Here is a 55,240-nt window from a genome sequence, read left to right as displayed (position 1 = left end):
AGCGGCCACGGTTGGCGGCGGCTACATAGGCCTCGCGGCTCAGGTAGTAGTTGGCCACGTGGATTTCGTAGGAGGCCAGCAGGTTGCGCAGGTAGATCATGCGCTGCTTGGCGTCCGGGGCGTAGCGGCTGTTGGGGAAGCGGCTGGTCAGCTGGGCGAACTCGTTGTACGAGTCGCGGGCGGCGCCCGGGTCACGCTTGGTCATGTCCAGCGGCAGGAAGCGCGCCAGCAGGCCGCGGTCCTGGTCGAACGAGGTCAGGCCCTTGAGGTAATAGGCGTAGTCGACGTTCGGGTGCTGCGGGTGCAGGCGGATGAAACGCTCGGCAGCCGACTTGGCGGCCTCGGGCTCGGAGTTCTTGTAGTTGGCGTAGATCAGCTCGAGCTGGGCCTGGTCGGCGTAGCGGCCGAACGGGTAGCGCGACTCCAGGGCCTTGAGCTTGTTCACGGCGCTGGTATAGCTGGAGTTGTCCAGGTCGGCCTGCGCCTGCTGGTACAGTTCGGCCTCGCTGAGGTTCTCGTCAATGACTTCCTTGTTCGAGGAACAGGCAGCGGTGAGCCCGAGGATGGCGATCAGCAGCAGGTGTTTCACTTGCATGGCGGCTTGCGTCCCTTTGACGGCCGCTGTCTTGGGCGGTGCCGTCCTGTTATGATGAGCGCCCCCGGCAAACCCCGGGGCAAAAGAAGCCGTATTTAACCACAAGCGCGCAGCCGAAACCAAAGGCTGAACGCCCGTCGATTCGAGCATGTCCGAGATCATTCAACTTAGCGCAGAGGTCCCGTCCGAACTGGGCGGCCAACGCCTCGACCAGGTCGCCGCCCAATTGTTCGCCGAGTACTCGCGTTCGCGCCTGTCCTCGTGGATCAAAGATGGCCGCCTGACCGTCGATGGCGCGGTGCTGCGGCCGCGCGACACCGTCCACACCGGCTCCATCCTGGCTCTCGAGGCCGAGCAGGAGGCCCAGGGCGAATGGGTGGCTCAGGACATCGAGCTGGACATCGTCTATGAAGATGACCAGATCCTGGTGATCAACAAGCCGGCCGGGCTGGTGGTCCACCCGGCGGCGGGCCACCCCGACGGCACCCTGCTCAATGCCCTGCTGCACCATGTGCCAGACATCATCAACGTACCGCGCGCCGGTATCGTGCACCGTCTGGACAAGGACACCACGGGCCTGATGGTGGTGGCCAAGACCCTGCAGGCGCAGACCAACCTGGTCGACCAACTGCAGAAGCGCTCGGTCAGCCGCATCTACGAGTGCATCGTGGTCGGCGTGGTGATCGCCGGCGGCAAGATCGACGCCCCGATCGGCCGCCACGGCGGCGAGCGCCAGCGCATGGCGGTCACCGACGGCGGCAAGCCGGCGGTCAGCCACTACCGCGTGCTCAAGCGCTTCCGCTCGCACACCCATGTGCGGGTCAAGCTGGAAACCGGCCGCACCCACCAGATCCGCGTGCACATGGCGCATGTCGGTTATCCGCTGGTCGGCGACCAGACCTACGGCGTGCGCTTCCGCATTCCGCCGGCTGCCAGCGTGGCCATGGTCGAGGCGGTGAAGAACTTCCCGCGCCAGGCCCTGCACGCCCGCTTCCTGGCCCTGGATCACCCGACCACCGGTGAGCGCATGGAATGGGCCTCGCCGCTGCCGGACGACTTCCTCTGGCTGCTGTCGCTGCTCAACGACGATCGCGAGAGCTTTATCGGATGAGTGGCCTGACGCAGGCGCTGATCATTCCCGACTGGCCGGCCCCGGCCTCGGTCCGCGCCTGTGTCACCACCCGCCAGGGCGGCGTCAGCCTGCCGCCCTATGAATCCTTCAATCTTGGCGACCATGTGGGCGATGACCCCGCTGCAGTTGCCGAGAACCGTCGTCGCCTCAGCGAAGAATTCGCCATCCAGCCCGCCTGGCTCAAGCAGGTGCACGGCCTGGTGGTGGCCGATGCCGACCCCGCCGTGGTCGCCGAGGCCGATGCCAGCTGGACCGACCAGCCGGGCATCGCCTGCACCGTGATGACCGCCGATTGCCTGCCCGCCCTGTTCTGCGACCGCGCCGGTACCCGCGTGGCCGCCGCCCATGCCGGCTGGCGCGGGCTGGCCGGTGGCGTGCTGGAAGCCACCCTTGATCGCCTGGCCCTGCCACCCGAAGAAGTGCTGGTATGGCTGGGCCCGGCCATCGGGCCGCAGGCGTTCGAGGTGGGCATGGAAGTGCGCGATGCCTTTACCGCCGTGCATCCCGAGGCGGCCGCGGCGTTCGTCGACGGCGAGCGGCCGGGCAAGCTGATGGCCGATATCTACCAGCTGGCGCGGATTCGCCTGGCGGCGCGTGGAGTGACTGCTGTTTATGGTGGTGGCTTCTGCACGGTCAGCGACCCGCGGTTCTTCTCCTATCGCCGTACCCCGCAGGGTGGGCGCTTCGCTTCGCTGGTGTGGCTCAGCCCTCGCTAAGCCTGGAGCCGCTTCGCGGCCCTATCGCTGGCAAGCCAGCTCCCACATGCCAAAGTCTGTACTGCCCCTGTGGGAGCCGGCTTGCCGGCGATTGGGCTGCGCAGCAGCCCCGGCAATATCAATCCCATCACCACCCTGCTGACTTCCGTCAACCCCGCTACGCTTGAATCTTCCAGAATCACCCTTATCTATTGGTCATCTCAGGCAGGTTCATCATTACAGGTGCTGTCCATCGCTCCGCCTGCCCTTTAAAGGAAGGTATCCCCCATGCGAATAGACCGACTGACCAGCAAGCTGCAACTCGCGTTATCCGATTCCCAATCCCTGGCCGTGGGCATGGACCACCCGGCCATCGAGCCCCTGCACCTGCTGCAGGCGCTGATCGACCAGCAGGGCGGCTCGATCAAGCCGCTGCTGATGCAGGTCGGCTTCGACGTCAACAGCCTGCGCAAGGCGCTGACCAAAGAGCTCGACCAGCTGCCGAAAATCCAGAACCCCACCGGCGACGTGAACATGTCCCAGGACCTGGCGCGCCTGCTCAACCAGGCCGACCGCCTGGCCCAGCAGAAGGGCGACCAGTTCATCTCCAGCGAGCTGGTGCTGCTTGCCGCCATGGACGAGAACAGCAAGGTCGGCAAGCTGCTGCTCGGCCAGGGCGTGAGCAAGAAGGCCCTGGAAAACGCCATCAACAACCTGCGCGGCGGCGCGGCGGTGAACGACGCCAACGCCGAGGAATCGCGCCAGGCCCTGGACAAGTACACCGTCGACCTCACCAAGCGTGCCGAGGAAGGCAAGCTCGACCCGGTGATCGGCCGTGACGACGAGATCCGCCGCACCATTCAGGTGCTGCAACGCCGCACCAAGAACAACCCGGTGCTGATCGGCGAGCCCGGCGTCGGCAAGACCGCCATCGCCGAAGGCCTGGCCCAGCGCATCATCAACGGCGAAGTGCCCGACGGCCTCAAGGGCAAGCGCCTGCTGGCGCTGGACATGGGCGCGTTGATTGCTGGCGCCAAGTACCGCGGCGAGTTCGAAGAGCGCCTCAAAGGCCTGCTCAACGAACTGAGCAAGCAGGAAGGCCAGATCATCCTGTTCATCGATGAGCTGCATACCATGGTCGGCGCCGGTAAAGGCGAGGGCGCCATGGACGCCGGCAACATGCTCAAGCCGGCCCTGGCCCGTGGCGAACTGCACTGCGTCGGCGCCACCACGCTCAACGAGTACCGCCAGTTCATCGAGAAGGATGCCGCGCTGGAGCGCCGCTTCCAGAAGGTGCTGGTCGAGGAGCCGAGCGAGGAAGACACCATCGCCATCCTGCGCGGCCTGAAAGAGCGCTATGAAGTGCACCACAAGGTGGCCATCACCGACGGCGCGATCATTGCCGCGGCCAAGCTCAGCCACCGCTACATCACCGACCGCCAGCTGCCGGACAAGGCCATCGACCTGATCGACGAAGCCGCCAGCCGCATCCGCATGGAGATCGACTCCAAGCCGGAGGTGCTCGACCGCCTCGACCGTCGTCTGATCCAGCTGAAGGTGGAATCCCAGGCGCTGAAGAAGGAAGAAGACGAAGCGGCGAAGAAGCGCCTGGAGAAACTGACCGAAGAAATCGAGCGCCTGGAGCGCGAGTACTCCGACCTCGAAGAGATCTGGGCCTCGGAAAAGGCCGAGGTGCAAGGTTCGGCGCAGATCCAGCAAAAGATCGAGCAGGCCCGCCAGGAACTGGAAGCCGCGCGCCGCAAGGGCGACCTTAGCCGCATGGCCGAGCTGCAGTACGGGGTGATCCCGGACCTGGAGCGCAGCCTGCAGATGGTCGACCAGCACGGCAAGACCGACAACCAGCTGTTGCGCAACAAGGTCACCGAGGAAGAGATTGCCGAAGTGGTGTCCAAGTGGACCGGCATCCCGGTGGCGAAGATGCTCGAAGGCGAGCGTGAGAAGCTGCTGAAGATGGAAAGCCTGCTGCATGAACGGGTGATCGGCCAGGACGAGGCGGTGACCGCCGTGGCCAACGCCGTGCGCCGTTCCCGCGCTGGGCTGTCCGACCCGAACCGCCCAAGTGGCTCGTTCCTGTTCCTCGGGCCCACCGGGGTGGGCAAGACCGAACTGTGCAAGGCGCTGGCCGAGTTCCTCTTCGATACCGAAGAGGCCATGGTGCGCATCGACATGTCCGAGTTCATGGAGAAACACTCCGTGGCGCGTCTGATCGGTGCCCCGCCAGGGTATGTGGGCTATGAAGAGGGCGGTTACCTGACCGAGGCCGTGCGCCGCAAGCCGTACTCGGTGGTGCTGCTCGACGAGGTGGAGAAAGCCCACCCGGATGTGTTCAACGTGCTGCTGCAGGTGCTGGAAGATGGCCGCCTGACCGACAGCCACGGCCGCACCGTGGACTTCCGCAACACCGTGATCGTGATGACCTCCAACCTGGGCTCGGCGCAGATCCAGGAACTGGCCGGTGACCGCGAGGCACAGCGTGCGGCGGTGATGGACGCGGTGGGCGCGCACTTCCGTCCGGAGTTCATCAACCGCATCGACGAAGTAGTGGTATTCGAACCCCTGGGCCGCGAGCAGATCGCCGGTATCACCGAGATTCAGCTTGGCCGCCTGCGTGGTCGCCTGGCCGAGCGCGAGCTGTCGCTGAGCCTGAGCCCGGAGGCCTTGGACAAGCTGATCGCCGTCGGTTACGACCCGGTGTACGGCGCACGGCCATTGAAGCGTGCGATCCAGCGCTGGATCGAGAACCCGCTGGCGCAGTTGATCCTGGCGGGCGAGTTCCTGCCGGGTGCGGCGATCACCGCGAAGGTGGAGGGCGACGAGATCGTCTTTGGCTGACCTGCAGTAAACGAAGAGCCCCGCGTAAGCGGGGCTTTTTTATGTGTGCTGTCCGGCTTTATCGCGGGGCAAGCCCGATCCCACGCCGATCTGCGCCAGAAAGTACCCAATGCGTGGGAGCGGGCTTGCCCCGCGATAAGGCCAGTACAGGCAGCGCAAACCCCTGATTTTCCGGCTTCCTAGCTAACTTGCTGAAAATTTTGAAAAAAGTGCTTGCACAAAAATCAGAGTGCCCCTAATATTCGCCCCGCTGTCAGGCACTGAGCAGATCGCCAGCAACACCGACGATCTGAAAATAACTTACAAATCAGTAAGTTGAACGAAAAAAAGTGGTTGACAAGCAAAACGAAGAATGTAGAATAGCCGGCCTCAGCAGCGACAACGCGAAAGCGGATAGCCAAAGAGATCGAAGCTAACACAGGCTTCGAAGCAGTAAAGGTGTACCGAAGTTCAGTTCCGCGATAGCTCAGTCGGTAGAGCAAATGACTGTTAATCATTGGGTCCCTGGTTCGAGTCCAGGTCGCGGAGCCAATCTCGGGGTGTAGCGCAGTCCGGTAGCGCGCCTGCTTTGGGAGCAGGATGTCAGGAGTTCGAATCCCCTCACCCCGACCATTTTCAGGGTCGTTAGCTCAGTTGGTAGAGCAGTTGGCTTTTAACCAATTGGTCGTAGGTTCGAATCCTACACGACCCACCATGTAAAGAGGGCATCTCGAAAGAGATGCCCTTTTTCTTTGTCCGAGATTTATATCCCCGCCCTTTGCTACCCTGTGGCCTTTGCCCGCAGGAGTGCCCGCGCATGCCACTCAAAGCCAGTGTTTTCATCGCCACCAGCTTGGATGGCTACATCGCCCGTGAAGATGGCGGCCTCGATTGGTTGTTAGGGGCCACCCAGTCTGCTGACGACCATGGCTACGCCGGTTTCATGGCCGGCGTCGATACCTTGGTAATGGGGCGTGGCACCTTCAACAAGGTCATGACCTTTGGCGAGTGGCCGTATCCGGATGCGCGAGTGGTGGTGGTCAGCAGCACCCTCAAAGCACTGCCCCAGGGCGTATCAGAGCGCGTCGAGTTGCACCCGGGGCCGATCCCGGCTTTGCTCGAACACCTTCAGGCCACGGGCGCAAAGAGCCTTTACCTGGATGGCGGCAAGCTGATTCAGGGGTTCTTGCGTGAGGGGTTGGTGGACGAGCTGACCATCACCCGCATCCCCGTGCTGCTGGGGCAGGGGATACCGTTGTTCGGCGAGTTGGCGAAGGATGTGCTGTTGCAGCACATGAGGACGACCAGTTACGAGAGTGGGTTCGTGCAGAGTACGTATCGCGTGGTCAGATAAATCGCGTCAAGGTCATCGCTGGCAAGCCAGCTCCCACAGGAGCGCGCATCCTTGTGGGAGCTGGCTTGTCGTGGCGACGAACCGCAGCGAAAGGGCTGCAAAGCAGCCCTAGGATCTTGAAGCCTCAGTGCAGCTTCAGGCGCGGCTCGGTGCCCCGGCCAATCTTGCTGCCCAGCATCAGCATCAAGGTGCGGAAGGTCCCGTACAGCGCCATCTGGTGCATCCGGTACAGCGACACATAGAACATCCGCGCCAGCCAGCCCTCCAGCTTGACGCTGCCCATCAGGTTGCCCATCAAGTTACCCACCGCCGAGAAGCGCGACAGCGATACCAGCGAGCCATAGTCCTTGTACTCGTAGGTCGGCAGCGCCTTGTTCTCCAGGCGCAGCTTGAGGCTCTTGGCCAGCAGCGAGGCCTGCTGGTGCGCGGCCTGGGCCCGTGGCGGCACGTTGCGGTCGGTGCCAGGCTGCGGGCAGGCGGCGCAGTCGCCGAAGGCGAAGATGTTGTCGTCCAGGGTGGTCTGCAAGGTCGGGCGCACCACCAGCTGGTTGATGCGGTTAGTCTCCAGGCCGTCGATGTCCTTGAGGAAGCCCGGCGCGCGAATGCCCGCCGCCCAGACCTTGAGGCTGGCCTGGATCACTTCGCCCGAGGCAGTCTTCAGGCCATCGGCGGTCACTTCGCTGACCGCGGCGTTGGTCATCACCGTCACCCCGAGTTTTTCCAGGGTCTTGTGCACCGGCACGCTGATGCGCTCCGGCAGCGCCGGCAATACCCGTGGGCCGGCTTCGATGATGGTGATGTGCATGTCTTTGGGCTGGATCTTGTCCAGGCCGTAGGCTGCCAGCTCATGGGCGGCGTTGTGCAGCTCGGCCGCCAGCTCCACGCCGGTGGCACCGGCGCCGACGATGGCCACGCTGATCTGCTCGCTGGCCACATCTCCGGCGTGCGCACGCAGATAGTGGTTGAGCAGTTGCTGGTGGAAGCGCTCGGCCTGCTTGCGGCTGTCGAGGAACAGGCAGTGCTGCGCCGCCCCCAGGGTGCCGAAGTCGTTGGTGTTGCTGCCCACGGCGATCACCAGGGTGTCGTAGCCGATGGTGCGCGCAGGCAGCAGCTCACGGCCCTCGTCGTCGAGGGTCGCGGCCAATTGAATCATCTTGTTTTCGCGGTCCAGGCCGCTCATGCGTCCCATCTGGAAGTTGAAGTGGTTCCACTTGGCCTGGGCCACGTAGTTCAGTTCGTCTTCCGAGGAGTTCAGCGAGCCGGCCGCCACTTCGTGCAGCAGTGGCTTCCAGATGTGCGTCAGGTTGGCATCAACCAGGGTGATCTCGGCCTGTTTGCGCTTGCCCAGGCTTTTACCCAGGCGGGTCGCCAGTTCCAGGCCGCCGGCGCCGCCGCCGACAATCACGATGCGATGAGTCATGGGGATATCTCACAAGTTTTACGGAATTCGTGGACACAAGGTCCGGCCGCATCCGGCATGAGGGGCGGGCGAGCGCAAGGCAGCTCATAGCACCAGTCCACTCAGCAGGCGGCTCAACAGGCCCAGACCGATGGTCACGGCCACCACCAGCAGCAGGAGCAGCCACGGCCGGAAGGGCCGGCGCTCGACTTGATGCTGGGGGGCGCTCAGATACTCATCGACGCGACGCTGATCTTCAGGATTCAGGCGGCTGGTCATGGTGGGCCTCGTCAGATAGACGTTCGTGACTGCGTGTACGCCACAGCGTTCACGCAAACGCATGGGTCGAATGATAATGCTTTCTATCCCTGGCGCCGAGTGTACGTGATCGCAAAGACACCCGGCACTGGATCAAAGACTGATGCCTACGTCGAACACGATGCTGCGCCCCAGGTTGCCGCGCAGGAAATCCGGCGCGTCCGGGTGGGCGAACAGCACCCGGGCGAAGGTCGGCCCCACCAGCGACAGCGACCGCCAGCCCTGGCGCAGGTACTCGGTGGGCGGCGGGAAATGGCTGTTGAGGTCGAGCACCTCGCGCTTGAGGCTGGCGAAGGCGATGATGTCCAGCTCGCTCAGGTCCAGCCCGCGCTCGCGGTAGTTGTGCGACTTCTTGCGCAGGGTCGGCGCCAGGCGCGCCAGCAGCTCCTGGGCACTGATGCGCCGGGGCCGCTGCTCGCGGCGCACCAGCTGGGCCAGAGAGAAGGCGCTGCGCCGCCGTTGCAGCTCCTCGCGCCATTCGTCGTTGAGCCGGCGGCCTTCGTCGAGCACGAAGAACACCTCGAACGCAGCGTCGCGGAACAGCACATCCGGCGGCTCTTGCCCGGCCGGCGTGAAGTCCTCGCTGCGGTAGGGGATGTTCAGCCCTTGCAGCAGGCGCTGGCAGACCCAACGCTCGCGCTCCCATTTGCGGGCATTGGACAGGAACGCATTGGCTTGCTCGGCCTGGATGGTAAGCAGGCGGAGGTAGTCTGAGTCATCCATGGGGACAAGCTTAGTCGCTAATTGATGACGGTAAGATGCTGTTTGTGCGTAGGAATCAGCCCAGCACCAGCCATTGCTGCACCACCCCCAGCAGATGCAGCAGCCCGCCGCCCAGGCAAATGGCCGAACTGACCGCGATAAACCGCCGGCTGCGCCCGGTGCCGGCCAGCACCAGCGGCCCCAGCAGGCCGCGCGCCAGGTACACCAGGGTGATCAGGCAGATCACCGGCAACAGCAAGGGCAATGGGCGCATCAGCCCAGCCGCTGACAAGGCATAGGCCGACCAAACGAGCAGCACCGTCGCGATCACCGCGGTGACCAGGGCCGGGTAGGCGCGCCCTTGCTCCGCCGCCCTGGCCATGCGCTCGCCGGCGCCGAACAAGCGGTACCAGCGCGGGCCAATGGCGATCACCGCCAGGTGCAGCACGCCGGCGATGGCGCTGAACGCCGCGCCTAGCAGCAGCGGCAGGTTAAGTCCTTCAGGCATGGCGGATGCGTCCTGCATCGAAAGGAGGTGCCAGCCTATAGCAACAGGCTGAAAGGGAGAATGGGTGTAGACTCAGGCTTGTCCACATGGCCGACAGGGATATTGTTCAGGTGATCAGCGCACAAGTCTTGTCCAGCACCAGCCTTACCCTTGGCTGGATAGGTTACGTGCCCCTGCTGATCTGGGCCGCCAGCCGCACCCGCTGGGTCGAGCTGTTCACCGACACCCGCCGCCAGCACTTGTTGTTCGGCACGGTGTTCTGCCTGTTCATACTCTGGTTGGTGCGCCGCGATTTCGATACCGGGGTGTCGTACCACTTCATCGGCATGACCGCCGTCACCTTGCTGCTGGACTGGCCATTGGCCGTGCTCGGCGGCTTTCTCGCCCAGCTCGGCCTGTTGTTGATGGGCCGGCAGGACCTTGCCGCCATCGGCGTCAACGGCCTGCTGATCGTCGGCCTGCCGGTGCTGGTCACCGAGGTGTGCGCGATCCTGGTCGAGCGCGCCCAGCCGCGTAACCTGTTCGTCTACATCTTCTGTTGCGGGTTCTTCCCGGCGGCGTTGACGGTGTTGCTGTGCCTGATGGCAGGGCTGGGGTTGCTGTGGATGGACGAGCGTTTCGCCATGCCGGAATGGCTCAGCGACTTCGTTGGCTACCTATGGCTGATGATGTTCCCCGAGGCATTTATCAACGGCACGGTGATCAGTGCGCTGGTGGTGTTCTGCCCGGAGTGGCTGGAGACCTTCAACCGCAGCCGCTATCTGCAGGCCCCGTGGAAGGATGAAGAGAAGTGATGTGAATGGCACCGGCTTTGCCGGTGATCGCGGGGCATCCACACCACCGAACCCTGCTTAGTGCCGCGGCTCCAGATCCCCCGAATACAACTCGTCCTCGGACTCCTCCGCCCCGGCGATCTTGTGCTCCTCGGCCGCCCAGGCGCCCAGGTCGATCAACTTGCAGCGGTCCGAGCAGAACGGCCGGAACGGGCTCTGCTCGCCCCATTCCACGGGCGCCCCGCAGGTCGGGCAATCAACGGTCATCGGCTGGCTCATGGCTGGCCTCCTCGTAAAGTCAGGTAAAAGTGGTGCAGGCGGTCGATCTCGTCGTGCAGCGATTGCAGGTCACGATCGTTGACCACCACGTCATCGGCATGGCGCAGGCGCTCTTCCCGGGCCAGCTGGGCCTTGAGAATCGCCTGCACCTGTTCCGCGCTGGTGTTGTCGCGGGCCAAGGTGCGTTGCACCTGCAACTCGGTCGGCGCGTCGATCACCAGGATGCGTTGGGTCTTCTGGTGCTGCCCCGACTCGATCAACAGCGGCGAAACGTACACCGCATAGGGCGTCTCGGCCTTGGCCAGGTAGCTGAAGATCTCCTGGCCGATCAGCGGGTGCAGCAGTTGTTCCAACCATTGCCGCTGGCTCGGGTCGGCGAAGATCAGCTGGCGCAGGGCGCCACGGTCGAGCTGGCCGTCCGCCTGCAGCACGCCAGCGCCAAAGCGCTCGACGATGCTGGCCAGGGCAGGGCGCCCCGGCTCGACGACCCAGCGCGCGGCCTGGTCGGCATCGACCAGGTGCACGCCCAGTTCGACGAAACGCTCGGCGGCGGCGCTCTTGCCGCTGCCGATGCCGCCAGTGAGGCCAAGAATCCAGGGTGTGAAGGGCGCTGTGCTCATCAGGTTCCAAGCAGTTGCAGGTATGAGGCGACTATTTCATCACCCCAGAGCAATGCGATCCACCCCGCAATGGCCAGATAAGGCCCGAAAGGCAATGCCGCGCCCATTTGCGTGCGCTTGAAACGCACCAGCGTCAGCCCGACCAGCGCCCCCACCAAGGACGCCAGCATCAAGGTCAGCGGCAGGATCTGCCAGCCGCCCCAGGCACCGAGCATGGCCAGCAGCTTGAAGTCGCCGAAGCCCATGCCCTCCTTGCCGGTGACCAGCTTGAAGACCCAGTACACCGACCACAAACTCAGGTAACCCGCCACCGCGCCCCACAGCGCATCGCTCAGCGGCACCAGCAGCCCGAAGGCGTTGACGATCAACCCCAGCCACAACAGCGGCAGCACCAGCACATCCGGCAGCAACTGGTGCTCGGCATCGATCAGGCTCAAGGCGATCAGCCCCCACGTCAGCAGCATCACCCACAGCGCCGCGACACCCGGCCCGAAATGCCAGGCCACCAACAACGAGAGCAGGGCGCTGCCCAGCTCAACCAAGGGATAACGCGCGCTGATCCGCGCCTTGCACCCCGCGCAACGCCCGCGCAGGGCCAGGTAACTCAGCAGCGGAATATTTTCCCAGGCGCGGATCTGGCGCTGGCAGTGCGGACAACGCGAAGCCGGCAGGCACAGGTCGAAGCGCTCATGCTCGGCCTGCGGCAGCCCCAGCACCTCCTGCGCCTCCCGCTGCCACTGGCGCTCGAGCATGATCGGCAGCCGATACGCCAGCACATTGAGAAAACTGCCCACCAGCAACCCCAGCACCGCGGCCAAGGTATGGAAGAACGGCGGATGATCGACGATTACGGTCCAGGCATTCATGTTCAGATCAAGCTACCCAACTGGAAGATCGGCAAATACATCGCCACGACGAGGCCCCCCACCAGCAGCCCGAGGATCAGCACGATGGCCGGCTCCAGCAGCGTGGTCAACTGCTCCAGCGCCTGGCTCACCTGTTCTTCGTAATGCAGCGCGGCCTTGTCCAGCATCCGGTCGAGGGTGCCGCTGGCTTCGCCCACCGCCACCAGCTGGCGCAACAGCGGCGGGAACAGCGCATCCGCCTCCATTGCCTGCTGCAGGCCCATGCCACCGGCCACGTCCTGGCGCAACTTGAGGATCGCCCGCTCGTGCAGGCTGTCACCACTCACCGGCGCCACCGTGGCCAGCGCATCCAGCAACGCCACTCCGGCGGCATAAGAGGTCGCCAGGCTGCGGGCAAAGCGCGCCAACGCCGCCTGCCCCAGCAAGGTGCCCACCACCGGCACCCGCAACACCCCGCGCAATATCCACAGGCGCGCCGGCAGATGCCGCCGGTACAACGCCTGCACCCCAAACCCCAGTGCAGTTATCAACAGCACCAACCACCCAACGTGATTGCCCAGCCCTGTGGATAAATCGATCACCCACTGGGTGAACGCTGGCAGTGCCTTGTCGAAACTGGCGAACAACCCCTGAAACCGCGGCACCACCTCCAGCAGCAACAACGCCGCCACCCCTAGCCCCGTGAACAGCAACAGCGCTGGATACAGCATCGCCTTGCGCACCTTCTGCCGCAGCGCCTGGCGTTTCTCCAGCATGGTCGCCATCTGCTCCAGCTGCCGGTCCAGCGTGCCCGACTGCTCGCCCACCCGCACCAGGTTGCAGTACAGCGCATCGAACCACGCCGGATGGCGCTGCAAGGCATCCGCCAACCCCAACCCCGCCGCCACATCCTGTTGCAACCGCGCCAGCAACGCCGCCATGGCGCCGTTCACCGTGCTGCGCGCCATCACCTCGAACGCCTGCAACAGCGGCACCCCCGCCGTGAGCAAGGTCGCCAGCTGGCGGCTGAACCCCGGCGCATCCGCCTTGCCCGCCCGTTGCGGCCAGCGCCAGCGCAGCCCACCCGCCAGCCGCACCCGCGTCGCGCGAATCCCCTGCTGGCGCAACCACGCCTGCACGAACACCGGGCTGCGCCCAGTGTGCTGGCCCTGTTGCGGCGCGCCGCTGGCATCGACGCCTTCCCAGGCGTACAGACGGGTGGAAGCAGGCATGGCGAGAGTCCTTTTGCGCGGGGGCGAAAAGCCCGGTAACAGCTTGCCCGGCCTGCTGCCGGGCGCGTTTCCCTGTGGCTCACTAGAGTAGTCCAGCGAAGATGACGCCCCGCCGCGCAGGGGTGACAAAAGGTGTCGGTTCAGGCCTACTGCGCGCCTGCCGGCCGGGGCGCGCCACGATGAAAGCGCCCGCCGCGCCTCCACGTATCACGAAGGAAGACCGTTCATGAAAGGGCAACGAGGTATCACCCTGATCGAACTGATGATCGTTGTCGCGATCATCGGCATCCTGGCGACCATCGCCATCCCCATGTACACCAACCACCAGGCCCGCGCCAAGGCTACCGCCGCGCTGTTGGAAATCTCCGCGCTGAAGACACCGATGGACGTGCGCCTGAACGACGGCAAGGACGTGCCCGACGTCGCCAGCCTCGGCGGCCAGCCCGCCACCGCCCATTGCGCGATCACCGCCAGCGGCAAGGCCGCCGACGGCACCGCCAGCATCGCCTGCACCCTGGCCGATGCACCGGCCAATGTGCTGGGCAAGACCGTGACCCTGGCACGTACCCAGGCAGGCTGGACCTGCGTGACCACGGTAGAGGAAGACCTCGCACCCAATGGCTGCACGGTGCAATGAAAGTGAGGTGAAACAGGGGTTTGCGTAACCGACACGGCAGTGGTACGTTGCGCAACACGCCGGTGTAGCTCAGTCGGTAGAGCAGCGCACTCGTAACGCGAAGGTCGCAGGTTCGATTCCTGTCTCCGGCACCACATCCAGCTCCACTGCATTCCGTTGAATGCTTTGGAAGCCCTCTAAACCGGCCTTATTGCCGGTTTTTCATTTCCACGACCCTCCGTCGGGAACCAACAAAATCCCCAATAACCGGGGGTATTTTTGGGGTACAGCGTCTTTCCTGCATGGAGAACGTACCCCTATGCCACGCCTAGCCATTCCGCTCAGCGACCTCAAATGCCGCACGGCCAAACCGCGTGATCGCGCCTACAAACTGTTCGACGGCGGGGGTATGTACCTGTACGTCGCGCCCAGTGGCTCGAAGACCTGGCGGCTGCGGTATTTCAAACCCAACGGCAAGGAAGGTACGCTGATCATCGGCAAGTACCCCATCGTTTCGTTGGCCGTCGCGAGGACCAAGCGCGATGAGGCCAAGGCTTTGTTGCTCGACAACCTTGATCCGATGGAAGAAAAGCAGAAGGCCAAGATCGCAGCCCAGCGGGCGAGCCTTCTCTTTGAAACCGTTGCCCTGGAGTGGCACGTCGAAATGTCCCGGCGCTGGACCGAAGGCCACGCCAAGACGGTGCTGAGCAGGTTGCGCACCCATGTATTTCCACTGATCGGCCAGCGGCCTATCGCTGACCTCGACACCCATGATCTTCTTGAGGTCACCCAGCGAATCAAGGATCGCGGCACCATGGATGTTGCGCTGCGTGTGCAGAACTATCTATCCACGATCATGCGGGGCGCGAAGCGGGCGCGGCAGATCACTCAAAATCCGGCGCTCGATCTGGCCGGCTCGATTCAAGCGCCGCGCACCGTGCACCGTCCCGCACTTTCGCTGAACCGCCTTCCTGAACTGTTGGATCGAATCGACAACTACACCGGTCGCGAACTGACCCGGCTCGCAGTGCTGCTGACGCTACATGTGTTCGTGCGCTCCAGTGAACTGCGCTTTGCGCGGTGGGATGAATTCGACCTTCAACGGGCGATGTGGGAGATCCCTGATACCCGTAAGCCGATTGAAGGCGTCCGCTATTCCACGCGCGGGACCAAGATGAGTGGGGACATTCAAATAGTGCCGCTGTCGCCTCAAGTCATCGAGATTTTGGAAAGACTGCGCAGCTTGAATCGCTTCTCTGAACTGGTTTTGCCCGGTGACCACCGGTACTGGAAACCCTTGTCGGAGAATACGGTTAACCAGGTGCTGCGCAACATGGGATACGACACCACCAAGGACGTTTGTGGACATGGTTTCAGAACCATGGCTTGTAGTGCCTTACTCGAATCAGGGCTATGGACGGATGCGGCGATTGAGCGGCAGATGAGCCATCAGGAGCGTAACCGCGTGCGTGCCGCATACATCCACAAGGCCCAATTTCTGGAGCAGCGTCGGTTGATCATGGCGTGGTGGAGTAACTACATCGATGCCAACAGATCGGGCCATGTCACTCCGCATGAGTTTGCCCATCCGGTAGGCGACAACGTCACCGCCTTGCCAAATGGCCTTGGCGCATTCAATCGCGGGTAAGCCTGTGAGATCGGTGCTTGCTGCTCTTTCTCGCGGGTCCATCCAAACAGGGCTGCAAAGCCGCCCTGTTTGGATGGACCTCACTTTGAAAAGCTAAAAGCCACGACGTTGTCCGGGGTTTACCACGGAATTCCACCGGTGGATGATCGCTTTTCACGTCCCCAAGAGCGCTGAGTTTCGGCCCTTGACCGGGTATATCCACAGGCGTAGAACTGGCCGTGCAAGCGCTGTCGATGACAGCACCCCAGGTGGCCCGAACCTTGAAGGTCACGCCGCTCCCGCGGTGGTTCTCCCCAAGGGCGATTCGCATCCGGCAGCTCGCCCGGTCACTACCCATGTGATGGATGCTCTTACACACATAGCGCTCGTGTGCCAGATACACCGTACCTCGCTGCCCTGCAGCAACCTATCCGCTTGGCCGAATACTGCGCCAACCTGCGCCCGTCTCTTTCTGTGGAAAGAGACGGGCACTTCTACCACTGCTGCAGCCCTGATCGCATATGGCTTTGCGGCAATTCCCCTCGTGACAATCGGCGTGACAAACGCCGATGTCACCAGCAACAGCGCTGTAGATGATGGTGCCGCAGACCACGGAATGGACTGCACCTGACTGACAGTCAGGCATGCCCCGGTCATCGCAGTGCTGCGTTCACCCGGCTCAGGATCCTCAGACGCTGGTCTAGTCAGCCAGTGCTGCCTCCACCCGCCCACCGGTAACGGTGTTCAGGAGGCCAGATCATGAGATGCCCTTGCTCCCGGATGTAAGGAGCCGCCAGTCCCGCGTAGTGGACATTCCCCACAGGTCGCAGGGGCCTTGATCCCTGATAACACTCAACATTCTTGGCGGGATGACGTGGGGCGAGGATCGAAGAGCGGACGATGAGGTGACCGACATGGCATTGGTGGGTAGACGCGATGGCCGCAATTTCGGCTACGGCAGGCAATTGAGCTATGCAGGGCCGCAGGCGCTGAAAGACATGTTTGGCGGTGGCCATTACGGCACGGTCAAGGCGCACTGTGATCGCTGGCTGGCATTCGTGAAGTGGTGCCGCTCAGAACAGGGGCCGGGCATCAATGATGCGCGGCAGATTGACCGGAAGGTGTTGGCCGACTATGCGGCGTATCTGCGTGACATGCTTGAGCGCGGTGACCTCGCCGTCAGCACCGCACAAAACCGGCTATCCAGCGTTAACAGGACCATGGCAGCGCTTCGCGGTGATCAGTACGTGAAATTGCCCAGTCCGAGCAAGGCGTTGGGTATGCAGCGCACCGGAGTTCGACAATCGGTGCCGCAGGGCAAAGACCGCGAACAAGTTAAGCAGATCGTCGATACGCTTTGTAGTCGTGATCAGCTTCGAGCCGCCGCGATTGTTCTGCTGGCACGAGCCACCGGTATGCGCTTACGTGAGGCTATCTTGGCTGACCTGCCACGGCTAAGCCGTGAGGCTAACGACCTAGGCAGGATTAACATTCAGGAGGGCGCCAAGGGCGGCCGCGCCGGCGCCTCGGCCCCACGTTGGATAGCAGTGAACGACCATATACGTGGTGCACTTGGATTCGCATGGCAAGCGTCACCTGCAGGTAGCCGCAACCTAATTGCACCAAACGAAAGCTACCTGAATCTTCTGCAAGAAAGCATCCGCCCTGCGCGAGACATCCTGCAAACACACAACCTCAAAGGCTTCCATGAACTACGAGCGGCGTACGCATGTGAGCGCTACGAGCAGATCACCCAACACCCAGCGCCAATCAATGGGGGCCAATGTTGCCAGGTCGATAGAAACCTTGATCACGAGGCCCGGAAGCGAATCAGCTACGAGCTGGGGCACGGTCGGATCGACGTGGTCGCGGCCTACATTGGAGGACGGACATGAGCAAGCCATTCGATATGGAGCTGTTCTTGGCTGGCGTTCTGACCGGCTCGCACGCAACCCGGCAACGCCATTTACGACAAGCAAAGCTCATCCATGCTGAAATAACAGAACGCTGGCAGCGACAGACGCCTTGGGCTTGGCAGAAAAAGCATGTGGATTGGTTTCTTGAGCATCGCCTACATCCACGCAGCGAGGCGACGCGGTATTACTTTCTGCTGACTGTGCGGCTGCTCGCCCGTCGTTTGCAAAAAGCATGGGTGTTCAATCTCTGAGCGAGGTACTGCTCTTGATAGGCACGACTGGAAGCAATCGACCCGAAGCTAACGTTGGCAACAGGCCGAAAACGGCGAAAAGCGGACAGCCTCACTGGGACTGGGCTGGTATCCCTAAGGCTCGAAAGCATCCATGAAACTCGGGGCGATTCGCTACCGATACGAATTCAATTTTTCTTGGCTCTGAAACCTACTCTTGGGCCGACGATTCTGGTTTCCGAATCACCATGGCGGTCTATACAGATTTCTATAGAACACAACCCCGCCTCTCGAACGAGAAATGAGCACCTAATTTTTCTTTGCCCAGATGGTGGCCATAGGTCATCATCCCTACCAATCAATATCGGTCGCCACTCGAAAAATTAAGGAGAGATTTTTGAAAATCGAAGTAGCTTGCAAAGAAACCGACAGCACTAAAGCTAAGGGTGACCTGTTAGAAAACTTAGCAAATGACTTACTTATTGCTCAAGGCTATGAAGTAATTGAAGAGATTCGAATTACTGGCGCGGAGCTTGACTTACTTTGCAAACATCGAGTTAGTGGAAAAACCATCTATGTAGAATGTAAAGCACAAAAAGAAAAAATCTCAGCGCCTATCCTTCGCCAGCTATTAGGGACAGTAATAGCATATGATTACGCTGAGGGGTGGCTAATAAGCACCGCCGAACTAGGAAAAGAAGCGAAGGGTTTTGCAGAACAATGGCGGGAAAAAAATCAAAATCTCGGTTCTAAACTTAGCTTCTACACACCAAAACTAGTGATTGATTCTTTGCAAAGTTCTTCAATCATATGTAAGCAGCCAATTTCTGAAGCCATAGAAATTGCAGGAGGAGAGGAGAAGCTCGGTGATTGGTTCCTGCTAGTTACAGCATACGGACGATTTTGGGTTGCCTATGCACTACAGGGTGGAGCCCCATGTGGTGCCTTCCTTTTCAACGCAGTTACGTCAAAACGTGTAACTGATGAAGCAACCATACTCAATATCTCAAGACTTGATAGCAGCCTCGCACAATATGATCTAACGGTAGACATCAATAATGAAACAATACCAGCTAGCGAAAATAGTAAGCTTCCTAGAGTTGTAGAAGTTCAAACTGGAGACTCGTGGGATGACTATCGACCGGCACGTCCGCAAGACTTCGTCGGCAGAGACAATACCCAAAAAGACATAATTAATTTCTTAAGCCTTATTCAGCAAAATAAGGTTGATACGCGCGTCTTTGCAATAACTGGAAATTCGGGGCTGGGGAAAAGCTCGCTAATCGCCAAGCTCAGATCTAGGACAAGAAATAAATTTTATGCAAAACGCTTTTTTACCTACGCAATTGATATTCGTGGCGCAGCGACTCCCTCCTATATTGCATCTTCGCTGCTAAGCTGTTTTAAAAGCGCACAAGATGCAGGATTTGGTGACGATATAGAGCTTCAACTGACTGATCCAACATCACTTCTCGCATCTGGCAGTATTACTCGTTATTTGGAATCTCTAAAGCAGAAAAAACAAATCATCTGCTTGGTTTTCGACCAATTTGAGGAGTTATACTCAAAACCAGAACTTTTTGGAATTTTCAACGCAGCGAAGGACCTCATGCTAGAGGTAGCCGCATACAAAGCTAACTTAGCGTTAGGATTTGCTTGGAAGACTGATAGTACGACACAGCATGACCATCCTGCATACCACATGTGGCATGACCTGTCTGATCACCGAAGAGTTTACAAGTTGGACGTTTTTCTAAATGGTGAAATCTCTAAAGCTATTACTACATTCGAAAAAGAAATAGACCAAAAAATACCTGTCGAAATAAGACATCAAATCTCCAATAGTAGCCAAGGCTTTCCTTGGTTACTAAAAAAGCTATGCATAAACCTTTACGACAACATGAAAAAAGAGACCGATGGAGAGGCTTTAGTAGTCGAATTAGATGTAAGCAGGCTATTTGAAAACGACATCGAAAATCTCACCCCTCAAGAATACTCATGCCTTAAGCTAGTCGCTCAAAAAGCACCAGCCGACTGGGGAGAAATCATCGAGATATCAGGCGTCGGGATTGTGAACAGTTTGGTTCATAAACGGTTAATAATTAAGAGCGGATCAAGACTCAACATTTATTGGGATATATTTAAAGACTACTTGCTAACTGGCGCCATCCCGGTAATACCATTTAACTACATACCAACGTCCGACTTCTTTTCAATGTACAAAGTTGCCGCCAAGCTGAATGAAACAAATTTCACCGAATCTATAGACATTGCGAATGAGTCAGGACTTAACGAACGTACAGTATGGAACATCGGCGCCGACTTAGTTATGTTCGGAATTGCAGAGCGAAAAAACGTAAAATTCAAGCTTCATCGAGACTTAGAGGACAAAGAGTACTCAATGATGGAGCGGTTTCGAGAAAAACTCGGAAAGCACTCTTTAAAAATCGCCATTTACAAATCAAGCGCCGGCAAAGTGATAAGCAGTTCCGACATAACCAAAGCCCTCAAAACATGCATAAAAAATGGCCAATATAGTGAAAAAACCTGGCAAATCTACTCTAACCGGCTAATAAAGCTCTTGATGGTTACAGGTTTTCTTAGCAAACTTGGAAATAAGTTTTTAGTACAAGATTCAGGAGCATCCGTAGCTGACGCAGCAGAATTGGGTAGGCGTAGTAGTAGGCAACGAGGCGTAGTATTTTCGGCTATGGCATCACCGGCAAGTGTGTGTGAGGCACTCGAACTGCTCAAAGCCAACGTCCTGACGATTAACGATTTAATAGGAAAAGGTTATAGAAATTCTATTTTCATCCTAGACCGTTTTGATCTTATAACCAAAGAAAACAATGAAGTAAAACCAAATCTTGGTTCTATTAATAAGTTAGGCGGAAGCAGTGCCGCCGTATGGTCCTTGGCGAAAAATGAACCCGCAATCGCAAAATGCATCGAAAAACTTTCTCAAAATCCTAACATTACCGGGCTGGAACTAGGTGATTTCCTTTCTTCTGAATATCAAATGTCTTGGACTGATGCCTCCAAATCAAGGAATGGTAATAGCCTTAAACAATGGTCGAGCTGGGTCAAGGATGGTATCGATTCATCTCAAATACCTGAGCCGCCAGGACGGGCCAAGTAAAAATGCATATTATTAACTATCAAATAAAATGGGAATAAAAAAGGAAAATGACAAAAAGGGGATGGATTTATTTTTGGAAGAATAAGTCCTTCCCCTTTTTTGCTACACGGAAATTATGATCTGATCCTCGACTAGAATAATAGTTTGTGCACCATTGCATGACTGATACAAGGGTGCCCCAGCTATACGCAGATATCCTGACGGGAAATGAAAGCAATGACTGACACGATTCTGATTAAGCCGAAGTTGGTAAATAGTGCTACGTCATATTGGGCTATGTTCTACTACGCTATCTTGAAAACTGTGGCGAATCAGAAAAATATTAAATACCCGCTAATTCAGTCCTCTCTTGAAAGTTATCGAGGTGTGCTAAAGCATCCGGCGAATTTTTTTCATCAGATGAGAAGTAGCTTAAGAAATCATGGTTTTGAATATCTCATGATTGACTTTCTTCGATCTCAGGATGGTAGCGAGATTTTTGCTCAGCTGACCAGTTCTCTTCTTCAGGAGAATGGGATAAATGATTTCGATATAAAATTATTAAATATATTTAAGCTGGGCTCTGATTCCCTCGTTAGTAAACGCATTTCTGGTTATAAGAACCCAGATGTTAAGATTTTTTTGCCAGGCCGCACAGAGTCAGTTTTTGAGAGAAAGAAGGCTGGCTTGTCAATTTCCTATTCAAGTGGAAATATATCCGCGGCTTTTGGCTTCTGCGACTTGTTTATCATGGTTTCCGACGGTGCGAAGCACACCTATGGTTTTGTAGGCGAAGTTGAAGGGCAGCATGGAGAACGTCTTTTTCGAGAAGACTATTGGGGGGGCAAAAATGGCCTCAAATCAAAATTTGCTACTTTTGCCCTCGGCGCGTCTGACCGAAAGAAAAACATTGAAACGGTGAGTCCAAAAGGTAATATTGTTCTTCACCGAGATGCTAGTGGAAGATGGGTAGTGCATTTTTCTGACTCTTTAGAATTTATCAAGGATTTCACCCACGCCATTAGCAATTTGGAACTTTGCCTAGGCGGGCATTCATCAAATATTCGAATAACCGATAAGTCGCATGAAAGTGTCTTGGCTTTAATAACTAAAAACTGGGGTGTGGATAAAGAAATCGTTTTTTCTCACCTAGAGCAGTTGATTGATTACTCAGTTGACACACATATGTTTTACTATCAGAACGATATCGAAGATTTAAATATGGCTGAGCATGCGACTTACAGCCCATCTTTAATTGCTTTGGAAGATGAGTTCTTTTTACACAAGAAAAAAGATCTAGAGTGAGCGTCATTAGGTTTGCTGGTTGCTAGGTCTCTAGCGGGCAGAGGTGACCGACTGATTCCGCCTCAAGTCTGCTGTTGGCGGAGGTGGATTCGACCAAGAGGGGCCTAATCTAAGTGATTCGTCCCCTCTCGCTACATTTAAGGTCAGTCACCTTTTTTGTGTTTGTGTACTTCCAGATCAGGATGTTTGGATTTGTTTTCTTCGGTAACACGACGGCGTTGGTCCTTTTTTCCGGTGGATTCAGCAATCGGTTTTGGGCCGGGTTTAATACTCATGTGTTCAGCTCCTTCGATTGATAACGGTATCTAAGTAAAGCGGTGCGCCTGTACCGTTAAGCTACGGAGCCACCAACTCGGCAAGCTTGGCAGCGATATCTCCAAAGGTATCTTCAGCGGTGCTCAAGCCGCTTCTCGAGCCGAGTAAAGGACTGACTTCGCGAAGCGATTCGTATGTTGTGTCGTGAATGACTGGAACCAGCAGATCCCTTGCGAGGAGCGCGGAAAGCTCTTTGTCGGCGATGCCTTCGGCCGTTAAGCGACGCAGCAAAGCAGGGGTCACCAGCACAATTCCTACACGAGACTTCGCCAATCCCTTATCAATTTCACGCATTAACGAAGAGCCTAGAAGGACATCTTTCTCGCTGAACCAAACGGAAACACCGAGCGACTCGAGTACATCATGCAGTTCCTTCGCGGATCCTTTCCGGTCGTCCCAGGCATGACAAAGAAATACGTCACGTAGATCAGGTATTGCCGCACGCTTCTCGACATTTTCGCGTACCGGTGTGAGCGTTCGTACCTGGGCGGGGGTATAGGCCACAGAGGACCCGGATTTCGACCAGCGCGGCTGTGCGCTGCTGGATGAACCGCCACTGCTGCGACCACCCCCACCATGGGACGGAGACGAATAGGATGGTGCGTAGGACGAGGATGAATACGATCGGGATCCGTAGCCGCTATATCCGCCGCCACATGCGGGACACGCTGCTCTTGCGCTTGCCGAACGATGACCCTGTACTGGTGCTGTACATCTAGACATGTCGTAAACCTTCCGTTTGTAGCTGCTTGCCCGAGAGATGATTACGCAGCTGCTGTATCGAACCATCAGCTTTTGAAAACACCGCAGCCCATCCTTATGGGGTCGAAATCAATCTGAGCCTCAGATCGTGATTTCAAAATACTGGCACAAACGATAGCCCATAGCGCGAACTCCGCTAGCAAGCGTACGAAGAATGTTCGCTAGCGGCATCCGTTAAAAATGCCGACAGGGCTCCGGCCGCTCTCGATCTAGGTTTAAGGCCGCTGACATCTACGGCCCGCCATCGATGCCGTTATTCTATCGACGAGCGCTGTATATGGTTCGCTATGCCATTTTCGGACGGATCCTGTCGTTCCTCACTTAGCATTTGAAGCGGGTGGTCGTCGTTCTCACTGGAGTCCAAAAAATCCCGATTCGATTCCACGGAAAGCCATAACTAGCTGATTTGTTTATAGATACCCTATGAGGTACGGCTAGAAATCCACCCAATTCCAGCCCCACGAAAACCGGGCCCTCACGACCAACAACCGTCCGTCTGTCTCCGCCTCTCTCCGATTCCGCTTCATGTGGTGAGGCTCGGCGCTGTTTCGCGACTGGCCCACTGCCCACTCTCTACGATGTAGGCAGTTTCTCGCAGCCTCCATTGCCTTTTCCCAACCGTCCTAAGCTTGCTTTAGCAGCCCCCAAGGAATAAATTCCCTCCGTCGCGGCCATTTCCGCGACCGGGTTTGGCGACCCGACCGAAAAAGGCGCAACGGCGCCCCGATCACGATTGCAGGCGCTTTTTTTGTGTCCGCAGTTCCGTGTAATGGCGGCTGTGCGTGGGAGACCTTCGGGTCTGCCGGGTTCCTTTTCCTCGGTTCGCCAACCTGCGTACAGCTGCCACCCTATTCGTTTGGCGACGATGGTGTGGTGCTTTAACCGAAAAGGACCTCATGCATGCTCATCGCAAATCTGTACAGGATCCTCGCATCCGCTCTCCGCCGCCCCACCCGTGCGGCCACCCCATCCCCGACCTTCTATCCAATCGACAGCCAGTCCCTCGCCGACCGCGCCAACCGCGAGGTGCGCCATGACTGACCACGAACGCATGTCTACCCTGCAAAGCTACGTCTGGACCCTCGAACTGCTAGGCGAGGCGCTGGTCCAGCATGACGAGGTGCTCGAGTGCGAGCACAACCCGCAACTAAGCTTCCGCAACACGGCGGGTATTCACCAGGCGATCCGGATCATCAGCCGCTTGGCCAGCGAGCAGTTCGGCAAGCTGGAGGTAATGAAAGAAGAGGGTGTTTCTACAGACTGATGCTGCGCATCATCGGGGCCGCTTTGCGGCCCTATTGCGTGGTGTGTCCTGAGCGGACTCCACTTGAACCATCGCGTCTGGCAAAGAGTGCCCGGTCAGCAACGCATCGCTCGCCCGGTGCTACATCACCCCCGAATCAGCGCCTACCAGAACCACCCACCCCGAGCCAGTTCCTGCTCACAACTCCGATACTGCGCCCCAAACACCGAAGCCCGCGCCTGCACCTTCTGCGACACGTTCTTCAGCCACGGCTTGCCGTCGTAACTACGGTTGCGGTAGCCGCCCCAGCCTTCGTGGTAATTCAGGTACTGGCCATAGGCGTCCCACTTGGACACGCCATTCACCCGCTGGCTCTTCTGCATGTACCAGCCCATGAAGTCGAGGGCGTCGGCGAAGTCGTCGCGGGCGGCGCCCCAGCCGCCGGCTTCGCGCTTGTAGTCGGCCCAGGTCTCGTCCTTGGCCTGGGCGTAGCCGTAGGCGGTGCTGACCCGGCCCCAGGGGATGAAGCCGAGGAAGTAATAGCGCGGCGGCAGGGCGTCGTGCTTGAACGACGACTCTTGGTACATCATCGCCATCGGCACCTGCACCGGGGCGCCCCAGCGCGCCTGCATCTTCAACGCCGCCTCGTACCACTTCGGCTTCTCGCGGAAGATCTCGCAGAGGTTCTCGGGGTTGGCGGGAGGCTTGGTGGCACAGCCGGCTACAGCCAGGAGCAGGGCCGGCATGGTGAGCCGAAGCATGGAGGAGTTTCCTTGTGCGGACGTCGGGGTCGCAGGGCGCTGACGCTTTATACATTCTTTTGAGACGCAGATGAATCAGCGGGCGATTACTCGATGCCTGGACCATGGCTGGCATCAACCGTTAAACCCAGACGTCTACCCAAGTTACGTCATCATCCATTTCAACAGTTTCAAAGGGCGCTGAATTGAGTGCAGAGCCCTGCCGCTCTACCTCGAGATCCGCCCAGAACCCGTCAGTCGCGAAGACCAATCGTTCCCCCGCTTCGACCTTTAGAGAAACAAAATCTGGCCGTGGTGCGGTCCTGGCCTTGTAGCAGCGTGTGACAATGTTTCGAGCGGGATCTTCGGCGAGCTCCCCATGGCTTTTGTCTCGCTGCCAGTTTGCCCAGCAGTGAGGTGGCGTAAGCCATTTGATCACAGTCCCTGCAGTGACAATGCCGCAGGAGCAATCCCCTTCGTACGCCACGGTCAGGTAACCGTTCGATATCACCCCGACCAGATAGCAGCATGTCCCTGTGTGGTCACGAAACAGTGGGCCATGGATTTCAGAAAGCACTTTCCCTAATAGCGCCTGTGCAGCGGCAGGGGAGGTATCAGTGTCACCGGCGGATAGCCATTTTTGATAGGTATCGATGACGTAGGTGACGAAGCTCCTGGCAAGTTGATCGCTCCCTGTTTTCGCCGTGCCATCGACAATCACGATCAACCCTCTATCGCCGTCGAACACGGCATCGGCAAAGTCGCCGTTGAGGTCAGTCGATGTTCCCTTGAACGACCTCGTCGAGAACCTCATTTCAAGGCGGCCAGTTCATGCAAACGTTGAAAAACCAGGCGTTCCCGGCCCGGGGTGGACCTTACGGAGTTGCTGCTCTGAACCGCATAGTCAATCCCGTCCAGGCTCAACAGTTCAGTCATCTCGGCGGCAACGTACTGCCTGAGCTCGTCTTCGGCCGCCTTGAGTTCCTGCAACAGTTCGGGCCGCCCATCGATGACGATCAGGATATCTTCTACATCCTTGTGATAAGGGTCGTTTTTTCCTCGGCCCTTGAACGCTTCCAGTTTGGTAGCCAGGAAGTACGGGGCCCTGAAGATTTTTATCTCCAGGCCACTTGGAAGTGGTTGTGTAGCGGAATGAGCCAAGCCTTCGACAAACCATCTGTTTGTGTAGCCCAAGACTTCTGCGGCTGTGGGCATTACATCCACGATAACGTCGTTGAAACGAAACCGGCAATTGACGTCATCCTCGCCGGTTAATTTTATGTTTTTAGCGGCCAGCCGTTCTGTGAGGTGGGCCCATTGAGCGATACCGGCCAACTCGATAACCAGGTCGACGTCCACCGTGTGGCGTATGTCATCGATGATCACCGGATCGGTGACCAGCATGGCCGTCGTGCAGCCGCCCACGAATGCGACTTCATCGAGCAAGTCTTGACCAAGCCCCTGAGCGACAAACTCAAGGAGCTCGAGGTTGTGGTCAGCGTTGGAGGGCATTTACTTCAGCCCCAATCCAGCTTTGAGAATGCCTACCGCGACACTGGTTTCGCGAGGGCCACCCACACGTATTGCATCAACCAGGGCCAGGTAGTGGTACAGCGTACGGTCCTGTTTCACCGCATGGGGGACCGTTTTGTAGAGCGGCTCTATCAGCTGGCCGCGCTCGACCCCTAGTGGGTCGGGCCAAACGTAGAGGGTTTCCCCAGCACTGCGGATGTTGCGGCTCAACGCGGGAGCGGCGAAGCCGGTCGGTATTCCACGAACCAAAGCACCCGGTCGTACCGGGAAAAAGTACTTCAAGGCGTGCTCGGCAAGTTTGAGCAGCTCACGGCGATTGACCTTCGGGAGCCCGGTAGCATGATCGTTGATCAGCAGGCCCGATTCGCGACATCTGCCCATGGCGTTCGACACTTCGCTCTTACTCAGGCCCAGCGATGCTGAAAGCGACCTGACAGAGTAGCGATCACTCCAGGACGAGAGCGCTGCCTCGACCGGTTCGACTGGATCGCTCCAGCCCTCCCAGCTTTCGCCGCCGGTGATAAGCAAATAGGCTTCCTTGGCGGCACTGGAATAGGAAAGTGCTGGCGCCGAATCGGTATCGGGATATCCAGCGTCGCTTGGCTTCAAAAATCTTCCCGTTCGATCGTATTCCCAGTCAGGCGCCTGCATGGCGCTCTTGATGGCGCGGTCGAGCTGCTCTGTGTCGATGAGCAAATTCTCTTCCTGAGCGTAGAGGCTCGCCATCTTGAACAGGAGCAAAATATCTTGACTCTTCATTCGAGTAAAAATCCCGTCTGTCCACATTCCATGAAACGTGGACACTTTAAGCTTCGTTCGCTTGCAGATGTCAAGACTAGGATGGCTTGTCATAGGTCGGATGTGTTCAAAAAGGCAGATTGGTTGTGGATTATCCACTCCTGGTCAGATGCCCTCTTGCCTAAGGGGCCTATTCGTCCCAATCCTTTCAATTGAGGGATGATTCCCACACGTCTTCACTCAAAAGGCGGCGATGCCCCGCAAAATCCGCCCTCTTTCCACCCATATCGCGTATGGTGTCCACCAGTTCAACCCCGATCCACCCGGTGCGCCCGTGACGTCGAGCCCCGCGCACTGCTGCTTCATTGGCCGCCCCAACCCGCCGGCCAATCCAAGCCACCCGCCCCACGCCTCGACTATTCTCACCAGCAGCATGGACCGCTCGGCACTGCTCAGCACAACGTTGCACGACATCGGGATAGGTAATGACCCTGCAAAAGCGTAACAACGTGCACGTCGCTGGGAACGGCAGTGCCACCTTGATCCTGTCTCACGGCTTCGGCTGCGATCAGTCGATGTGGCGCTGCCTGCTGCCTCATCTGGTCACGCGCTTTCGCGTGGTCAGCTACGACCTGGTTGGCGCCGGTCAGTCCGACCTTGCGGCCTACACGGCGGAAAAATATGCGTCGCTCTGGGGCTATGCCACGGACCTCAACGAGCTGATCGACGCTTACGCCGAGGGGCCGGTGATCGTGGTCGGGCACTCGGTGAGCGCGATGATCGGCGTGCTGGCCGAGCGTCAGCGGCCCGGGCGGCTTGCCGGGCTGGTGATGATCGGCGGCTCGCCCTGCTACATCGATTCGGCGGGGTACTCCGGTGGCTTTGCGCCGGATGAAATCCAGGCGCTGCTCACCACCCTCGATGACAACTACCTCGGCTGGTCCAGTTCCATGGCCCCGACGCTGATGGGCACGCCCGGGCAACCATTGCTGGAGGCGGAGCTGACCAGCAGTTTTTGCCGTACCGACGCGCAGATCGCCCGGCACTTTGCCCGGGTCATCTTCCTCTCCGATCACCGCCAGGAGGTCAGCGGCCTGCCGGTACCGACGCTGATCGTGCAATGCACGGGCGACCCGGTGGTGCCGGTGGGCGTAGGCGAGTACCTGCACAGCGTGCTCCCCGACAGCCAGCTGAGCCTTATCGACAACATGGGCCATTACCCGCAGTTGAGTGCCCCGGGTGCCTGCGCGGCGGCGATGGATGCGTTCTTCGCTGGCCATGGATTCGGCCATGGATGACGCCGCCTTGTTGTTCGATGAGTCGTTGTTCGAGCATGCGCCGTGCGGGCTGGTCGTCATGGCCGCGGATGGCACCGTGCTGCGCTGCAACCAGACCTTCAGCCAGTGGCTGGGACATGACCCGGCGGCGTTGCAGGCGCGCAGTTTCGATCAGTTGCTGACGGCTGCGGGGCGGGCGTTCCAGCTCACGCACTGGGGGCCGTTGATGAACCTGCAGGGCTCGGTGTCGGAGGTGAAGCTCGAACTGCGCCATCGCGATGGGCACCTGCTGGCCATGCTGCTCAACGGGGTGCGGCGTGAAACCGCCGAGGGGGTGCGCTACCACCTGGCGCTGCTCGGCACCGGCGAGCGGGACCGCAACGAACGGGCGGCGCTGGTGGCCATGCAGCGCGCCGAAGAGCTGCTGGCGCAGAAGGTCAGCGCCGAGGCCGCCCTGCAACGGGCACAGGCCGAACTTGCCGCTGCCTATGAAAACGCCGAGCGCCGCGCCATCCTCGCCGAGCAGATGGTCGCGGTCGCCAGCCATGACCTGAAGAACCCGATGACGGCCATCAAGATGGCGACCGAACTGCTCGAACGCGATGCCGACAGCGACCGGGCCCGGCGCTTGCTGGGCAGCATCGGCAGTGCCGCCGACCGGGCGCAGCGGATGATCGTCGACCTGCTGGACTTCGCCTCGATCAGGCTAGGGCAGGGCATCCGCGTGACGCGTCAGCAGGTCGATTTGCGCCAGGCGGTGGACCAGTGCGTGAGCGAGCTCAGGGTGGCCTTCGCCCAGGCCGGTATTCGCCATTATTCGCGCGGGCATGGCACCTTCGAAGTGGACCAGGACCGCTTGCAGCAGATGCTCGGCAACCTGGTCGCCAACAGCGTGGCCTATGGCGCCCCGGGCTTGCCGATCACCGTGACCACCGACCTGACGGACGAAGGCGCGACCTTGAGCGTTCACAATCACGGGCCGGCCATTGCTGAAGCGGTGATCCCGACGCTGTTCGAGCCGATGACGCGAGGCAGCGAGCGCGAGGATCCGCTGCGCTCGGTGGGCTTGGGCTTGTTCATCGTCAAGCAGATTGTCGAGGCGCATGGCGGCAGGATCGGCATGCGTTCGGATGCGATCTATGGCACTACCTTCACCGTGTGGTTGCCGGCCAGGGGGGCTTTGCCTGGCACTGTTGCTGCCGTTGATGGACGGGAACAGTAATCTGCCACGTTCTTCCTGCTCTTGCAGGGCTCATATACGGCGATTGGCAGCGGCATGCACCTCGTCATCGCGCCTGGCGCCAATACAGAGCACCAGCACACCGAGCTTATCGGGTTCACCTTGAGCGATGCGCTCGCGTACGACTTTAAGGACCCGCTGAGCTTCGGCGCGGCCAAGTTACAGAAGATTGTCTTCCTGTTGGGATGAAACCTGACAGTCCAGATCATGTGCTTCTACCTGAAGCGAGTCTCCATCTCCTCCAGGCTCACGGTGTGTTTATCATTGAGGCTGGGCAGGCGCTCGGTGGTGAGACGTTCGGCACGCAGGTCGGCGAGCTCGTCCAGCATGGCCTGGTAGGCTTGCACGCCCATCAGGACCGCAGCGGGTTCGTTGTCCTTGAATATGACCAGATGAGTGGCGTCTGTGCTGGTCACTTGTTTCAAGCGTGCGCCAAACTCCCGGGCCATGGTGGTGGTGGACACTGCCTGTTCAGCTCGGGTCAGTAGGCCGGTCATTTGGAGTTCCTCGGAGTCACATACGCTCAATTTGCATTTATCAATGCGCATATCTGTACGTATGACAAACAGCTGGTACGGATGGTGAAGACAGCTATGTGGACTTGCAGACTATTGTCCCGGTTTGGGCAGTGCTTGGCCTCATCGGGACGTTTGCGAGATGTATCTCGCGCCCTCATAGCACCTTCATAGTGTCCTTGAGAGCGCCAGCGCTTTCGCCTCTGGAAGGCTTGATTTACTCGGTCAATCGTTCGGCCGCCTTGCGGTAAACCTGATCTCGCTCACGTTTATCCACGGCGACCACAAACACCACGATTTGATGATCGATGACCTGATAGACCAATCGATATCCGCTGCTGCGCAGCTTGATCTTGTAGCAGTCCGGGAAACCGTGCAGACGGTTCGCTTCGACCCTCGGGTTGAGCAACACGGTTGCCAGCTTCTTCTTTAGCTGTTGGCGAATGGTGTCGCCGAGCTTCTGCCATTCCTTGAGTGCGCGCGCATCGAAATCGAGGTTATAGGTCATCCAGCGTTACCCTCACCCTCTGCGGCGAGGCCAGGCGTTCGCGTACCGTGGCGAGCAGTGCTTCGTCCTCTTCGGTCAGTAACACGGGTTTAAAAGGCAGTTGCCCGCGCTCAGCAACATATTGCAGCGCTTGGCGCATCAGCTCGGAGGGGGTTACACCCAGCTTTTCCAGCTCACGGTAGGCGCGCACCTTGAGGTCGTCGTCGATACGTACATTGATGGACGCCATGTTTGCAGCCTCTTTGTAATGACATTGGTCTGTACAATGAGGCAAAGCAGTTTGTTGGGCAAGGGTAGTAACGAGATTACCGACAAGCGTGTTACTCGTTGAACTCCGGAGCGACGTCAGGCTGCAGGGAGGGCGATCTCGAGGTGCCCCCTTCGAACCACCCCGGCCACGAACTACGCTGCCGGTTCTCCACCTGCACACAGGGAATCAGCCGCTCACGCAATACCTCGGTCCTGCCCACGCTCACCGCCAGCCGGTACTTGGCGCTGTGCACGCATTCCCGATCGCCGAACTCGCAACGATCCAGGCTGGTGCCGCCGCACGGCCCGTTTGCCAGCCCCTTGGGGCAGGTCTCGGGGCAGATATACAGCGTGTCCTCCAGCCGGCAACTGCCACAGGTATCGCAGCCCACCATCGGCCGTTTGATACGCCGTTCCAGCTGGTGCAGCCACTGCGCTGCCGTGGGGTTGGCCCATAGCGGCCGGGTCACGGCCCAGCCGAAGGCCTTGCTCAAGGCGGTGGTGCGGCTGAACAACTGGTGGTGCATCGCCGACAGCAGGTGATAGCGAACCTTTTCCTTGTTGGACGCGGTGATCTGCCGCTGCCCGAGGCGCCAGGCGTGTCCGGGTGGATGGAAGGTGACCGGCGTCAGGCCAGGTGCCTGCCAGGCTGCTTCCCAGGCCGGGGTCCAGTCCTGCAGTGAGCTGAACTGCGGTTGCAGCATCTCGATGGCCTGCTCCAGTGCCTCGAACTGCGCCACCTCGTGGATGCCGGACAAGTGCACCCCGGCATAGCCCATCAATTTCAGGCCGATCACCTGCAAGGCCAGGCGCTGGTTGGCGCGTTCCTTGGCGTAAGTCTTGGAAACCGCTGCCTCGGCGGCCAGCAGTGCGCGCATCGACGGCGTGACGGTCACCCCGGCGACATGCCCGAGCATCCCGGCACGGCCCTCGGTCAGCGCCATGATGCAGGCCATCAGCGGCTTGGGCCGGGGCTGGCGCTGCATCCAGTTGAAGGCTTCCTGATGCTTATCGATATCGAAACCGAGCTGCAGGATGAACAGGTCGGCCCCGGCGGTGAGTTTCTTTTCAGCCTTGCTGTACTGCGCGCCGCCTTCGGCCTCCTGGTACTTGAACGGGTTGAGCGCGGCGGCCAGCAGCCAGTGCGGGCGGGCCTGGCGGACGATCTGCAGGGCGGCGACGGATTCGAGGTAGCGCACCGGGCGCTCGCCCGGGACGTGGCCGGGCAGGCGGTCGCCGGTGAGCAGCAGCAGTTGGTCGAGGCCGGCGGCGTCCATGCGCTGCAATTGCGCCAGGAGTTCATGGCGCTCGCGGTCCTTGCCTGAGAAGTGCAGCAGGGCGGGGACGGGCTCGGCCAGGCTGTTGAAGGCGTCCAGCGGCGACATGTCCAGGGCGCTGCCGACGCGGTCGCCGATGGCCACGGTCAGCGGCCAGCCGCACAGCTGGGTGCGGGCCATGAGGGTGTCGAGGGTGGCGAAACGCTCGGCGCTGGGCTTGGGCACGAACTCCAGGATGCAGGCGAAGGCGTTGGCGTCCAGGGTCGTTTTCAACAGGCTCATGGGGTGTGGGCTACCGGGTTGGGGCAGGGTGGCAGTGTGCGACAGGTGGGCGGCTGGGGCATGTCTGATTGCGCGGGGGAGTATGTTGATTGAGACATTTGCGATGCCTGGCCGACGGCATGGCTAAGGCACTATGAGAAAATCTTGAGTTCATCTCAAATTTAATGAGTTTGTCTCACATTAAACCGCAGCCCAGAATCTCCCTCATTCATTTTAAGAAGATCGAGGGACCACGACATGGCACTGGCACACAACCTGGGTTTCCCACGCATCGGCCGCGACCGTGAGTTGAAGAAAGCCCAGGAAGCGTTCTGGCAGGGCGAGCTGAACGAAGCTGGCCTGCGCGCTGTGGGCCGTGAGCTGCGTGCGGCCCACTGGCAGGTGCAGAAGGACGCCGGCATCGACCTGCTGCCGGTCGGCGACTTCGCCTGGTACGACCAGGTGCTAACCCACTCGCTGACCTTTGGCGTGATCCCCGAACGCTTCCGTGCCAAGGACGCTGCCAAGCCGACCCTGCAGACCCTGTTCGCCATGGCCCGAGGCGCCGTGGCGACGGACCGAAGCGACAGCTGCTGCGGTGGTGCCCACGCCCAGGAGATGACCAAGTGGTTCGACACCAACTACCACTACCTGGTCCCCGAGTTCAGCGCCGACCAGCAATTCGCCCTGAGCTGGGAGCAGCTGTTCGAGGAGGTCGAGGAGGCCAGGGCCCTGGGCCATGCGGTCAAGCCGGTGGTGATCGGCCCGTTGACCTATTTGTGGCTGGGCAAGGCCAAGGGCGCCGACTTCGACAAGCTCGACCTGCTCGACCGCCTGCTGCCGCTGTATGACCAGATCTTCAACCGCCTGGCGGTGCAGGGCGTGGAGTGGGTGCAGATCGACGAGCCGATCCTCGCCCTCGACCTGCCGCAGGACTGGAAGAACGCCTACGAGCGGGTCTACAACATCCTCCAGCGCGCCCCGCTGAAAAAACTGATCGCCACCTACTTCGGCGGTCTCGAAGACAACCTCGGCCTGGCCGCCAACCTGCCGGTCGATGGCCTGCACATCGACCTGGTGCGTGCCCCGGACCAGTACCCGACCATCCTCGACCGTCTGCCGGCCTACAAGGTGCTGTCGCTGGGCGTGGTCAACGGCCGCAACGTCTGGCGCTGCGATCTGGACAAGGCGCTGGAGGTGCTGCGCCATGCCCATGAGCGCCTGGGCGAGCGCCTTTGGGTGGCGCCGTCGTGCTCGCTGCTGCACAGCCCGGTGGACCTGGCCCGTGAAGACCAGCTCGATGACGAGCTGAAAAGCTGGCTGGCGTTCGCCGTGCAGAAGTGCCAGGAAGTGGCGGTGCTGGCCAAGGCACTGAACCAGCCCGAGGGCGACGAGGTGCTGGCGGCGCTGGCGCAGAGCCGCGCCGTGCAGCACAGCCGCGCCACCTCGCCACGGATTCACAAGCCGGCGGTGCAGGCCCGCGTCGCCGCGATCAAGCCAACCGACAGCCAGCGCGCCACCGCTTTCGAGCAGCGCATCGCCAAGCAGCGCGCCGGGCTGAACCTGCCGGCGTTTCCGACCACCACCATCGGTTCGTTCCCGCAGACCGCGGCCATCCGCCTGGCGCGCCAGGCGTTCAAGCAGGGCACGCTGACCGAGGCCGACTATATCGAGGCCATGCACAGCGAGATTCGCCATGCGGTTGAGATCCAGGAAAACCTCGGTCTGGATGTGCTGGTGCACGGCGAGGCCGAGCGCAACGACATGGTCGAGTACTTCGCTGAGCAACTGGACGGCTACATGTTCACCCGTTTCGGCTGGGTACAGAGCTACGGTTCGCGTTGCGTGAAGCCGGCGGTGATCTTCGGTGACCTGAGTCGCCCGAAGGCGATGACCGTGGCCTGGATCACCTACGCCCAGGGCCTTACCCGCAAGGTGATGAAGGGCATGCTCACCGGCCCGGTGACCATGCTGATGTGGTCGTTCCCTCGCGAGGACGTGAGCCGCGAGGTGCAGGCACAGCAGCTGGCGCTGGCGCTGCGTGACGAGGTGTTGGATCTGGAGGCCGCCGGCATCAAGATCGTGCAGATCGACGAAGCCGCTTTCCGCGAGGGCCTGCCGCTGCGCCGCAGTGCCTGGCCGCGCTACCTGGAGTGGGCCACCGAGGCGTTTCGCCTGTGTGCCTCGGGTGTGCGGGACGAGACGCAGATCCACACCCACATGTGCTACAGCGAGTTCAACGATGTGATCGAGTCGATCGCGGCGATGGATGCGGATGTGATCACCATCGAGACCTCGCGTTCGGACATGGAACTGCTGGAGGCGTTCGAGCAGTTCGCTTACCCGAACGAGATCGGTCCGGGCGTGTACGACATCCACTCACCGCGGGTGCCCGCCAGGGAAGAGATGGTCAAGCTACTGCGCAAGGCTGCCCAGCGGATTCCGGCCGAGCGGTTGTGGGTGAACCCGGATTGCGGCTTGAAGACCCGTGGCTGGCCGGAAACCGAGGCGGCGTTGGTGAACATGGTCGCCGCTGCCCGCGAGTTGCGCGCTTCGGCCTGACCTCATCGCGCATGTTCCCCGGACTTCGGCTAGAGTGCCCGGACATTCCTGCCGAAGCCCTGCCATGAAGCCCATCCACCTCACCCTGATCTGCCACGCCCGCACCGAGGCGCAAAGGGTGGGGCGCTTCGCCCAGGATGGCGAGCCTTTGCTGGAATTGCCGTCGCTTGTGCCTGAACCGGCGGTCCGCTACCTCAGCGCACCTGAGCTGCGTGCCCGGCAAACAGCCGAGGGCCTGAGGGCGACGGTTGATGAGGGGCTGCGCGATTGCGACCTGGGCACCTGGAAAGGTCAGCTGCTCAAGCATCTGGATGAGGCCGAGTTGCAGGCATGGCTGAGTGACCCCCATGCCACACCTCACGGCGGCGAATCGCTGGCCGCCCTGTGCGGGCGTGTTGCTCACTGGATGGACAGCGCCCTGGGCGAGGGCGAATGGATCGCCGTCACCCACCCCTTCGTCATCCGCGCCGCAATGCTGCATGCGCTGGGCGCGCCTGTGCAATCCTTCCACCGCATAGATGTGCAGCCCCTGGCCAATGTGCGGTTCAGCCATTACGGTCAGTGGCGGGTGCGACTGGCCTAGCGGCGCACCAACGCCGGCACGACGCGAACGTAGACCAGCTCGCTGACCAGCTCGACCAGCGTCTGGGTAATCACCGCCGCCGCTGCCAATGCCCGGATCGACTCAGGCAGCGCCAACGCCAACGGCAGCACCACCAGCGAGTTGCGCGTGGCGGCGCTGAAGGTCACCGCCCGGGCCTCGCCTGTGGACAACCTGAACAGGCGCGCCACAAACCACCCAAGCAGCGGCGCCAGCACAGCGAAGGCGACATACACCGGCACCACCGGCAGCAGGTCGTCCAGCCGGCTGGCGACCACGCCGATCTGCGAGCCGATCACCGCGATCAGCACCAGGGCCATGGCCGGCACCGGCAGCCAGGCCCAGGCATCGTTCCACTTCGAAACCACTGCAGAGCGCCGCGCCCCGGCGCTGGTGGCGACGGCCAGCAGCAGTGGCAGCGCGATCAGCAGCACGAAGGCCTCGACAAATGGCGCCACGGAAATCTCCACATGGCCGACGCCGCCGAGCATTAACGCCAGGTACAGCGGCAGCATCGCCAGTTGCACCAGCAACAGTACGGGCGTGGCGGCCAGGGTCAGGCGCGCGTCGCCCTTGCCGAGGTGGGTGAACACCACCACATAGTCGATACACGGCGTCAGCAGCACCAGCAGGGCGCCGACCAGCACGGCGGGTTGCTCGACCAGCCCCCGGGTTCCAGCCCAGACCAGCAGCGGCACCAGCACGAAGTTGGCCAGCAGCAGCGCGCCCATGAAGCGCCGGTTGCCAAGCCCTGCGCGCAGGTCGAGGAAGGGGATCTGCAGGAACATCGCGTACATCAGCACGGCGATGGCCGGAGTCACCAGCGCTTCGAGCACGCTGGCGGCGCTGGGTACGAGCAGGCCGAGCACGGCGGCCAGCGCCACGGCGACGAAGTAAAGGGGGATCTGGTTTTGCTCGAGTTGCTCTCTGTTCACGGGCGGCCTGGCATTTCCGACTGGATTACTGGGGCAGGCAGGGTACTATCCGGCGCAGTCCATAGGGAGTGATTCGATGCGAATTCTAGTGGTCGGTGCAAGCAAGGGATTGGGCCAGGCGCTGGTGCAGGGCCTGGGTGGGCAAGGCGATACGCTGATAGGTGTGTCGCGCAGCAGGCCGGCAGCGTTGCCGGGCGCGGCGCAGTGGATCGAGGCCGACCTCGGCCAGCCGCGCCAGGCCGCAGCGATCATCCAGGAGGCGGTGTCCGACGCTGGACTGGACGTGCTGGTGTACAACGTCGGCATCTGGGAGGCGCGGGCCTTCGAGGAGAACTACAGCTTTCTTGAGGATGACGAAGGGCAGATCGAGCGCATGGTCGACACCAACATCACCGCGCCGCTGCTGCTGATCAAGCGCCTGCTGCCGCTGCTGCTGCAGAGTGCCCGACCACGAATCATCCTCACCGGCTCCACCTCCGGCCTGCCGGGTAGTGGTCGCCCGGAGGTGACCTTTGGTGCCAGCAAGTTCGGCTTGCGCGGCATCGCCGAAAGCCTGCGTGAAGGCTTTCGCGAGCAAGGCCTGGGGGTGAGTTGCCTGAACCTGGGCTACCTGAACACCGAGGATGGCCTGGACGTGCCGCTGGCCGAGGCCGAACGACGGGGCGAGGGCTCGCTGATACCGTTGCACGATGTGGTGCAGGTGTGTCGGATGATGCTCAGCCTGTCCTCGGCCAGCTATGTGCGCGACATCACCTTGCCGGCGCTGCGCGACGAGCGCTTTTGAGCTGCGAGGGCGCGCGCCGATGCTGAAAAGGCCCGACAGGAGAACCCCGTCGGGCCCGGGCATGGGCCTCAGCTGACCAGGCAGATCGCCCGCAGTTTGGAGCCTTCGCGCACTTGCGTGGTGGTATCGCCGAGCCATTGCTGGGTATCGGTCTTCTGCTGTTTGGAGAACACGTCCTTGACGTTGTTCCAGCTTTCCACCGACAGCTGGTAGATCGCCTGGGACAAGGTGTACGACGATTGGAAGGTAATGGTGCCCTTATGGCTGGATGCCTTGATGGTGAACTCGCTGGCGTACAGCATGAAGTTTACCGAGCCGCTGTCGCCGGTTTGCAGGATGTTCTGGTTGAAGTTCGACTGGCGCTCGGTCTGCTCGGAATAGGACAGTGCCGCATTCACCAGGCTGCTCAGGGACTGTTTGATCTGCTCGACATCCTGGTTCTTCAGGCCGATGAAGCCTTTGACGAATGAGTCGACCAGCGCGTTGGCGTCATGGCTTTTTTGCTGGATCTGCGTGACTTGCGCTGCCAGCAGGGAAAGGAAGGGGATTTCCGCGATCTGCTGGGTGAAGGCGATGAAGTGCTCACGGTCACCGGCGGACTTTGGCTTTTGGTCGGTCGGCTGGTCCAGTGGGTTGTAGCCGGAGCGTCGGCGGGCAATGTCGATGGCCGTCTGCAGGCCTTCGTAGATGCTCACTGGTGCGCTGCCGGGGCTGACATTGGCGTCCGCATCCTTGGCATAGCTGCCGGTCGCCGTGCCCTTGGCCGGGCTGAAGAAGGGGTTGATGGCATCCGCGCCGCTGCGCATGGATTGGCCAGTCGCCGTGAGCAGTTGGCGGTTATAGTCCTGCGCGAAAATGTTGCCGCGCAGCGCCGTGGATTTTGCATTCGCCTTGGTTTCCGTCAGCCAGGCGTGGGCGCTTTCTTTTTCCGATGGAATTGCTCCTGGAGCGTGCATGTCAAATCCCTTTAGCAGATTTAATTATAGGTTCGATTGCACTTGAACTTAAGCAGTTCATGGAGTGCCTGACATAGGCTAGAGGGCACCTTGAAAGTGTCAAAGTGTCGTTTTGGTAACAGTCGGAAAGCAGTGTGCGTTGGTGAGCGTATTCGAATTAATGGCGCAGCTGCTTATCGTGAGCCGTTAAGTTGATGAGACTTTAAGTGCTCATTTGAAGATATTTTTTTATTTTATGAGTTATTTCGAGCTGCACTATTAATTGCAACTAGTGCTTCTGTATGGCGATTGTTCATGGTGGGCAACAGATCTTCGGGGCCGCTTCTGCGGTCCATCGCCAGCGGGCCGGCTCCCACCGCAACAGCGCACGACTATCGGGCAGTGTGGCCGGGGTGGGAGTTGGCTTGCCGACGATGGGCTGCAAGGCAGCCCCAAGAGCCGTCGGTCAGCGCTCGATTGCCAGGGCTACACCTTGGCCGCCGCCGATGCATAGCGTCGCCAACCCTTTCTTGGCATCGCGCTTGATCATCTCGTGCAGCAGGGTCACCAGCACCCGGCAGCCCGACGCGCCGATCGGGTGGCCCAGGGCAATGGCGCCGCCATTGACGTTGACCTTCGCCGCATCCCATTCCAGCTGCTTGCCCACCGCCAGGGCCTGGGCGGCGAAGGCTTCGTTGGCTTCGATCAGGTCCAGGTCGGCGAGCTGCCAGCCGGCCTTGTCCAGGCAGCGCCGGGTTGCCGACACCGGGCCGATGCCCATGATCGCCGGGTCCACCCCGGCGCTGGCGTAGGCGGCGACCTTGGCCAGAACCGGCAGGCCCAGGGTCTTGGCCTTGGCGGCGCTCATCAGCAGCACGGCGGCGGCGCCGTCGTTCAGGCTCGAGGCGTTGCCAGCGGTGACGCTGCCGTCTTTCTTGAACGCGGCGCGCAGTTTGCCCAGGGACTCGGCGCTGGTGCCAGGGCGTGGCTGCTCGTCGGTGTCGAACACCAGCGGCTCGCCTTTTTTCTGCGGGATGTGGATCGGGGTGATCTCGTCCTTGAAGCGGCCAGCCTCGATGGCGGTCACGGCCTTGCGCTGCGACTCGGCGGCGAAGGCATCCTGCTGCTCGCGGCTCAGGCCGTACTTGTCCACCAGATTCTCGGCAGTAATGCCCATGTGGTAATCGTTGAAGGCGTCCCACAGGCCGTCGCTGATCATGCTGTCGACCAGCTGGCCGTGGCCCATGCGCTGGCCGGTGCGTGCCGAGGGCATTACATAAGGCGCCAGGCTCATGCTCTCCTGGCCACCGGCGATCACCACCTCGGCGTCGCCGCAGCGGATGGCCTGGGCGGCCAGGTGCAGGGCCTTGAGGCCCGAGCCGCAGACCTTGTTCAGGGTCAGGGCCGGTACTTCATAAGGCAGGCCAGCCTTGACGGCGGCCTGGCGGGCGGGGTTTTGCCCGGCACCGGCGGTGAGCACCTGGCCGAGGATCACTTCGTCGACCTGCGCCGGGTCCAGCTGGGTCTGGGCCAGCAGCTGGCGGATCACCGCGGCGCCCAGTTCCACGGCGGACACGTTGGCCAGGGCCCCCTGGAAACTGCCGATGGCAGTGCGGGTGGCGGCGACGATGACGACTTCGTTCATTGTTGTTCTCCAGGATACGAGCGTGATCGTCACAGCATCCGCGCCCGGGGCTTATTTGAGAAGTTTGTTTTTCTTTGCCATTGATCTGAAATTCAAATGAATGATCGGCGTGCCGGCATGCCCTCATTCGGACTCGCCAAGGCTTGGCCACTCCGATGAGCGTGGGGCTGCATGACGGCCCTTTGCCGTTCAGCGCACGGTGCTGGCCTGGATCGCGGTCAAGGCGATGGTGTGCACGATATCGTCCACCTGCGCTCCGCGCGGCAGGTCGTTGACCGGCTTGCGCAGCCCTTGCAGCATCGGCCCGAGGCTGACGCAGTCGGCGCTGCGCTGCACCGCCTTGTGCGTGGTGTTGCCGGTGTTCAGGTCGGGGAACACGAACACCGTGGCGCGCCCGGCTACCGGACTCGACGGCGCCAGCTGTCGGGCAATCTCGGGATTGGCGGCGGCGTCGTACTGCAACGGGCCGTCGATCAGCAGGTCGTGCTCGGCCTGCTGCGCCAGGCGCGTGGCCTCGCGGACCTTCTCCACTTCTTCGTCGCTGGCCGCCGAGTCGCTGGAGTAGCTGAGCATCGCCACCCGTGGCGCGATGCCGAACGATTCGGCCGACTCGGCGCTCTGCCGGGCGATCTCGGCCAGTTCGGCTGCGCTGGGGTGCGGGTTCATCACGCAGTCGCCATAGACCAGCACCTGGTCGGGGAACAGCATGAAGAACACCGAGGACACCAGGCTGCTGCCCGGTGCGGTCTTGATCAGTTGCAAGGCCGGCCGGATGGTGTTGGCGGTGGAGTGCACCAGACCGGAGACCAGGCCGTCCACTTCGCCGAGGGCCAGCATCATGGTGCCGATCACCACCGGGTCTTCCAGCTGCTGCTCGGCCATCGGCGCGTTGAGGTTCTTGCTCTTGCGCAGGTTCACCATGGGTTCGACATAGCGGCCACGGATCACCTCGGGGTCGAGTACCTCCAGGTCCGGCGGCAGGCTGATGCCCTGGGCGCGGGCCACGGCCTGCACTTCCTCGGGTTTGGCCAGCAGCACGCAACGGGCGATGCCCCGGGCCTGGCACAAGGCCGCAGCCTGCACCAGCAAGGGCTCGGCGCCCTCGGGCAGGACGATGCGCTTGTTGGCCTGCTGGGCGCGCTGGATCAACTGGTAGCGGAACACCGCCGGTGACAGGCGCAGCTCGCGTGGCGTGCCGCAGCGCTGGTGCAGCCAGGCGGCGTCCAGGTGGCTGGCGACGAAGTCGGTGATGAATTCGGCGCGCTCGCGGTCGTCCACCGGGATCTCGCGGTTCAGCGAGTTGAGCTGGTTGGCGGTGTCGTAGGAGCCGGTGCTCACCGAAAGGATCGGCAGGCCGGCCTGCAGGGCGCCGCGGCACAGCTCGAGGATGCGCGGGTCGGGCTTGCTGTCGCTGGTCAGCAGCAGGCCGGCCAGGGGCACGCCGTTGATCGCCGCCATGCACACGGCGAGGATGATGTCGTCGCGGTCGCCCGGCGTCACCACCAGGGTGCCGGAGGTCAGCAGCGGCACGGTGTTGGCCACGGTGCGGGCGCAGATGATGATCTTGCTCATGCGCCGCTGGTCATAGTCGCCGGGGTTGAGCACCTGGGCGCCGAGCAGCTCGGCCACGTCGCGGGTGCGCGGGGCGTTGAGCTCGGCCTGGTAGGGGATGCAGCCGAGCAGGCGGAAGTCGTTGCCGCGCAGCAGCGGCGAGTGCTCGCGCAGGCGCGTGGCGAAATCGGCCATGCTTTCGTCGGTGCGCACCTTGTTGAGGATCACCCCCAGCACTTTCGGGTCGCGCGGGCCGCCGAACAGCTGGGCCTGCAGCTCGACGCGGCCGGACAGCTCGCTGAGCACCTCGTTTTCCGGCGCCGATACCAGGATCACCTCGGCGTCCAGGCTCTTGGCCAGGTGCAGGTTGACCCGGGCGGCATAGCTGGCGTGACGGGTCGGCACCATGCCCTCGACCACCACCACGTCCTTGCCGACGCAGGCCTGCTGGTACAGGCGGATGATCTGTTCGAGCAGTTCGTCGAGCTGGCCGTCACCGAGCATGCGCTCGACATGGCCCAGGCTCAGGGGCGTCGGCGGCTTGATGCCATGGGTGCGGGCGACCAGTTCGCTGGAGCGCTCCGGGCCGGTGTCGCCGGGGTGCGGCTGCGCAATCGGCTTGAAGAAGCCTACCTTGAGCCCGGCGCGCTCCAGGGTGCGCACCAGGCCCAGGCTGATGGAGGTCAGGCCGACACCGAAGTCGGTCGGCGCGATGAAAAATGTCTGCATGCGTGCTTCTCGGAATAAGCGGTGCAAGGAGTTCAGCGGCCAAGGGTAGCGCTAACGGCACCCTGAGCGCACCAGCCGCAGGGGAATACCTGGCCGATGCGCCGGGCGCGTTCGTCGGCATCGAGCACCCAGGGCCGGGCCTGCCAGGGCGGCTGGTGGCGCAGATGCTGGGTGTGGCCGCAGGACAGCTCGACCACCCAGTGCCGCTCTTCGTCGAGGTGGAAGCCGGTGATCCGACTGATGGGCTGCTGTTGGTCCGCGCCGGGTTCGCAATCGGCTGATGCGTTGGTTACACTTGTTCGTTCTATATACTTTTGCAAAAGGTCTTGCCCCATGCTGATCGCCGCCAACAAGGCTGTCTCCATCGACTATACCCTCACCAACGACGCTGGTGAGGTCATCGACAGCTCCGCCGGTGGTGCGCCGCTGGTCTACCTGCACGGTGCCGGCAACATCATCCCGGGCCTGGAAAAAGCCCTGGAAGGCAAGCAGGCCGGTGACGAACTGACCGTTGCCATCGAGCCCGAAGAAGCCTACGGCGAATACTCCGCCGAGCTGGTCAGCACCCTGAGCAGCAAGATGTTCGAAGGCGTCGACAAACTCGAAGTCGGCATGCAGTTCCACGCCTCGGCGCCGGACGGCCAGATGCAGATCGTCACCATCCGCGACATCGACGGCGACGACGTGACCGTCGACGGCAACCACCCGCTGGCTGGCCAGCGCCTGAACTTCAAGGTCAAGGTTGTCGACGTGCGTGACGCCAGCGAAGAAGAAATCGCTCACCGTCACATCCACGGTGAAGGTGGCCATCACCACTGATTTTCTGCGCTAAGCTCAGAGAGTCGCCAGGCGCTCGGGCAAGCCGGACTTGCCCTCCTCGGGAGGGTGGACGGTTTGGCCGCGCGCCTTTTTCGTGGGCGGGATTCGCCCCTGCGGCAATCGGAACCTGAGAGGGGATTTCATCATGAGTGCATTTCACGACCTGACGTTGAAGGCGCTGAACGGCGAGGACCTGCCCCTCGCTCCGTTCAAGGGCCAGGTGGTGCTGGTGGTCAATGTCGCCTCCAAGTGCGGGCTGACGCCGCAATACGCTTCGCTGGAAAAACTGCACCAGCAATTCAAGGGCAAGGGCTTCAACGTGCTCGGCCTGCCGTGCAACCAGTTCGCAGGCCAGGAGCCTGGCAGCGAGAAGGAAATCCAGGACTTCTGCAGCCTCAACTACGGCGTGAGCTTCCCGCTGGGGGCCAAGCTCGAGGTGAACGGCCCGCAACGTCATTCGCTGTATCGCCTGTTGGCGGGCGAAGGCGCTGAGTTCCCTGGCGACATCAGCTGGAATTTCGAGAAGTTCCTGGTCGGTAAGGATGGCCGGGTGCTGGCACGCTTCGCCCCACGTACCGCACCAGATGATCCGACCGTGGTGCAGGCCATCGAGAAAGCGCTGGCTTGAAGGCAGCGCCAACAGGGGGCGCTTGTCCAGAGGGCTGTCGCGCGGTCGGTGTGGTTCTGGAGGCTCTTGAGCGGGTTGTCGAAATTGACCAGAGCGCGCCGGCATCGGCCTGCAGGTCCCCGTTGGCGGTGCCGCTTTCCAAGGTGCGCACCTTCTTGGGTTTCAACTCGTAACGACTGACCGGTTGGGCAGCTGGCTCGCCATCGCGCGTGTCGGCATGCTTTGCTTATGAGAATTGAAATCATTAGTATTGCAGCCCCCATTCCCGGATCCTCGTCATGAAGAGCAAAGCCGCCGGCCTTCCCCTGAGCTACCGCCTGGCCGTGACTTCCCGCAGCTTGGCAGCGCTGCTGGGCGGCTATCTGCTGGCGTCGATGGCCAGTGTCTGCATCACCCTGCTTGCGCCGATGACCCAGGCCGACGCGACGATGACCGGAATGATGCTGTCATTCGTCGTCTACCTCATCGCGTTCGTCTGGTGCTTCGCCTGTCGGAGCGCCTGGCGTGCCTGGCTGGGCATGCTGTTGCCAAGCCTGGTGCTGGGGCTGATCAACGTACTGGCCTACTGGATGAACCTGTCATGAAAGAAGGCTTCCGCCAGGCCATGGCCTGGCTGCATACCTGGACCGGCCTGATCTTCGGCTGGTTGCTGTTTGCCATCTTCCTCACCGGGACGCTGTCGTACTTCAAGGAAGAGATCAGCCACTGGACCCGGCCCGAGGTGCAGAGCCATCCGCTCGACCCAGTGGCCAGCCTTGGCCTGGCCCAGCGTTACCTCGAAACCCATGCGGGGCATGCCAGCACCTGGTTCATCCGTTTGCCCAGCGAGCGCCAGGCGGCGCTGAGCGTCAGCTGGCGCGACCCTAACGGTGATGGACGTCGTGGCTTCACCGACAAGAACCTCGACGCGCGCACCGGTGAGGCAGTCCAGGCCCGCGACAGCCGGGGCGGCGAGTTCTTTTACCGCTTCCACTTTCAATTGCAGATGCCCCACCCTTGGGGGCGCTGGCTGTCGACCTTCTGCGCCTTCATCATGTTGTTGGGGCTGGTCACCGGGATCATCACCCACAAGAAGATCTTCAAGGAGTTCTTCACCTTCCGCCCGGGCAAGGGCCAGAGGTCCTGGCTCGACGGCCACAACGCCATCGGTGTGCTGGTGCTGCCGTTCCACCTGATGATCAGCTACAGCAGCCTGGTGATCTTCATGTACATGGTCATGCCGGCCAGCATCCTGGCCAGCTATGGTGACAGCAGCGGCTACTTCAACGATGTGTTCGGCCGCGACGAAGTGCCCGAGGCGGTTGCCCAGGCCGCGCCGCTGGCGCCGTTGACTGACCTGTATGCCAAGGTCCAGGAACAGGCGCCGGGGGCGCGCATGGGCTACATCCGGGTATACAACCCCGGTGACCGCAACGCTCGGGTCACTTTCAACCGTGCCTCGGCCGACAGTGTCGCCTACCAGCGCAGCGCCACCTGGACTTTCGATGGCGTCAGCGGTGAGCTGTTGCGACGCGGGGCGCCGGAAAGCGCGGCGATGACCACTTCGTTCACCTTCGTCGGCCTGCACATGGGCAACTTCGCCGGGCCTTGGCTGCGCTGGCTCTACTTTGCCTTCGGCGTGGCCGGCACGGCGGTGATCGGCACGGGCCTGGTGATGTGGTTGGGCAAGCGCCAACTCAAGCACGCCAAGAATGAGCGCATGCCCGGCGAACTGCGCCTGGTCGAAGTGCTGAACATCGCCAGCATGAGCGGCCTGTTGCTGGGTGTGGCGGCGTTCTTCTGGGCCAATCGCCTGCTGCCGGCAACGCTGGAAGGGCGGGCTGACTGGGAGATCAACGGCTTCTTCCTGGCCTGGGGCGCGTCATTGCTCCACGCCATGCTCAGGAGCGGGCGCCGCGCCTGGGGCGAGCAACTGACGCTGGGCGCGCTGGCGTTCGCCTTGCTGCCGTTGCTCAACGCGCTGACCTCCGACCAGGGCCTGGATCACTCCATCGCCGCGGGTGACTGGGCCATGGCCGGTTTCGACCTGACGGCCCTGGCCACCGGCCTGTTCCTGGCCTGGGCCGCCGGCAAGATGCTGCGCGCGCCCAAGCCGGTCGCCAAGCATGCGCCACGCGCCGCCAAGACCGTGGAGGCGAGCTGATGCTGGGGATTGCGCTGATGGGCTTCGCCGGTTTTGCCGGCCTGTGCCTGGCCATGGAAAAACACTTCAACGACCTGCTCGGGCGCAAGCCCACGGGGCGGCAGCTGCGAGCCTTGAAGATCACGGGCTGGGCGTTGCTGCTGCTGTCGTTGATCCTCGCCGTGCATGGGCGCGGCTGGGCCCTGGGCCTGGTGGAGTGGATCGCCGTGCTGATGGCCGGCGTGACCCTGTGGGTGTTCGGCCTGCCCTACCAGCCGCGGCTGTTGCTCGGCGCGGCGCTTGCCAGCCTGGTGCTCGGGCCGCTGCTGGCCGTGCTGGCGGTCTAGGCCCTTGAGCGACTCCGAGGCCGGCGGCGGGCGGGCACGCTTCCTCCAGGTGTTCCTCGCCCAGCGTGCGCGCATGGAGGCGCTGGTCAGCCGCCGCGTCGGCTGCCGCGCCACGGCGTCGGACCTGGTGCAGGACTTGTTCCTGCGCTTCTGGCGGCGCCCCGAGGTGCAGGTCGAGGCGCTCGATACCTACCTGCTGCGCAGCGCCAGCAACCTGGCTATCGACTACCTGCGCAGCGAAGGCAGCCGCGACCGGGTCGCTGAAGGCCTGCATGATCCTGACAGCGTGTCGGACAGCCAGGCCCCCGACCAGGCCCTGGAGGTCGATCACGACCTGCAACGCATCGAGGCGGCCCTGCGGGCGCTGCCCGAACGCACCCGGCAGATCTTCCTGCTCAGCCGCATCCATGGCTGCACCTACGGCGAGATCGCCAAGGCCATGCAGTTGTCCCAGAGCGCAGTGGAAAAGCATATGATGCGCGCCCTCGAAGCGTGCAAGGCGAGTGTCGCCGACCCCGCGTCCCCACTGCGCCGGCCAGGGAGCGCCCGTCGATGAGTGTTGAACAGCCGATCACTGCCGCCCAGTCCCAGGCCGCCCTGCGCTGGCTGGGGCGCATCCAGCAGCAGCCGGCGCAGGCCGAGGGCGCGGCGTTCAAGCGTTGGTTGCTGGAGAGCCCCGCCCATCGCCAGGCCTATGCCGAAGCCCAGGCGCTTTGGCGCCTGAGCGAGGCGCCGGCGGCGCGGCTGGCGGCCGAGGAACACCAAGGCCTGCAAACATACCTGGAGGCCATGCGCCGGCCCGAGCGCAAGCGACCGTGGCGCGGCCTGGCAGTGGCGGCGAGCCTGGTCCTGGCGCTGGGATTCGCGGCAGGCTGGCAGCCGCAGTTCTGGCTGCAGGACCTACGCGCCGACTACACCAGCGGGGCGCAGGTGCGGCAGGTGACCCTGGCCGATCGTTCGCAACTGACCCTGGATGCCGGCACTGCCGTGGCAGTGGATTTCGCCCAGGGCGAGCGGCGTGTGCGGTTGCTGCGCGGCGCCGCGTTCTTCGAGGTGACCCATACCGGCGAGCCGTTCCTGGTGGATGCCCAGGGCGGCGAAGTGCGGGTGCTGGGGACCCAGTTCGAGGTGCGCGGGCAGGGTGACGGCGCGCAGGTCACGGTACGCAGCGGGCGGGTGGCGGTAACGGCAGCCGAAGGGCAGCCTGCCCACGAACTGACAGCCAACCAGCAACTGGCCTATGCCGGTGGTGTGGCCGGTGGGGTCGAGGCGGTGGACAGCGACAGCCGCCTGGCCTGGCGCCAGGGCTGGCTGAACTACTACCAGGTGCCGTTGGCGCAGGTGCTCGAGGACCTGGGGCGTTACTACCCGGGGCGGATCCTGCTGCTCGACGGTGAGCTGGCGCAGCGCAGGGTCAGTGGCAGTTTCCCGGTTGAGGAACCGCTGGCCGCGCTGGATTCGCTGGGCAAGGTGCTGGGGTTCGAGCGGCAGACGCTGTTGGGCCGGTTGACCGTTTTGCGTTGACCTGAGCCGACGTCAGCGCGGGGCAAGCCCGCTCCCACGATCTTGGACCCTGCAAGCCACCGCGTGGGAGCGAGCTTGCCCCGCGATAGGGTCGGAACAGCAAAATATTTCCATCAGGTGATGAGGTACCCCACGCCGGCATCCGTGTAGTAAGTGGAAGTGCGATTCATTCGCATACGATCATCCCGCCCACAGGTCCGCGTCCATGAAGTTCACCCCGCGTTGCGTCTCGCTCTGGTTCGGCCTCTGCAGCTTGTCCGCCGTGGCCGTCGTGCCCCAGGCCGTGGCCGCCCAGCAGAGCCAGGTCTATGCCTTCGCCCAGCCCAGCCAGCCGTTGGCCCAGGCGCTCAACGCCTTCAGCCGTACCACCGGGCAGAGCGTGGTCTATACCCTGACGCTACCGGACCTGCGAGCCCCGGCGCTGAACGGCACCTTCGACGCCGAGCAGGCTCTGCAGCAGTTGCTCGGCAATTCAGGCCTGGCCTGGCGCCGCCTCGACGCCCGCACGCTGACCCTGGAGCCGGTCGACACTTCCGGCGCGGTGAACCTGCAAGCCACCACCATCAACTCGCAACTGGACGACTACAGCTACCAGCCGCCGGCCAGCGCCTCGATCATGCGCGGCCAGGGCGCGACCCTGGATATCCCGCAGGCCGTGAACGTGGTCCCGGCCCAGGTGATCCGCGACCAGGCGCCGCGCAATCTGGACGATGCCCTGTACAACGTCAGCGGCATCACCCAGGGCAACAACTTCGGCGGTACCGCAGACACCGTGATGAAGCGTGGCTTCGGCGACAACCGCGACGGTTCGATCATGCGCGACGGCATGCCGATCGTGCAGGGCCGCGCGCTCAATGCCAGCACCGAGCGGGTCGAAGTGCTCAAGGGCCCGGCCTCGCTGCTTTACGGCATCCAGGACCCGGGCGGGGTGATCAATGTGGTCAGCAAGCGCCCGCAACTTGCGCAGTACAACGCCCTGACCCTGCGCGGCTCGACCTACGGCAACGGCAAGAACGGCAGCGGTGGCGGCCTGGACAGCACCGGTGCGCTGGGGGAGAGCAACCTGGCCTATCGCCTGATCGTCGATCACGAGGATGAAGACTACTGGCGCAACTTCGGCGTGCACCGCGAATCGCTGGTGGCGCCGTCGCTGGCCTGGTACGGCGAGGACACCCAGGTGGTGCTGGCCTATGAGCACCGCGAGTTTCGCTATCCGTTCGACCGCGGGACCGCCTTCGGCAGCGATGGCCACCCGTTGAACATACCCGCTACTCGCCGCCTGGACGAGCCGTTCAACGACATGGAGGGCCGCTCCGACCTGTACCGCCTGGAAATCGACCATCAGCTGGACGACGCGTGGAAGCTGCACGTCGGCTACAGCTTCAACCGCGAAACCTACGATGCCAGCCAGGTGCGCGTGACCGGCGTGGATGAAAGCAAGGGCACGCTGTCGCGCAGTATCGACGGCACCCGGGGCGCCCTGAGCCGTGACCAGTTCGTCACCTTCAGCCTCAACGGCAGTGTCGAGCTGGCCGGCATGCGTCACGATCTGGTGCTGGGTGCCGATCACGAGGACCGCAAGGTCTACCGCGCCGACCTGATCCGCCAGAACAGCCGCTCGACCTTCAGCTATCTGAACCCGGTCTATGGCCGCGAAGTGGAAGGCACCAACGTGCGCGCCAGCGACAGCGACCAGACCGACAAGCTGCGCACCGATTCGCTGTTCCTGCAGGACGCCTGGCACCTGGACGAGCACTGGATCCTGGTGGCAGGCGGGCGTTTCCAGCAGTACGACCAGTACGCCGGCCGCGGCCGACCGTTCAACGTCAACACCGACAGCAGTGACCAGACCTGGGTGCCCCATGCGGGCGTCGTCTACAAGGTCGATGAGCAGCTGTCGTTCTATGGCAGCTACAGCGAGTCGTTCAAGCCCAACTCGACCATCGCCCCGCTGAGCATCGGTGGTGGCCGCACCCTGACCCTGGACTCTGGGATCGCGCCGGAGGAGGGCAAGTCCTGGGAGCTGGGGGCCAAGCTCGACGTGCCGGGCGCGGTGACCGGTACCCTGGCGCTGTTCGACATCACCAAGCGCAACGTGCTGGTGGCCGATGGCGACACCCAGCCGGGGACCATTCTCTACAGCAACGCGGGGGAAGTTCGTTCACGGGGCGTCGAGCTGGACCTGACTGGCCAGCTCAGCGAGCGCTGGAGCCTGATCGGGGCCTATGCCTTTACCGACGCCGAGGTCACCAAGGACCCGCAGCTCAAGGGCAACCGCCTGCAGAACGTCGCCCGCCACAGTGGTTCGCTGTCGGCGGTATACGACTACGGCAGCCTGTTCGGCGGTGATCGCCTGCGCCTGGGAGCCGGTGCGCGCTACGTGGGTGAGCGTGCGGGCAATGCGACAAACGACTTCGACCTGCCGGCCTACACCGTGGCCGATGCCTTCGCCAGCTACGAAACCAAGCTGGACGAGCACAAGGTGCGCCTGCAGTTGAACGTGAAGAACCTGTTCGACAAGGTGTACTACAGCTCCGCGGTGAACCGCTATTTCGTTGCGGTGGGGGATGCGCGGCAAGTCAGCCTGTCGAGCACCTTCGAGTTCTGACCAATCGATGATGGGCGGCATGGCAATGGGCTTGTTCCGCGACAGGGCCCGGCAGTCAGGCGCGGAACGCTGCCCTGTACTCTCCAGGCGTCGCCCCCAATGCCTGGCGAAACCTGTTGCTGAAATGGCTGGCACTGGCGAACCCGCACGCCAGTGCCACCTCGCCCAAGGCTGGCGTGCCCAGGCGCAGTAAGCGACAGGCCCTGTGCAGCCGCCGGGCAAGCAGATACTGATGCGGCGGCAGGCCGAAACTTGCCCGGAACATCCGTGCAAAGTGGTACTCGGACAGGTTGCAGCGCAGCGCCAGCTCGCCCAGCGTCAGCGGCTGGTCCAGGTGGGCCTCGATATAGTCCACCAACTGCCGACGCTGGTGCGGCGCCAAGCCACCCCTGAGTTTGAGCCCATGGCGCAGGCCGACCTGGTTGAGCACGGCGTGGTCGATGATGTCGTGGGCAAGGCTGCTGGCCAGCAGGCGTTCGCCGGGCTCGGACCAGTCCATGTCGATCAGCTGGCGAAAGCGTGCGGCCTGTTGCGGATCGTCGAGGAAGGTCGCCTCGCGCAGCTGCATTTCACGCGGTTCGCGGTCCAGCAGGCGGGTGCAGCCAAGGGCGAACTGTTCCTCGCTGATGTACAGGTGGGCAAGGCGGATCGAGCCATTGATTACCCAGTTCGATTCGTGGCCGGCGGGCATCACGCACAGTTTGTCCGGTGCGCCGCGGTCGGCCGGGCGCTGGCGGCGGAAAGTACCGGTGCCGTCGGCGATGTAGCACGACAGGGTGTGATGGCTGGGCGCCTGGTAATCACGGGCATCGTCGCGGTTGCTCCACAATGCCGCCGCCAGGCCGTCGCCCAGGTGCGCGCTCAGCTCCAACCGGGCGTTGGGTGAGGCGTTGAGGGCGTTGAAGACTTGCAGGTGGTCGAGTGCGGGCATCGGAGACTCCTCTGAAGGCCATCGTACTGCGGCGTGGGCGGGAAGGCAGCTGGCGGAGGAGGAAAAGCGCAAGTTTATGCAAGCGCAGGTGTGAAGCCCGGGAAGACACTGTTTGCCTGTGACGGCCATCGCGGGGCAAGCCCGCTCCCACGCCAGCCCGCCAGGGTGGCCCAATGTGGGAGCGGGCTTGCCCCGCGATGGGCCGAAAGCCTGTTCGAGGAAGCCGCCATGAACCTGTCGCTCTACCTGCTTACCGTCCTGATCTGGGGCACCACCTGGATCGCCCTGAAGCTGCAACTGGGTGTGGTCGCCATCCCGGTGTCGATCGTCTACCGCTTCGCCCTGGCCGGGTTGATCCTGTTTGTCTTGCTGCTGCTCACCCGCCGCTTGCAGCCGATGAACCGACGTGGTCACCTGGTGTGCCTGGCCCAGGGCTTGTGCCTGTTCTGCGTCAACTTCATGTGCTTTCTCACCGCCAGCCAGTGGGTCGCGACCGGCCTGATCGCCGTGGTGTTTTCCACTGCCACCCTGTGGAACGCGATCAATGCGAGGGTGTTCTTCGGCCAGAAGATCGCTGCCAATGTGCTTGGCGGCGGAGCCATGGGGCTGCTGGGGTTGGGGCTGCTGTTCTGGCCGGAGCTTTCTCATCATGCCGCCAGCCGCGAAACCCTTTATGGCCTTGGCTTGGCACTGCTTGGAACGCTGTGTTTCTCCGCCGGCAACATGCTCTCCAGTGTGCAGCAGAAGGCCGGGCTCAAACCCATGACCACGAATGCCTGGGGCATGGTTTATGGCGCGTCGATGCTGGCAGGGTATTGCCTGTTCAGGGGGATCCCCTTCGATATGGAGTGGAACACGCGTTACATAGGCTCGCTGCTGTATCTGGTGATCCCGGGCTCGGTGATCGGCTTTACCGCCTACCTCACGCTGGTCGGGCGCATGGGGCCGGAACGGGCAGCCTACTGCACCGTGCTGTTCCCGCTGGTGGCGTTGAATGTGTCGGCGTTTGCCGAGGGGTATCAATGGACAGCGCCGGCATTGTTGGGGCTGGTGGCGGTGATGGCGGGGAACGTGCTGGTGTTTCGCAAGCCCAAGCCCAGGCCTGTGGAAGGGGAGCTGGCAGTCAAGTAATGGCGCCTTGTCGCAGTCTGCGGTGGAAACAGACTGCGACGGGGCCAGGCGCTCGGGCTGAACGACTCAGCCTTTCCACACTTGTGGATTCACCAGGTCCTGCGGCCGCTCGCCCAGCAACGCCGAGCGCAGGTTGTCGATGGCCCGGTTGGCCATGGCTTCGCGGGTTTCGGCAGTGGCCGAGCCGATGTGCGGCAAGGTCAGGGCGTTGGGCAGCTTGAACAGCGGCGAATCGGCCAACGGCTCCTTTTCGTACACGTCCAGGCCGGCGCCGCGAATGGTACCTTCCTGCAGCGCCTCGACCAGTGCCACTTCGTCAACCACCGGGCCACGGGCGATGTTGACCAGGAACGCGCTGGGCTTCATCAGCTTCAGCTCGCGGGCGCCGATCAGCTTGCGGGTGGCGTCCGACAGCGGCACCACCAGGCAGACGAAATCGGCCTCTGCCAGCAGCTCATCCAGGCTACGGAACTGCGCGCCCAGCTCTTGCTCAAGCGCGGCCTTGCGGCTGTTGCCGGTGTACAGCACCTGCATGTTGAAACCGAAACGGCCACGGCGGGCGATAGCCGCGCCGATGTTGCCCAGGCCGACGATACCCAGTTTCTTGCCGTGCACATCGCAGCCGAACTGCGCCGGGCCGACGGTGGCCTGCCAGTGGCCGGCCTTGGTCCAGGCGTCCAGCTCGGCGGTGCGCCGGGCGCAACCCATGATCAGGGCGAAGCCCAGGTCGGCGGTGCTTTCGGTGAGCACGTCGGGGGTGTTGGTCAGGGCGATGCCGCGCTCGTTGAAGTAGTCCAGGTCGTAGTTGTCGTAGCCGACCGAGACGCTGGACACCACCTCCAGCTTGCCCGCGCCTTCGAGCTGCGCCCGGCCCAGCTTGCGGCCGACGCCGATCAGGCCGTGGGCCTCGGGCAGCGCTTCGTTGAACTGGGCGGCGATGTCGCCCAGCTTGGGGTTGGGCACGATCACGTTGAAGTCGTGTTGCAGGCGCTCGGCCATGGCCGGGGTGATGCGGCTGAAGGCCAGGACGGTCTTTTTCATCGGGCTGCTTCTCTGCAAGGCGGGTAGGGGCGGTGTCGTTGCTTAGCAACCTACCATTGTCCCCCGCCCGAATGCACCGGCTTTTTCAGTTGGCGATCAGCAGCTCGTGGGTTTTCAGGTCGGCCTCGTGGGCGGCGAGAATCTCCGGCAGCGAGTTGCGCAGGTACTCGACCCAGGTCTTGATCTTCGCATCCAGGTACTGGCGCGACGGGTAGATCGCATACAGGTTCAGCTCCTGCAGGCGGTACTGCGGCAGGATCCGCACCAGGCTGCCGTCGCGCAGGCCATCGATGGCGGTGTAGATCGGCAGCACACCCACGCCCATGCCGCTGCGGATCGCGGTCTTCATCGCATCGGCGGAGTTCACCTGGAACGGCGAGCTGGTGATGTTGACCACCTCCTGCCCCTCGGGGCCGTCGAACAGCCATTTCTCCAGCGGGATCACCGGGCTGACCATTCGCAGGCAGGCATGCTTGAGCAGGTCGGCGGGCTTGTGCGCGAAGCCATGGCGCGCCACATAGTCGGGCGCGGCGCAGACGATGCTGTAGGTGATGCCCAGGCGCTGGGAGACGAACCCCGAGTCCGGCAGCTCGCTGGCCAGCACGATCGACACGTCATAGCCCTCGTCGAGCAGGTCGGGCACGCGGTTGGCCATGGTCAGGTCGAAGGTCACGTCCGGGTGCGATTCGCGGTAGCGGGCGATGGCGTCGACCACGAAGTGCTGGCCGACGCCGGTCATCGAATGCACCTTCAACTGCCCGGCGGGGCGGGCATGGGCATCGCTGGCCTCGGCCTCGGCTTCTTCGACGTAGGTAAGAATCTGTTCGCAGCGCATCAGGTAGCGCTTGCCGGCCTCGGTCAGCGCGATGCGCCGGGTGGTGCGGTTGAGCAGGCGGGTTTGCAGATGGGCTTCCAGATTGGAGACCGCCCGCGACACGTTCGCGGTGGTCGTATCCAGTTGCGCCGCGGCAGCGGTGAAGCTGCCGAGCTGGGCCACGCAACTGAAAGCACGCATGTTTTGCAGGGTGTCCATGGGTCACTCTCGGTTTAGAGGACAAAATTGTGACATGAAGTAACGCTGTTTCGCTTCCGACTAAAGCCGGATTATCGCTGTTTTGGTAACAAAGATTCGCAGGAATATACGCTTATCGCCAATGAAACCCGCCCCTAGAATTGCCCGGCCCCTCCACCTCTTCCTCGGGAAATCGCAGCTGTGCCGCGTCGCAACATCAGAGCGCTTAGCGCGCTCAGTGCCTGTGCCCTTAGTCTCACCTTGAGCGGCTGTATCGGAACCTGGGGTATCGCCCCGCAGAGCAAGACCCTCCAAGCCAACCAACTGACCACCGACGACGCCATCCGTGAGGCTGCGCGCGACGCCCACTGGCCGGCCCAGCAATGGTGGCGCGCCTATGGCGACGCGCAGTTGAACGACTGGGTCGCACTGGCATTGGCCGGCAGCCCGAGCATGGCCATGGCCGCCGCGCGGGTGCGCGAAGCCAAGGCCATGGCGGGCGTGGTGGAGTCGGCGGAAAAGCTGCAGGCCAACGGCAACGCCACCCTCAAGCGCCACAACTGGCCGGAGGATCAGTTCTA

At 61.8% G+C, this 55,240-nt stretch carries 56 protein-coding genes and 4 tRNA genes (2 of these 60 only partly in view); 33 read left to right on the top strand and 27 right to left on the bottom strand.

The window, feature by feature from the left end:
• On the bottom strand, positions 1-595 hold the 5' portion of the coding sequence (locus tag LU688_RS23510; protein WP_023632577.1) for an outer membrane protein assembly factor BamD. 425 nt of this gene lie to the left of the window's left edge; only the first 595 of its 1,020 coding nucleotides appear in the window; its start codon is at positions 593-595; its stop codon lies beyond the left edge, outside the window.
• 148 nt (positions 596-743) lie between these two features.
• Between LU688_RS23510 and rluD the strand changes: the two genes are divergently transcribed.
• The 7 genes from rluD to LU688_RS23475 all read left to right on the top strand — a co-directional run bounded on the left by rluD (position 744) and on the right by LU688_RS23475 (position 6,608).
• A complete protein-coding gene (gene rluD, locus LU688_RS23505) occupies positions 744-1,706 on the top strand; it encodes a 23S rRNA pseudouridine(1911/1915/1917) synthase RluD (protein ID WP_038706814.1) in 963 nt (320 codons plus the stop codon).
• Positions 1,703-2,443: a peptidoglycan editing factor PgeF gene (pgeF, locus tag LU688_RS23500; RefSeq protein ID WP_104444896.1), complete on the top strand. Its 741-nt coding sequence runs from the start codon at positions 1,703-1,705 to the stop codon at positions 2,441-2,443. Before rluD ends, pgeF begins: the two co-directional genes overlap by 4 nt.
• A 267-nt stretch (positions 2,444-2,710) precedes the next feature.
• A complete protein-coding gene (gene clpB / locus LU688_RS23495; RefSeq protein WP_023631670.1) occupies positions 2,711-5,275 on the top strand; it encodes an ATP-dependent chaperone ClpB in 2,565 nt (854 codons plus the stop codon).
• A gap of 455 nt (positions 5,276-5,730) precedes the next feature.
• Positions 5,731-5,806 (top strand) — tRNA-Asn (locus LU688_RS23490).
• Between the two features lie 4 nt (positions 5,807-5,810).
• Positions 5,811-5,887: transfer RNA gene (locus LU688_RS23485), tRNA-Pro, on the top strand.
• A gap of 6 nt (positions 5,888-5,893) precedes the next feature.
• A tRNA-Lys gene (locus tag LU688_RS23480) sits at positions 5,894-5,969 on the top strand.
• A gap of 102 nt (positions 5,970-6,071) precedes the next feature.
• Positions 6,072-6,608, top strand: a complete 537-nt coding sequence (locus LU688_RS23475; protein WP_160290906.1) for a dihydrofolate reductase family protein — start codon at positions 6,072-6,074, stop codon at positions 6,606-6,608.
• Between the two features lie 124 nt (positions 6,609-6,732).
• On the opposite strand, the gene LU688_RS23470 is transcribed toward LU688_RS23475, so the two are convergent.
• From LU688_RS23470 to LU688_RS23455, 4 genes are all read right to left on the bottom strand, one after another.
• On the bottom strand, positions 6,733-8,028 hold the full coding sequence (locus LU688_RS23470) for an NAD(P)/FAD-dependent oxidoreductase (RefSeq protein ID WP_038706812.1): 1,296 nt from the start codon (positions 8,026-8,028) through the stop codon (positions 6,733-6,735).
• 84 nt (positions 8,029-8,112) lie between these two features.
• The gene (locus tag LU688_RS23465; RefSeq protein ID WP_023631877.1) at positions 8,113-8,286 is read right to left on the bottom strand and encodes a DUF3094 family protein; all 174 of its coding nucleotides are present in this window, start codon (positions 8,284-8,286) and stop codon (positions 8,113-8,115) included.
• A 132-nt stretch (positions 8,287-8,418) separates the two neighbouring features.
• Positions 8,419-9,048, bottom strand: a complete 630-nt coding sequence (locus LU688_RS23460) for a DUF1780 domain-containing protein (protein ID WP_038706811.1) — start codon at positions 9,046-9,048, stop codon at positions 8,419-8,421.
• Between the two features lie 55 nt (positions 9,049-9,103).
• Complete coding sequence (locus LU688_RS23455) at positions 9,104-9,535, bottom strand: hypothetical protein (RefSeq protein WP_160290907.1); 432 nt, start codon at positions 9,533-9,535, stop codon at positions 9,104-9,106.
• 86 nt (positions 9,536-9,621) lie between these two features.
• On the opposite strand from LU688_RS23455, the gene LU688_RS23450 reads away from it, so the two are divergent.
• Positions 9,622-10,329, top strand: a complete 708-nt coding sequence (locus LU688_RS23450) for an energy-coupling factor ABC transporter permease (RefSeq protein WP_023632865.1) — start codon at positions 9,622-9,624, stop codon at positions 10,327-10,329.
• A 57-nt stretch (positions 10,330-10,386) separates the two neighbouring features.
• Here LU688_RS23450 and yacG read toward each other — a convergent pair whose 3' ends face one another.
• From yacG to LU688_RS23430, 4 genes are read right to left on the bottom strand one after another with little or no spacing between them, the layout of a single operon-like run.
• Entirely contained in the window at positions 10,387-10,587 is a 201-nt protein-coding gene (gene yacG / locus LU688_RS23445; RefSeq protein ID WP_046854173.1) for a DNA gyrase inhibitor YacG, read from the bottom strand.
• A complete protein-coding gene (gene coaE / locus LU688_RS23440) occupies positions 10,584-11,207 on the bottom strand; it encodes a dephospho-CoA kinase (protein WP_038706809.1) in 624 nt (207 codons plus the stop codon). Before coaE ends, yacG begins: the two co-directional genes overlap by 4 nt.
• Positions 11,207-12,073, bottom strand: coding sequence for a prepilin peptidase (locus LU688_RS23435; protein WP_160290908.1), 867 nt, complete (start codon positions 12,071-12,073; stop codon positions 11,207-11,209). Before LU688_RS23435 ends, coaE begins: the two co-directional genes overlap by 1 nt.
• Positions 12,074-12,075: 2 nt before the next feature.
• A complete protein-coding gene (locus tag LU688_RS23430; protein ID WP_160290909.1) occupies positions 12,076-13,284 on the bottom strand; it encodes a type II secretion system F family protein in 1,209 nt (402 codons plus the stop codon).
• A 226-nt stretch (positions 13,285-13,510) separates the two neighbouring features.
• Between LU688_RS23430 and LU688_RS23425 the strand changes: the two genes are divergently transcribed.
• The 7 genes from LU688_RS23425 to LU688_RS23395 all read left to right on the top strand — a co-directional run bounded on the left by LU688_RS23425 (position 13,511) and on the right by LU688_RS23395 (position 22,096).
• Positions 13,511-13,921: a pilin gene (locus LU688_RS23425; protein WP_102682141.1), complete on the top strand. Its 411-nt coding sequence runs from the start codon at positions 13,511-13,513 to the stop codon at positions 13,919-13,921.
• A gap of 58 nt (positions 13,922-13,979) precedes the next feature.
• Positions 13,980-14,055, top strand: a tRNA-Thr gene (locus LU688_RS23420).
• Between the two features lie 164 nt (positions 14,056-14,219).
• Positions 14,220-15,548, top strand: a complete 1,329-nt coding sequence (locus tag LU688_RS23415; protein ID WP_160290910.1) for a tyrosine-type recombinase/integrase — start codon at positions 14,220-14,222, stop codon at positions 15,546-15,548.
• A gap of 893 nt (positions 15,549-16,441) precedes the next feature.
• Positions 16,442-17,422, top strand: coding sequence for a site-specific integrase (locus LU688_RS23410; protein ID WP_160290911.1), 981 nt, complete (start codon positions 16,442-16,444; stop codon positions 17,420-17,422).
• A complete protein-coding gene (locus tag LU688_RS23405; protein ID WP_160290912.1) occupies positions 17,419-17,694 on the top strand; it encodes a hypothetical protein in 276 nt (91 codons plus the stop codon). Before LU688_RS23410 ends, LU688_RS23405 begins: the two co-directional genes overlap by 4 nt.
• A 376-nt stretch (positions 17,695-18,070) precedes the next feature.
• A complete protein-coding gene (locus LU688_RS23400; RefSeq protein ID WP_160290913.1) occupies positions 18,071-20,812 on the top strand; it encodes a restriction endonuclease in 2,742 nt (913 codons plus the stop codon).
• A gap of 216 nt (positions 20,813-21,028) precedes the next feature.
• The gene (locus tag LU688_RS23395) at positions 21,029-22,096 is read left to right on the top strand and encodes a hypothetical protein (protein WP_160290914.1); all 1,068 of its coding nucleotides are present in this window, start codon (positions 21,029-21,031) and stop codon (positions 22,094-22,096) included.
• Positions 22,097-22,239: 143 nt separating this feature from the next.
• On the opposite strand, the gene LU688_RS23390 is transcribed toward LU688_RS23395, so the two are convergent.
• Positions 22,240-22,371 carry a hypothetical protein gene (locus LU688_RS23390; RefSeq protein WP_256122401.1) on the bottom strand — a complete coding sequence of 44 codons (132 nt, stop codon included), beginning with the start codon at positions 22,369-22,371 and terminating at the stop codon, positions 22,240-22,242.
• A 61-nt stretch (positions 22,372-22,432) separates the two neighbouring features.
• Entirely contained in the window at positions 22,433-22,915 is a 483-nt protein-coding gene (locus LU688_RS23385; protein WP_232887992.1) for a toll/interleukin-1 receptor domain-containing protein, read from the bottom strand.
• Positions 22,916-24,073: 1,158 nt separating this feature from the next.
• Here LU688_RS23385 and LU688_RS23380 point away from each other — a divergent pair.
• Positions 24,074-24,214, top strand: coding sequence for a hypothetical protein (locus tag LU688_RS23380; RefSeq protein ID WP_160290916.1), 141 nt, complete (start codon positions 24,074-24,076; stop codon positions 24,212-24,214).
• The gene (locus tag LU688_RS23375; protein ID WP_160290917.1) at positions 24,207-24,437 is read left to right on the top strand and encodes a hypothetical protein; all 231 of its coding nucleotides are present in this window, start codon (positions 24,207-24,209) and stop codon (positions 24,435-24,437) included. Before LU688_RS23380 ends, LU688_RS23375 begins: the two co-directional genes overlap by 8 nt.
• 143 nt (positions 24,438-24,580) lie before the next feature.
• Here the strand turns inward: LU688_RS23375 and LU688_RS23370 are convergent, their stop codons facing one another.
• The 4 genes from LU688_RS23370 to LU688_RS23355 all read right to left on the bottom strand — a co-directional run bounded on the left by LU688_RS23370 (position 24,581) and on the right by LU688_RS23355 (position 27,448).
• Complete coding sequence (locus LU688_RS23370) at positions 24,581-25,177, bottom strand: transglycosylase SLT domain-containing protein (RefSeq protein WP_094011757.1); 597 nt, start codon at positions 25,175-25,177, stop codon at positions 24,581-24,583.
• A gap of 121 nt (positions 25,178-25,298) precedes the next feature.
• Complete coding sequence (locus LU688_RS23365) at positions 25,299-25,970, bottom strand: serine/threonine protein phosphatase (protein ID WP_094011756.1); 672 nt, start codon at positions 25,968-25,970, stop codon at positions 25,299-25,301.
• A complete protein-coding gene (locus LU688_RS23360) occupies positions 25,967-26,668 on the bottom strand; it encodes a hypothetical protein (RefSeq protein ID WP_094011755.1) in 702 nt (233 codons plus the stop codon). Before LU688_RS23360 ends, LU688_RS23365 begins: the two co-directional genes overlap by 4 nt.
• A complete protein-coding gene (locus LU688_RS23355; protein WP_160290918.1) occupies positions 26,669-27,448 on the bottom strand; it encodes a MarR family transcriptional regulator in 780 nt (259 codons plus the stop codon).
• A gap of 464 nt (positions 27,449-27,912) precedes the next feature.
• Here LU688_RS23355 and LU688_RS23350 point away from each other — a divergent pair, with 464 nt between their 5' ends.
• Genes LU688_RS23350 through LU688_RS23340 form a run of 3 tightly spaced genes read left to right on the top strand, consistent with a single transcriptional unit; the run spans position 27,913 to position 30,133 of the window.
• On the top strand, positions 27,913-28,725 hold the full coding sequence (locus LU688_RS23350) for an alpha/beta fold hydrolase (protein ID WP_160290919.1): 813 nt from the start codon (positions 27,913-27,915) through the stop codon (positions 28,723-28,725).
• The gene (locus LU688_RS23345) at positions 28,718-29,926 is read left to right on the top strand and encodes a PAS domain-containing sensor histidine kinase (RefSeq protein ID WP_201754976.1); all 1,209 of its coding nucleotides are present in this window, start codon (positions 28,718-28,720) and stop codon (positions 29,924-29,926) included. The genes LU688_RS23350 and LU688_RS23345 overlap by 8 nt, the downstream gene beginning before the upstream one ends.
• Positions 29,927-29,980: 54 nt before the next feature.
• Entirely contained in the window at positions 29,981-30,133 is a 153-nt protein-coding gene (locus tag LU688_RS23340) for a hypothetical protein (RefSeq protein ID WP_158659585.1), read from the top strand.
• 26 nt (positions 30,134-30,159) lie between these two features.
• Here LU688_RS23340 and LU688_RS23335 read toward each other — a convergent pair whose 3' ends face one another.
• The 4 genes from LU688_RS23335 to LU688_RS23320 all read right to left on the bottom strand — a co-directional run bounded on the left by LU688_RS23335 (position 30,160) and on the right by LU688_RS23320 (position 32,775).
• The gene (locus tag LU688_RS23335) at positions 30,160-30,441 is read right to left on the bottom strand and encodes a Phd-YefM (protein ID WP_023629497.1); all 282 of its coding nucleotides are present in this window, start codon (positions 30,439-30,441) and stop codon (positions 30,160-30,162) included.
• 235 nt (positions 30,442-30,676) lie between these two features.
• Complete coding sequence (locus tag LU688_RS23330) at positions 30,677-30,967, bottom strand: type II toxin-antitoxin system RelE family toxin (RefSeq protein WP_023629498.1); 291 nt, start codon at positions 30,965-30,967, stop codon at positions 30,677-30,679.
• The gene (locus LU688_RS23325; RefSeq protein ID WP_023629499.1) at positions 30,957-31,196 is read right to left on the bottom strand and encodes a type II toxin-antitoxin system RelB/DinJ family antitoxin; all 240 of its coding nucleotides are present in this window, start codon (positions 31,194-31,196) and stop codon (positions 30,957-30,959) included. Before LU688_RS23325 ends, LU688_RS23330 begins: the two co-directional genes overlap by 11 nt.
• Before the next feature lie 91 nt (positions 31,197-31,287).
• Positions 31,288-32,775: a methylenetetrahydrofolate reductase C-terminal domain-containing protein gene (locus LU688_RS23320; protein ID WP_160290920.1), complete on the bottom strand. Its 1,488-nt coding sequence runs from the start codon at positions 32,773-32,775 to the stop codon at positions 31,288-31,290.
• Positions 32,776-33,012: 237 nt separating this feature from the next.
• Between LU688_RS23320 and metE the strand changes: the two genes are divergently transcribed.
• Both metE and LU688_RS23310 read left to right on the top strand, forming a co-directional pair.
• Positions 33,013-35,316: a 5-methyltetrahydropteroyltriglutamate--homocysteine S-methyltransferase gene (gene metE, locus LU688_RS23315; protein ID WP_160290921.1), complete on the top strand. Its 2,304-nt coding sequence runs from the start codon at positions 33,013-33,015 to the stop codon at positions 35,314-35,316.
• Between the two features lie 64 nt (positions 35,317-35,380).
• Positions 35,381-35,899: a histidine phosphatase family protein gene (locus LU688_RS23310; RefSeq protein WP_023632629.1), complete on the top strand. Its 519-nt coding sequence runs from the start codon at positions 35,381-35,383 to the stop codon at positions 35,897-35,899.
• Here the strand turns inward: LU688_RS23310 and LU688_RS23305 are convergent.
• Positions 35,896-36,852, bottom strand: coding sequence for an arsenic resistance protein (locus tag LU688_RS23305; RefSeq protein ID WP_160290922.1), 957 nt, complete (start codon positions 36,850-36,852; stop codon positions 35,896-35,898). The genes LU688_RS23310 and LU688_RS23305 overlap by 4 nt on opposite strands.
• A 76-nt stretch (positions 36,853-36,928) precedes the next feature.
• Here LU688_RS23305 and LU688_RS23300 point away from each other — a divergent pair, with 76 nt between their 5' ends.
• Positions 36,929-37,636 carry an SDR family oxidoreductase gene (locus tag LU688_RS23300; RefSeq protein WP_104444920.1) on the top strand — a complete coding sequence of 236 codons (708 nt, stop codon included), beginning with the start codon at positions 36,929-36,931 and terminating at the stop codon, positions 37,634-37,636.
• A gap of 68 nt (positions 37,637-37,704) precedes the next feature.
• Here the strand turns inward: LU688_RS23300 and LU688_RS23295 are convergent, their stop codons facing one another.
• The 4 genes from LU688_RS23295 to LU688_RS23280 form a co-directional block, all read right to left on the bottom strand.
• Positions 37,705-38,592, bottom strand: coding sequence for a hypothetical protein (locus LU688_RS23295; RefSeq protein ID WP_023631032.1), 888 nt, complete (start codon positions 38,590-38,592; stop codon positions 37,705-37,707).
• Positions 38,593-39,037: 445 nt separating this feature from the next.
• Positions 39,038-40,216 (bottom strand): acetyl-CoA C-acetyltransferase, encoded by a 1,179-nt coding sequence (locus LU688_RS23290; protein WP_038706800.1) that lies wholly within the window; start codon positions 40,214-40,216, stop codon positions 39,038-39,040.
• A gap of 189 nt (positions 40,217-40,405) precedes the next feature.
• Positions 40,406-42,496: a phosphate acetyltransferase gene (gene pta / locus LU688_RS23285; protein WP_038706799.1), complete on the bottom strand. Its 2,091-nt coding sequence runs from the start codon at positions 42,494-42,496 to the stop codon at positions 40,406-40,408.
• Positions 42,497-42,528: 32 nt separating this feature from the next.
• The gene (locus LU688_RS23280; protein WP_081941345.1) at positions 42,529-42,831 is read right to left on the bottom strand and encodes a DUF3565 domain-containing protein; all 303 of its coding nucleotides are present in this window, start codon (positions 42,829-42,831) and stop codon (positions 42,529-42,531) included.
• On the opposite strand from LU688_RS23280, the gene LU688_RS23275 reads away from it, so the two are divergent.
• The 8 genes from LU688_RS23275 (at position 42,830) to LU688_RS23240 (ending at position 50,544) form a co-directional block, all read left to right on the top strand.
• Positions 42,830-43,315, top strand: a complete 486-nt coding sequence (locus LU688_RS23275) for an FKBP-type peptidyl-prolyl cis-trans isomerase (protein ID WP_160290923.1) — start codon at positions 42,830-42,832, stop codon at positions 43,313-43,315. The two genes, LU688_RS23280 and LU688_RS23275, sit on opposite strands and share 2 nt — an antisense overlap.
• A 145-nt stretch (positions 43,316-43,460) precedes the next feature.
• Positions 43,461-43,943 (top strand): glutathione peroxidase, encoded by a 483-nt coding sequence (locus tag LU688_RS23270; protein WP_094011746.1) that lies wholly within the window; start codon positions 43,461-43,463, stop codon positions 43,941-43,943.
• A gap of 278 nt (positions 43,944-44,221) precedes the next feature.
• Positions 44,222-44,527 (top strand): DUF3649 domain-containing protein, encoded by a 306-nt coding sequence (locus LU688_RS23265; RefSeq protein ID WP_160290924.1) that lies wholly within the window; start codon positions 44,222-44,224, stop codon positions 44,525-44,527.
• Positions 44,524-46,086: a PepSY-associated TM helix domain-containing protein gene (locus LU688_RS23260; protein ID WP_160290925.1), complete on the top strand. Its 1,563-nt coding sequence runs from the start codon at positions 44,524-44,526 to the stop codon at positions 46,084-46,086. The genes LU688_RS23265 and LU688_RS23260 overlap by 4 nt, the downstream gene beginning before the upstream one ends.
• Positions 46,086-46,412: a DUF3325 domain-containing protein gene (locus tag LU688_RS23255; RefSeq protein WP_160290926.1), complete on the top strand. Its 327-nt coding sequence runs from the start codon at positions 46,086-46,088 to the stop codon at positions 46,410-46,412. Before LU688_RS23260 ends, LU688_RS23255 begins: the two co-directional genes overlap by 1 nt.
• A gap of 4 nt (positions 46,413-46,416) precedes the next feature.
• Positions 46,417-46,968, top strand: coding sequence for an RNA polymerase sigma factor (locus LU688_RS23250; RefSeq protein ID WP_232887993.1), 552 nt, complete (start codon positions 46,417-46,419; stop codon positions 46,966-46,968).
• On the top strand, positions 46,965-47,936 hold the full coding sequence (locus LU688_RS23245; protein WP_160290927.1) for a FecR family protein: 972 nt from the start codon (positions 46,965-46,967) through the stop codon (positions 47,934-47,936). The genes LU688_RS23250 and LU688_RS23245 overlap by 4 nt, the downstream gene beginning before the upstream one ends.
• 205 nt (positions 47,937-48,141) lie before the next feature.
• Positions 48,142-50,544 (top strand): TonB-dependent siderophore receptor, encoded by a 2,403-nt coding sequence (locus LU688_RS23240; protein ID WP_160290928.1) that lies wholly within the window; start codon positions 48,142-48,144, stop codon positions 50,542-50,544.
• Positions 50,545-50,599: 55 nt separating this feature from the next.
• On the opposite strand, the gene LU688_RS23235 is transcribed toward LU688_RS23240, so the two are convergent.
• Positions 50,600-51,475, bottom strand: coding sequence for a helix-turn-helix domain-containing protein (locus tag LU688_RS23235; protein WP_038706793.1), 876 nt, complete (start codon positions 51,473-51,475; stop codon positions 50,600-50,602).
• Between the two features lie 228 nt (positions 51,476-51,703).
• Between LU688_RS23235 and LU688_RS23230 the strand changes: the two genes are divergently transcribed.
• The gene (locus LU688_RS23230; protein WP_023631099.1) at positions 51,704-52,606 is read left to right on the top strand and encodes a DMT family transporter; all 903 of its coding nucleotides are present in this window, start codon (positions 51,704-51,706) and stop codon (positions 52,604-52,606) included.
• A 66-nt stretch (positions 52,607-52,672) separates the two neighbouring features.
• Here LU688_RS23230 and LU688_RS23225 read toward each other — a convergent pair whose 3' ends face one another.
• Together LU688_RS23225 and LU688_RS23220 are read right to left on the bottom strand one after the other, a co-directional pair.
• On the bottom strand, positions 52,673-53,647 hold the full coding sequence (locus LU688_RS23225) for a 2-hydroxyacid dehydrogenase (RefSeq protein WP_104444924.1): 975 nt from the start codon (positions 53,645-53,647) through the stop codon (positions 52,673-52,675).
• Between the two features lie 85 nt (positions 53,648-53,732).
• Complete coding sequence (locus LU688_RS23220) at positions 53,733-54,680, bottom strand: LysR family transcriptional regulator (RefSeq protein WP_023632830.1); 948 nt, start codon at positions 54,678-54,680, stop codon at positions 53,733-53,735.
• Positions 54,681-54,860: 180 nt separating this feature from the next.
• On the opposite strand from LU688_RS23220, the gene LU688_RS23215 reads away from it, so the two are divergent.
• On the top strand, positions 54,861-55,240 hold the 5' portion of the coding sequence (locus LU688_RS23215) for an efflux transporter outer membrane subunit (RefSeq protein ID WP_160290929.1). The gene runs 1,147 nt beyond the window's last position; the window shows 380 of its 1,527 coding nt (coding positions 1-380); it begins with the start codon at positions 54,861-54,863; the stop codon falls past the right edge of the window.

The sequence above is a fragment of the Pseudomonas soli genome, assembly GCF_021283165.2.
In the GTDB taxonomy this organism is placed as follows: domain Bacteria; phylum Pseudomonadota; class Gammaproteobacteria; order Pseudomonadales; family Pseudomonadaceae; genus Aquipseudomonas; species Aquipseudomonas soli.
This window is presented reverse-complemented; position numbering and strand designations above follow the sequence as displayed.

Coding starts and splice junctions, on each gene's coding strand:
- rluD (WP_038706814.1), top strand. CDS start 744: ATGTCCGAGATCATTCAACTTAGCGCAGAGGTCCCGTCCGAACTGGGC.
- pgeF (WP_104444896.1), top strand. CDS start 1,703: ATGAGTGGCCTGACGCAGGCGCTGATCATTCCCGACTGGCCGGCCCCG.
- clpB (WP_023631670.1), top strand. CDS start 2,711: ATGCGAATAGACCGACTGACCAGCAAGCTGCAACTCGCGTTATCCGAT.
- LU688_RS23475 (WP_160290906.1), top strand. CDS start 6,072: ATGCCACTCAAAGCCAGTGTTTTCATCGCCACCAGCTTGGATGGCTAC.
- LU688_RS23470 (WP_038706812.1), bottom strand. CDS start 8,028: ATGACTCATCGCATCGTGATTGTCGGCGGCGGCGCCGGCGGCCTGGAA.
- LU688_RS23465 (WP_023631877.1), bottom strand. CDS start 8,286: ATGACCAGCCGCCTGAATCCTGAAGATCAGCGTCGCGTCGATGAGTAT.
- LU688_RS23460 (WP_038706811.1), bottom strand. CDS start 9,048: ATGGATGACTCAGACTACCTCCGCCTGCTTACCATCCAGGCCGAGCAA.
- LU688_RS23455 (WP_160290907.1), bottom strand. CDS start 9,535: ATGCCTGAAGGACTTAACCTGCCGCTGCTGCTAGGCGCGGCGTTCAGC.
- LU688_RS23450 (WP_023632865.1), top strand. CDS start 9,622: ATGGCCGACAGGGATATTGTTCAGGTGATCAGCGCACAAGTCTTGTCC.
- yacG (WP_046854173.1), bottom strand. CDS start 10,587: ATGAGCCAGCCGATGACCGTTGATTGCCCGACCTGCGGGGCGCCCGTG.
- coaE (WP_038706809.1), bottom strand. CDS start 11,207: ATGAGCACAGCGCCCTTCACACCCTGGATTCTTGGCCTCACTGGCGGC.
- LU688_RS23435 (WP_160290908.1), bottom strand. CDS start 12,073: ATGAATGCCTGGACCGTAATCGTCGATCATCCGCCGTTCTTCCATACC.
- LU688_RS23430 (WP_160290909.1), bottom strand. CDS start 13,284: ATGCCTGCTTCCACCCGTCTGTACGCCTGGGAAGGCGTCGATGCCAGC.
- LU688_RS23425 (WP_102682141.1), top strand. CDS start 13,511: ATGAAAGGGCAACGAGGTATCACCCTGATCGAACTGATGATCGTTGTC.
- LU688_RS23415 (WP_160290910.1), top strand. CDS start 14,220: ATGCCACGCCTAGCCATTCCGCTCAGCGACCTCAAATGCCGCACGGCC.
- LU688_RS23410 (WP_160290911.1), top strand. CDS start 16,442: ATGGCATTGGTGGGTAGACGCGATGGCCGCAATTTCGGCTACGGCAGG.
- LU688_RS23405 (WP_160290912.1), top strand. CDS start 17,419: ATGAGCAAGCCATTCGATATGGAGCTGTTCTTGGCTGGCGTTCTGACC.
- LU688_RS23395 (WP_160290914.1), top strand. CDS start 21,029: ATGACTGACACGATTCTGATTAAGCCGAAGTTGGTAAATAGTGCTACG.
- LU688_RS23390 (WP_256122401.1), bottom strand. CDS start 22,371: ATGAGTATTAAACCCGGCCCAAAACCGATTGCTGAATCCACCGGAAAA.
- LU688_RS23380 (WP_160290916.1), top strand. CDS start 24,074: ATGCTCATCGCAAATCTGTACAGGATCCTCGCATCCGCTCTCCGCCGC.
- LU688_RS23375 (WP_160290917.1), top strand. CDS start 24,207: ATGACTGACCACGAACGCATGTCTACCCTGCAAAGCTACGTCTGGACC.
- LU688_RS23370 (WP_094011757.1), bottom strand. CDS start 25,177: ATGCTTCGGCTCACCATGCCGGCCCTGCTCCTGGCTGTAGCCGGCTGT.
- LU688_RS23365 (WP_094011756.1), bottom strand. CDS start 25,970: ATGAGGTTCTCGACGAGGTCGTTCAAGGGAACATCGACTGACCTCAAC.
- LU688_RS23360 (WP_094011755.1), bottom strand. CDS start 26,668: ATGCCCTCCAACGCTGACCACAACCTCGAGCTCCTTGAGTTTGTCGCT.
- LU688_RS23355 (WP_160290918.1), bottom strand. CDS start 27,448: ATGAAGAGTCAAGATATTTTGCTCCTGTTCAAGATGGCGAGCCTCTAC.
- LU688_RS23350 (WP_160290919.1), top strand. CDS start 27,913: ATGACCCTGCAAAAGCGTAACAACGTGCACGTCGCTGGGAACGGCAGT.
- LU688_RS23345 (WP_201754976.1), top strand. CDS start 28,718: ATGGATGACGCCGCCTTGTTGTTCGATGAGTCGTTGTTCGAGCATGCG.
- LU688_RS23340 (WP_158659585.1), top strand. CDS start 29,981: ATGCACCTCGTCATCGCGCCTGGCGCCAATACAGAGCACCAGCACACC.
- LU688_RS23335 (WP_023629497.1), bottom strand. CDS start 30,441: ATGACCGGCCTACTGACCCGAGCTGAACAGGCAGTGTCCACCACCACC.
- LU688_RS23330 (WP_023629498.1), bottom strand. CDS start 30,967: ATGACCTATAACCTCGATTTCGATGCGCGCGCACTCAAGGAATGGCAG.
- LU688_RS23325 (WP_023629499.1), bottom strand. CDS start 31,196: ATGGCGTCCATCAATGTACGTATCGACGACGACCTCAAGGTGCGCGCC.
- LU688_RS23320 (WP_160290920.1), bottom strand. CDS start 32,775: ATGAGCCTGTTGAAAACGACCCTGGACGCCAACGCCTTCGCCTGCATC.
- metE (WP_160290921.1), top strand. CDS start 33,013: ATGGCACTGGCACACAACCTGGGTTTCCCACGCATCGGCCGCGACCGT.
- LU688_RS23310 (WP_023632629.1), top strand. CDS start 35,381: ATGAAGCCCATCCACCTCACCCTGATCTGCCACGCCCGCACCGAGGCG.
- LU688_RS23300 (WP_104444920.1), top strand. CDS start 36,929: ATGCGAATTCTAGTGGTCGGTGCAAGCAAGGGATTGGGCCAGGCGCTG.
- LU688_RS23295 (WP_023631032.1), bottom strand. CDS start 38,592: ATGCACGCTCCAGGAGCAATTCCATCGGAAAAAGAAAGCGCCCACGCC.
- LU688_RS23290 (WP_038706800.1), bottom strand. CDS start 40,216: ATGAACGAAGTCGTCATCGTCGCCGCCACCCGCACTGCCATCGGCAGT.
- pta (WP_038706799.1), bottom strand. CDS start 42,496: ATGCAGACATTTTTCATCGCGCCGACCGACTTCGGTGTCGGCCTGACC.
- LU688_RS23275 (WP_160290923.1), top strand. CDS start 42,830: ATGCTGATCGCCGCCAACAAGGCTGTCTCCATCGACTATACCCTCACC.
- LU688_RS23280 (WP_081941345.1), bottom strand. CDS start 42,831: ATGGGGCAAGACCTTTTGCAAAAGTATATAGAACGAACAAGTGTAACC.
- LU688_RS23270 (WP_094011746.1), top strand. CDS start 43,461: ATGAGTGCATTTCACGACCTGACGTTGAAGGCGCTGAACGGCGAGGAC.
- LU688_RS23265 (WP_160290924.1), top strand. CDS start 44,222: ATGAAGAGCAAAGCCGCCGGCCTTCCCCTGAGCTACCGCCTGGCCGTG.
- LU688_RS23260 (WP_160290925.1), top strand. CDS start 44,524: ATGAAAGAAGGCTTCCGCCAGGCCATGGCCTGGCTGCATACCTGGACC.
- LU688_RS23255 (WP_160290926.1), top strand. CDS start 46,086: ATGCTGGGGATTGCGCTGATGGGCTTCGCCGGTTTTGCCGGCCTGTGC.
- LU688_RS23245 (WP_160290927.1), top strand. CDS start 46,965: ATGAGTGTTGAACAGCCGATCACTGCCGCCCAGTCCCAGGCCGCCCTG.
- LU688_RS23240 (WP_160290928.1), top strand. CDS start 48,142: ATGAAGTTCACCCCGCGTTGCGTCTCGCTCTGGTTCGGCCTCTGCAGC.
- LU688_RS23235 (WP_038706793.1), bottom strand. CDS start 51,475: ATGCCCGCACTCGACCACCTGCAAGTCTTCAACGCCCTCAACGCCTCA.
- LU688_RS23230 (WP_023631099.1), top strand. CDS start 51,704: ATGAACCTGTCGCTCTACCTGCTTACCGTCCTGATCTGGGGCACCACC.
- LU688_RS23225 (WP_104444924.1), bottom strand. CDS start 53,647: ATGAAAAAGACCGTCCTGGCCTTCAGCCGCATCACCCCGGCCATGGCC.
- LU688_RS23220 (WP_023632830.1), bottom strand. CDS start 54,680: ATGGACACCCTGCAAAACATGCGTGCTTTCAGTTGCGTGGCCCAGCTC.